The organism is Plantactinospora mayteni, assembly GCF_016862935.1.
Lineage (GTDB): Bacteria > Actinomycetota > Actinomycetes > Mycobacteriales > Micromonosporaceae > Plantactinospora > Plantactinospora mayteni.
In genome coordinates this window covers 173,015-229,678 of sequence record NZ_BONX01000044.1, presented here as the reverse complement: position 1 = coordinate 229,678, position 56,664 = coordinate 173,015, and the positions used below count along the sequence as shown (strand labels likewise).

51 protein-coding genes and 1 pseudogene (2 of these 52 only partly in view) are annotated in these 56,664 nt (G+C 72.8%); 28 read left to right on the top strand and 24 right to left on the bottom strand.

What is annotated here, in order from left to right; translation table 11 throughout:
- Positions 1-824: the 3' portion of a sugar phosphate isomerase/epimerase family protein gene (locus Pma05_RS29680; RefSeq protein WP_203860768.1), read on the top strand. It extends 109 nt beyond the left edge of the window; 824 of the gene's 933 nt are visible here — the last part of the coding sequence; its start codon lies off the left edge, out of view; its stop codon occupies positions 822-824.
- An 11-nt stretch (positions 825-835) separates the two neighbouring features.
- A pseudogene (locus tag Pma05_RS29675) lies at positions 836-1,810 on the top strand (Gfo/Idh/MocA family protein); the annotation flags it as partial.
- 153 nt (positions 1,811-1,963) lie between these two features.
- Here Pma05_RS29675 and Pma05_RS42935 read toward each other — a convergent pair.
- The 4 genes from Pma05_RS42935 to Pma05_RS29660 all read right to left on the bottom strand — a co-directional run bounded on the left by Pma05_RS42935 (position 1,964) and on the right by Pma05_RS29660 (position 6,040).
- The gene (locus tag Pma05_RS42935) at positions 1,964-2,917 is read right to left on the bottom strand and encodes a glycosyltransferase family 2 protein (protein WP_239313323.1); all 954 of its coding nucleotides are present in this window, start codon (positions 2,915-2,917) and stop codon (positions 1,964-1,966) included.
- Positions 2,914-3,678: a DUF6071 family protein gene (locus Pma05_RS29670; protein ID WP_203860767.1), complete on the bottom strand. Its 765-nt coding sequence runs from the start codon at positions 3,676-3,678 to the stop codon at positions 2,914-2,916. The genes Pma05_RS42935 and Pma05_RS29670 overlap by 4 nt, the downstream gene beginning before the upstream one ends.
- Positions 3,679-3,844: 166 nt before the next feature.
- Positions 3,845-5,089 (bottom strand): MFS transporter, encoded by a 1,245-nt coding sequence (locus tag Pma05_RS29665; RefSeq protein ID WP_203860766.1) that lies wholly within the window; start codon positions 5,087-5,089, stop codon positions 3,845-3,847.
- A 183-nt stretch (positions 5,090-5,272) separates the two neighbouring features.
- On the bottom strand, positions 5,273-6,040 hold the full coding sequence (locus tag Pma05_RS29660) for a TetR/AcrR family transcriptional regulator (protein ID WP_239313321.1): 768 nt from the start codon (positions 6,038-6,040) through the stop codon (positions 5,273-5,275).
- 209 nt (positions 6,041-6,249) lie between these two features.
- On the opposite strand from Pma05_RS29660, the gene Pma05_RS29655 reads away from it, so the two are divergent.
- A complete protein-coding gene (locus Pma05_RS29655) occupies positions 6,250-7,128 on the top strand; it encodes an alpha/beta hydrolase (RefSeq protein WP_203860765.1) in 879 nt (292 codons plus the stop codon).
- A 105-nt stretch (positions 7,129-7,233) separates the two neighbouring features.
- Here Pma05_RS29655 and Pma05_RS29650 read toward each other — a convergent pair whose 3' ends face one another.
- Entirely contained in the window at positions 7,234-7,521 is a 288-nt protein-coding gene (locus Pma05_RS29650; RefSeq protein ID WP_203860764.1) for a YciI family protein, read from the bottom strand.
- A 118-nt stretch (positions 7,522-7,639) separates the two neighbouring features.
- Here Pma05_RS29650 and Pma05_RS29645 point away from each other — a divergent pair, with 118 nt between their 5' ends.
- The gene (locus tag Pma05_RS29645; RefSeq protein WP_203860763.1) at positions 7,640-8,317 is read left to right on the top strand and encodes a Crp/Fnr family transcriptional regulator; all 678 of its coding nucleotides are present in this window, start codon (positions 7,640-7,642) and stop codon (positions 8,315-8,317) included.
- A gap of 37 nt (positions 8,318-8,354) precedes the next feature.
- Here the strand turns inward: Pma05_RS29645 and Pma05_RS29640 are convergent, their stop codons facing one another.
- The 4 genes from Pma05_RS29640 to Pma05_RS29625 all read right to left on the bottom strand — a co-directional run bounded on the left by Pma05_RS29640 (position 8,355) and on the right by Pma05_RS29625 (position 12,342).
- Positions 8,355-9,287: an NADP-dependent oxidoreductase gene (locus tag Pma05_RS29640; RefSeq protein WP_203860762.1), complete on the bottom strand. Its 933-nt coding sequence runs from the start codon at positions 9,285-9,287 to the stop codon at positions 8,355-8,357.
- Between the two features lie 206 nt (positions 9,288-9,493).
- Entirely contained in the window at positions 9,494-10,216 is a 723-nt protein-coding gene (locus Pma05_RS29635; RefSeq protein ID WP_203860761.1) for a methyltransferase domain-containing protein, read from the bottom strand.
- Positions 10,217-10,326: 110 nt separating this feature from the next.
- Positions 10,327-10,644, bottom strand: a complete 318-nt coding sequence (locus tag Pma05_RS29630; RefSeq protein WP_203860760.1) for a hypothetical protein — start codon at positions 10,642-10,644, stop codon at positions 10,327-10,329.
- A gap of 60 nt (positions 10,645-10,704) precedes the next feature.
- Entirely contained in the window at positions 10,705-12,342 is a 1,638-nt protein-coding gene (locus tag Pma05_RS29625; RefSeq protein WP_203860759.1) for an ABC-F family ATP-binding cassette domain-containing protein, read from the bottom strand.
- A 64-nt stretch (positions 12,343-12,406) separates the two neighbouring features.
- Between Pma05_RS29625 and Pma05_RS29620 the strand changes: the two genes are divergently transcribed.
- The 3 genes from Pma05_RS29620 to Pma05_RS29610 all read left to right on the top strand — a co-directional run bounded on the left by Pma05_RS29620 (position 12,407) and on the right by Pma05_RS29610 (position 14,049).
- Positions 12,407-13,165: an ROK family protein gene (locus Pma05_RS29620; protein WP_203860758.1), complete on the top strand. Its 759-nt coding sequence runs from the start codon at positions 12,407-12,409 to the stop codon at positions 13,163-13,165.
- A 196-nt stretch (positions 13,166-13,361) separates the two neighbouring features.
- A complete protein-coding gene (locus tag Pma05_RS29615; RefSeq protein ID WP_203860757.1) occupies positions 13,362-13,730 on the top strand; it encodes a tetratricopeptide repeat protein in 369 nt (122 codons plus the stop codon).
- A 64-nt stretch (positions 13,731-13,794) separates the two neighbouring features.
- Positions 13,795-14,049, top strand: a complete 255-nt coding sequence (locus Pma05_RS29610) for a Smr/MutS family protein (RefSeq protein ID WP_130461848.1) — start codon at positions 13,795-13,797, stop codon at positions 14,047-14,049.
- A gap of 126 nt (positions 14,050-14,175) precedes the next feature.
- On the opposite strand, the gene Pma05_RS29605 is transcribed toward Pma05_RS29610, so the two are convergent.
- Genes Pma05_RS29605 through Pma05_RS29595 form a run of 3 tightly spaced genes read right to left on the bottom strand, consistent with a single transcriptional unit; the run spans position 14,176 to position 15,784 of the window.
- Positions 14,176-15,024, bottom strand: coding sequence for a helix-turn-helix domain-containing protein (locus tag Pma05_RS29605; protein ID WP_203860756.1), 849 nt, complete (start codon positions 15,022-15,024; stop codon positions 14,176-14,178).
- An 8-nt stretch (positions 15,025-15,032) separates the two neighbouring features.
- Complete coding sequence (locus Pma05_RS29600) at positions 15,033-15,578, bottom strand: DUF6879 family protein (protein WP_203860755.1); 546 nt, start codon at positions 15,576-15,578, stop codon at positions 15,033-15,035.
- A 2-nt stretch (positions 15,579-15,580) separates the two neighbouring features.
- A complete protein-coding gene (locus Pma05_RS29595; RefSeq protein WP_203860754.1) occupies positions 15,581-15,784 on the bottom strand; it encodes a lipid A biosynthesis lauroyl acyltransferase in 204 nt (67 codons plus the stop codon).
- 552 nt (positions 15,785-16,336) lie between these two features.
- On the opposite strand from Pma05_RS29595, the gene Pma05_RS29590 reads away from it, so the two are divergent.
- From Pma05_RS29590 to Pma05_RS29580, 3 genes are all read left to right on the top strand, one after another.
- Positions 16,337-16,588, top strand: coding sequence for a hypothetical protein (locus Pma05_RS29590; RefSeq protein ID WP_203860753.1), 252 nt, complete (start codon positions 16,337-16,339; stop codon positions 16,586-16,588).
- Positions 16,585-16,977, top strand: a complete 393-nt coding sequence (locus Pma05_RS29585) for a hypothetical protein (protein ID WP_203860752.1) — start codon at positions 16,585-16,587, stop codon at positions 16,975-16,977. Before Pma05_RS29590 ends, Pma05_RS29585 begins: the two co-directional genes overlap by 4 nt.
- Positions 16,978-17,416: 439 nt before the next feature.
- Entirely contained in the window at positions 17,417-17,986 is a 570-nt protein-coding gene (locus Pma05_RS29580) for a dihydrofolate reductase family protein (RefSeq protein WP_203860751.1), read from the top strand.
- Positions 17,987-18,002: 16 nt separating this feature from the next.
- Here Pma05_RS29580 and Pma05_RS29575 read toward each other — a convergent pair whose 3' ends face one another.
- Positions 18,003-21,359, bottom strand: a complete 3,357-nt coding sequence (locus Pma05_RS29575; RefSeq protein ID WP_203860750.1) for an AfsR/SARP family transcriptional regulator — start codon at positions 21,357-21,359, stop codon at positions 18,003-18,005.
- Between the two features lie 188 nt (positions 21,360-21,547).
- On the opposite strand from Pma05_RS29575, the gene Pma05_RS29570 reads away from it, so the two are divergent.
- The gene (locus Pma05_RS29570; RefSeq protein WP_203860749.1) at positions 21,548-22,108 is read left to right on the top strand and encodes a GNAT family N-acetyltransferase; all 561 of its coding nucleotides are present in this window, start codon (positions 21,548-21,550) and stop codon (positions 22,106-22,108) included.
- A gap of 59 nt (positions 22,109-22,167) precedes the next feature.
- Here the strand turns inward: Pma05_RS29570 and Pma05_RS29565 are convergent, their stop codons facing one another.
- The 3 genes from Pma05_RS29565 to Pma05_RS29555 all read right to left on the bottom strand — a co-directional run bounded on the left by Pma05_RS29565 (position 22,168) and on the right by Pma05_RS29555 (position 24,625).
- A complete protein-coding gene (locus Pma05_RS29565; RefSeq protein WP_372441576.1) occupies positions 22,168-22,761 on the bottom strand; it encodes an HNH endonuclease family protein in 594 nt (197 codons plus the stop codon).
- Positions 22,762-23,042: 281 nt separating this feature from the next.
- Complete coding sequence (locus Pma05_RS29560; RefSeq protein WP_203860747.1) at positions 23,043-23,426, bottom strand: hypothetical protein; 384 nt, start codon at positions 23,424-23,426, stop codon at positions 23,043-23,045.
- A gap of 242 nt (positions 23,427-23,668) precedes the next feature.
- Positions 23,669-24,625 (bottom strand): FAD-dependent oxidoreductase, encoded by a 957-nt coding sequence (locus tag Pma05_RS29555; RefSeq protein WP_203860746.1) that lies wholly within the window; start codon positions 24,623-24,625, stop codon positions 23,669-23,671.
- A 599-nt stretch (positions 24,626-25,224) separates the two neighbouring features.
- On the opposite strand from Pma05_RS29555, the gene Pma05_RS29550 reads away from it, so the two are divergent.
- A complete protein-coding gene (locus tag Pma05_RS29550; protein WP_203860745.1) occupies positions 25,225-27,513 on the top strand; it encodes a glycoside hydrolase family 9 protein in 2,289 nt (762 codons plus the stop codon).
- Between the two features lie 180 nt (positions 27,514-27,693).
- On the opposite strand, the gene Pma05_RS29545 is transcribed toward Pma05_RS29550, so the two are convergent.
- Complete coding sequence (locus Pma05_RS29545; protein WP_203860813.1) at positions 27,694-30,060, bottom strand: M28 family peptidase; 2,367 nt, start codon at positions 30,058-30,060, stop codon at positions 27,694-27,696.
- Between the two features lie 236 nt (positions 30,061-30,296).
- Between Pma05_RS29545 and Pma05_RS29540 the strand changes: the two genes are divergently transcribed.
- The 7 genes from Pma05_RS29540 to Pma05_RS29510 all read left to right on the top strand — a co-directional run bounded on the left by Pma05_RS29540 (position 30,297) and on the right by Pma05_RS29510 (position 38,029).
- Complete coding sequence (locus Pma05_RS29540; RefSeq protein WP_203860744.1) at positions 30,297-30,659, top strand: hypothetical protein; 363 nt, start codon at positions 30,297-30,299, stop codon at positions 30,657-30,659.
- A gap of 196 nt (positions 30,660-30,855) precedes the next feature.
- Positions 30,856-32,082 (top strand): PP2C family protein-serine/threonine phosphatase, encoded by a 1,227-nt coding sequence (locus Pma05_RS29535; protein WP_203860743.1) that lies wholly within the window; start codon positions 30,856-30,858, stop codon positions 32,080-32,082.
- Positions 32,079-33,815, top strand: coding sequence for a sensor histidine kinase (locus tag Pma05_RS29530; RefSeq protein WP_203860742.1), 1,737 nt, complete (start codon positions 32,079-32,081; stop codon positions 33,813-33,815). Before Pma05_RS29535 ends, Pma05_RS29530 begins: the two co-directional genes overlap by 4 nt.
- Positions 33,812-34,264 (top strand): response regulator, encoded by a 453-nt coding sequence (locus Pma05_RS29525; RefSeq protein WP_101368257.1) that lies wholly within the window; start codon positions 33,812-33,814, stop codon positions 34,262-34,264. Before Pma05_RS29530 ends, Pma05_RS29525 begins: the two co-directional genes overlap by 4 nt.
- Positions 34,257-35,078 carry an inositol monophosphatase family protein gene (locus Pma05_RS29520; RefSeq protein WP_203860741.1) on the top strand — a complete coding sequence of 274 codons (822 nt, stop codon included), beginning with the start codon at positions 34,257-34,259 and terminating at the stop codon, positions 35,076-35,078. Before Pma05_RS29525 ends, Pma05_RS29520 begins: the two co-directional genes overlap by 8 nt.
- Before the next feature lie 314 nt (positions 35,079-35,392).
- Entirely contained in the window at positions 35,393-36,427 is a 1,035-nt protein-coding gene (locus Pma05_RS29515) for a coiled-coil domain-containing protein (RefSeq protein ID WP_203860812.1), read from the top strand.
- Positions 36,428-36,463: 36 nt separating this feature from the next.
- Positions 36,464-38,029 (top strand): fused MFS/spermidine synthase, encoded by a 1,566-nt coding sequence (locus tag Pma05_RS29510; RefSeq protein ID WP_203860740.1) that lies wholly within the window; start codon positions 36,464-36,466, stop codon positions 38,027-38,029.
- 50 nt (positions 38,030-38,079) lie between these two features.
- On the opposite strand, the gene Pma05_RS29505 is transcribed toward Pma05_RS29510, so the two are convergent.
- Positions 38,080-38,766 carry a potassium channel family protein gene (locus Pma05_RS29505; RefSeq protein ID WP_239313339.1) on the bottom strand — a complete coding sequence of 229 codons (687 nt, stop codon included), beginning with the start codon at positions 38,764-38,766 and terminating at the stop codon, positions 38,080-38,082.
- A gap of 7 nt (positions 38,767-38,773) precedes the next feature.
- The gene (locus Pma05_RS29500) at positions 38,774-40,108 is read right to left on the bottom strand and encodes a TrkH family potassium uptake protein (protein WP_203860739.1); all 1,335 of its coding nucleotides are present in this window, start codon (positions 40,106-40,108) and stop codon (positions 38,774-38,776) included.
- Positions 40,109-40,311: 203 nt separating this feature from the next.
- Here Pma05_RS29500 and Pma05_RS29495 point away from each other — a divergent pair, with 203 nt between their 5' ends.
- From Pma05_RS29495 to Pma05_RS29475, 5 genes are read left to right on the top strand one after another with little or no spacing between them, the layout of a single operon-like run.
- Entirely contained in the window at positions 40,312-41,517 is a 1,206-nt protein-coding gene (locus Pma05_RS29495) for a substrate-binding domain-containing protein (RefSeq protein WP_203860738.1), read from the top strand.
- Between the two features lie 3 nt (positions 41,518-41,520).
- On the top strand, positions 41,521-42,264 hold the full coding sequence (locus tag Pma05_RS29490; RefSeq protein ID WP_203860737.1) for an ABC transporter ATP-binding protein: 744 nt from the start codon (positions 41,521-41,523) through the stop codon (positions 42,262-42,264).
- Positions 42,261-43,097, top strand: a complete 837-nt coding sequence (locus tag Pma05_RS29485; protein WP_203860736.1) for an ABC transporter ATP-binding protein — start codon at positions 42,261-42,263, stop codon at positions 43,095-43,097. Before Pma05_RS29490 ends, Pma05_RS29485 begins: the two co-directional genes overlap by 4 nt.
- Positions 43,094-43,984: a branched-chain amino acid ABC transporter permease gene (locus tag Pma05_RS29480; protein ID WP_203860735.1), complete on the top strand. Its 891-nt coding sequence runs from the start codon at positions 43,094-43,096 to the stop codon at positions 43,982-43,984. Before Pma05_RS29485 ends, Pma05_RS29480 begins: the two co-directional genes overlap by 4 nt.
- Positions 43,985-43,998: 14 nt before the next feature.
- Positions 43,999-45,168 (top strand): branched-chain amino acid ABC transporter permease, encoded by a 1,170-nt coding sequence (locus Pma05_RS29475; RefSeq protein ID WP_203860734.1) that lies wholly within the window; start codon positions 43,999-44,001, stop codon positions 45,166-45,168.
- Between the two features lie 111 nt (positions 45,169-45,279).
- Here the strand turns inward: Pma05_RS29475 and Pma05_RS29470 are convergent, their stop codons facing one another.
- Positions 45,280-46,695: a DHA2 family efflux MFS transporter permease subunit gene (locus Pma05_RS29470; protein WP_203860733.1), complete on the bottom strand. Its 1,416-nt coding sequence runs from the start codon at positions 46,693-46,695 to the stop codon at positions 45,280-45,282.
- Positions 46,696-46,819: 124 nt separating this feature from the next.
- On the opposite strand from Pma05_RS29470, the gene Pma05_RS29465 reads away from it, so the two are divergent.
- Both Pma05_RS29465 and Pma05_RS29460 read left to right on the top strand, forming a co-directional pair.
- On the top strand, positions 46,820-47,398 hold the full coding sequence (locus Pma05_RS29465; RefSeq protein WP_203860732.1) for a TetR/AcrR family transcriptional regulator: 579 nt from the start codon (positions 46,820-46,822) through the stop codon (positions 47,396-47,398).
- Positions 47,399-47,641: 243 nt separating this feature from the next.
- Complete coding sequence (locus Pma05_RS29460; RefSeq protein WP_203860731.1) at positions 47,642-49,915, top strand: RecQ family ATP-dependent DNA helicase; 2,274 nt, start codon at positions 47,642-47,644, stop codon at positions 49,913-49,915.
- Between the two features lie 65 nt (positions 49,916-49,980).
- Here the strand turns inward: Pma05_RS29460 and Pma05_RS29455 are convergent, their stop codons facing one another.
- Positions 49,981-50,946: a C40 family peptidase gene (locus Pma05_RS29455; protein WP_203860730.1), complete on the bottom strand. Its 966-nt coding sequence runs from the start codon at positions 50,944-50,946 to the stop codon at positions 49,981-49,983.
- Between the two features lie 206 nt (positions 50,947-51,152).
- Between Pma05_RS29455 and Pma05_RS29450 the strand changes: the two genes are divergently transcribed.
- Positions 51,153-52,220, top strand: a complete 1,068-nt coding sequence (locus Pma05_RS29450) for a DUF8832 domain-containing protein (protein WP_239313317.1) — start codon at positions 51,153-51,155, stop codon at positions 52,218-52,220.
- An 81-nt stretch (positions 52,221-52,301) separates the two neighbouring features.
- Here the strand turns inward: Pma05_RS29450 and Pma05_RS29445 are convergent, their stop codons facing one another.
- The 3 genes from Pma05_RS29445 to Pma05_RS29435 form a co-directional block, all read right to left on the bottom strand.
- The gene (locus Pma05_RS29445; RefSeq protein ID WP_203860809.1) at positions 52,302-52,724 is read right to left on the bottom strand and encodes a helix-turn-helix domain-containing protein; all 423 of its coding nucleotides are present in this window, start codon (positions 52,722-52,724) and stop codon (positions 52,302-52,304) included.
- 329 nt (positions 52,725-53,053) lie between these two features.
- Positions 53,054-54,199: a class I SAM-dependent methyltransferase gene (locus Pma05_RS29440; RefSeq protein ID WP_203860729.1), complete on the bottom strand. Its 1,146-nt coding sequence runs from the start codon at positions 54,197-54,199 to the stop codon at positions 53,054-53,056.
- Positions 54,200-55,897, bottom strand: a complete 1,698-nt coding sequence (locus Pma05_RS29435) for a DEAD/DEAH box helicase (protein ID WP_203860728.1) — start codon at positions 55,895-55,897, stop codon at positions 54,200-54,202.
- A gap of 420 nt (positions 55,898-56,317) precedes the next feature.
- On the opposite strand from Pma05_RS29435, the gene Pma05_RS29430 reads away from it, so the two are divergent.
- Positions 56,318-56,664, top strand: the 5' end (the start) of a protein-coding gene (locus tag Pma05_RS29430; RefSeq protein WP_203860727.1) for a ferritin-like fold-containing protein. The gene runs 358 nt beyond the window's last position; the window shows 347 of its 705 coding nt (coding positions 1-347); the start codon lies at positions 56,318-56,320; its stop codon lies beyond the right edge, outside the window.

Below are 56,664 nucleotides of genomic sequence, written 5' to 3'. Positions count from 1 at the left end.
TCGACCCGGCCCGGGTCGAGACCGAGGTCGCGGCAGCGGCGGCGCTCGGCCGGCACTACGGGGTGGAGGTGTACTGCGTCGGCTACACCGGAGACTTCGTCGGCGACGACCCGGCGGCCCGGGCCGCCTCGCTGGCCCTGGCCGAGCGCACCATCGCCGCCGCCGCCGAGCAGGGGATCGCGCTGGTCAACGGCTGGTCGGGGACGCTGGAACGGGACCCGGACGACTGGCGGGTCAACGGCAGCGCCCTGGCCGGACCGGTGCACTACGAGCGGGCCGCCGAGGGCTACCGCCGGCTCGGCGAGTACGCGGCCCGGCACGGCGTACGGGTGGGGGTGGAGGTCTATCCCGGCTCGGTGCACGACACGGTGTCCGGCACCGCGAAGCTGCTGGCGATGGTGGACCATCCGGCCGTGGTCGCCACGGCGGACCCCGGCAACGCCTACGTGGTCAGTCCGGCCGACCGGGATCCGGCCGTGCTCGACCAGCTCGCCGGTCGGCTCGGCTACTTCCACCTGAAGAACCTGCGCCCGGACGGCGGTCGGGCCGACTTCAACGTGGACACCGCCGACGGAGTACTCGACAACTACGCCTGGATCACCAGGGCGGACTCGCTCGGCGTACCGGCGATCTGTGTCGAGTACTGCGGTGACGGTGACCCGCATCCGCCGATCGCCCGAGCCGGTGACTACGTACGCGACTGCCTGGCGCTCCGCGACGACCTGGCCCGCCGGCACGCGTCGGCCGAGGCGGCGGAGGCGGCCGGGGAGCTGTCGTCGACCGGTACGGCGGCGCTGGCCGGTGCGGCGGGGTCCGGCCGGTGAGCGGGGCGGACGTGCCCGTCCGGCCGATCCGGTGGGGTGTGCTCGGTACCGGCTGGATGGCCGGACGGTTCGTCGAGGACCTGCACCGGCTGCCGGACGCCGAGGTGGTGGCGGTCGGCTCGCGTACCCCGGAGGCGGCCGAACGCTTCGCCACCCGGTACGCGATCCCGTACGCCCACGGCGGTTGGGCCGGGCTCGCCGCCGACGACCGGGTCGACGTCGTCTACGTGGCGACCCCGCACGCGAGTCACCACGCCGCGACCGCGCTCTGTCTGGACGCCGGCCGGGCGGTGCTCTGCGAGAAGCCGTTCACCCTCAACGCCGGCCAGGCCGTCGAACTGGTGGCCCGGGCCCGCTCCGCCGGCCTCTTCCTGATGGAGGCGATGTGGATGCGCTGCGTACCGGCGATCCGCCGGCTGGTGACCCTGGTCCGGGACGGCGCGATCGGGGTACCCCGGCTGGTGCAGGCGGACTTCGGCCTGGTGGGGCCGGTCGACCCCGGCCACCGGCTGCGCGACCCGGCGCTCGGCGGTGGTGCCCTGCTGGACCTCGGTGTCTATCCGGTGACCCTGGCCCATCTGCTGCTCGGGGTGCCCGACTCGGTCACCGGGGCCGCCACCCTGAGCCCGTACGGCGTCGACGAGACCACCGCGCTGGTACTGGGCTATCCGGACGGGGCGCTGGCCAGCCTCTCCTGCTCGATCGTCGCCGACACGCCGTGGACGGCCACGGTCTGCGGCAGCGCCGGCCGGATCGAGCTGGGCCGGGGGTTCTTCCGACCGGCCTGGCTGACCCTGCACCGGGGCGATGCCGAGCCCCGGACCGTCGAGGTGCCCTATCAGGGGGAGGGGTTCGTGCACGAGGCGGTCGAGGTGATGCGCTGCCTGCGGGCCGGGCTGACCGAGAGCCCGCTCGCCACCCTGGCCGACACCGTGGCGGTGCTGCGGATCCTGGACACCGTCCGGGCCCGCACCGGGGTGCGCTATCCGGCCGACGACCACTGGCCGGCGGTGGCGGACCACCGGCTGGCGGCGCAGGACAACCGGCTGGCGGCGCAGGACCACCGGCCGGCGGTGCAGGACCAACGGCCGACGGTGGCGGACGGCTGGCCCGCCCCGGCTGCCGGTCCGCCGGTCCGGTTACGGGAAGACGACCCGGTTACGCAGGCTGCCGACGATCCGGCCGCAGCGCATCGCGCACCGGGTCACCCAGACGGCCCGGGACTTGCGGGACCGGACCAGGTCGGGCAGGTGGCCGAGGAGCCAGCGCCACTCCCGGGCGGCCGGCCGGACCGAGCGGGGTAGCCCGGCGGCGGCGAAGTCCCGGTACAGCCGGGGGTGGCTGAGGCCGTAGGAGTAGTACTGCCGGGCCATCTCCCGGAGCCGGCGACGCAGCCGGTAGTGCACCACCGCGTCCGGCAGCGCCCCGATCGGGTACCCGGCGAGCTGCGCCCGCCAGAAGAAGCTCACCTCGTCCGAGCCGTACCGGTAGGCGGGGTCGAAGCCGCCCAGCTCCTCGAAGACGCCCCGGCGTACCCCGCAGTTGGCGCCGAGCGCGTAGGGGAGGAAGTCGAATCCCTCCTGGAGCGAGCCGGCCGGCTTCTCGGGGCGGGTGGCCAGCGAGACGTCGTCGTTGAGCAGTCGGCGTTCGACGTGGCCGCCGACGGCGGGGAACTCGGCGAGTCCGCGTACCATCTCGGCCACCCACCCGGGCGCGACCACGTCGTCCTGGTCGCAGAAGAGCAGCAACTCGCCCCGGCTCACCCGGCAGCCCTCGTTGCGGGCGTAGCTGGTGCCGGCCCGGCCGCCCGCCCGGTGCAGCCGGAGCCCGGGCAGCCGGCTGGCGAAGGCGGCGACCAGTTCCGGCGTACCGTCGGTGGAGCCGTTGTCGACCACGACGAGTTCCCAGCGTCCGGGGTAGGTCTGCCGGGCCAGCGCCGCCAGTTGCGCGCCGATGGTCGCGGCGCCGTCGCGGGCCGGCATGATCACCGACACCAGCCCGGGCCGGGGCCGCCCATCCAGATCTCCTGCCGGGCTCGCCACCAGATCTCCGGCCGGGCTCGCCACGGTCGCGGTCATCGACGGTACGGTCATCGCCGGCTCCGTCCGCTCGGTGGAAAGCGCAGCCGCTCGTCACCGCCGAGCCAGCGCAGCATCGCGGCGGCGAAGTGCTGGTGCCCCTCCCGGAGCGGATGGTCCCAGTCGCCGAACGGGACCCGGCCGAAGACCATCTCCCGGAAGGTGTCCTCCGGACGGGGCGGCAGCGCTCCGAAGACCAGGTCGGCGCGGAGCGCGCGCATCACCGGTACCGCCTCGGCGGGGATCGGGTCGGGCAGGATCTCCCAGGCGAACGCGAACCGGCTCGGCACGCCGCGACCGGTGAGGTGGTGCTCCAGTAGCAGCCAGTCCACGAAGAAGTTCACCGTCTCGCCGGTGGTGCTGAACAGGTGCCGGAGGTACGCCTTCGACGGCTTGTCCCCCTCGGCGGCCTTCCAGTCGGCGACCCGCTGCCAGTGCAGCTCACCGGGGAGCGCCGGGCGTACCCCGAGGTCGGGGCGGACCGGGCCGTCCTCGATCCCGCTGTCGTGGTATTCGTTGCGGCTCAGCGCGGTCCACATGTTGACGAAGAGCATCTGGTCGTACCCGACCCCGTACGCCGCCCGGATCGACTCCAGGTGCTGCACGGTGGTCCGGACGGCCCGCCGGTTGGAGCCGCCGTCACAGGCCAGGTTGACCACGCCGACGCCCAGCTCCCGCCCGAGTACGGCCGGCCAGGCGTCCCGGTCCGGGTCGGCGAGTTCGGCGCCCCGGGCGAAGCTGCACCCGTTCACCACGAGCAGCCGGATCGTGCTCATGCGGCCGACCTCACCCCGTCCCGTACTCACGGCTACCTCGTATGGGAACGCTCCCACGCGACGACGGAGGTAAATATATCCAGTACCGCTCGGGGTGGGCAACGGGACCTGACCCGGCCGGTTCAAGGGCTCCGGGCGGGGAGGCCGGTGCGGAGGTGGAAAAGGTTCATTGTGGGTCCGCGCTGACCGGTTCGGCGGGGCGCGACCGCCCCGGCCGGGGGCGGACCGCTCCGGCGGCGAGCGCGACGAAGAGCGCGAGCAGGGCCGGGAGCGCCAGGGCGCGGGGCAGCCCGAACAGTTCGGCGGCGCCGCCGATCACCACCGGCCCGACGAGGAAGCCCAGGTAACCCAGGCCGGCGACCCGGGCCAGGGCCCGGCCGGCCTGGCTCGGGTCCCGGTTTCCGGCGGCCGAGAAGACCTGCGGTGCGATGCAGGAGAGGCCGGCGCCGAGGCAGCCGAACCCGACCAACCCGGCGACCGGGTGGTCGACCAGCAGCGCGCCGCCGAGCCCCACGGCGGCCAGGATCCCGCAGCCGCGTACCAGGACCACCGGCCCGAGGGCGGCGGCCAGCCGGTCGCCGACGAGCCGACCGGCGGTCATCATGATCGAGAAGGCCGCGAACGCGGCTGCGGCGAAGCCCGGACCGCTGCCCAGATTGTCCCGCAGGTAGACCGTGCTCCAGTCCGCGGCGGCACCCTCGCCGACCAGGCAGCAGAACGCCAGTACGCCGAGGAACAGCACGCTTGGCGGCTCCCGTCGCTGTCCGGGCTGCCCCGCGCCCACGACCTCGGTGGCGTCGGCGGTCGTCGGCGGCTCGGCGGGTGCGATGCGCGGCAGGGCCCAGCGGGTGGACCAACTGGCGAGGCCGAGCGCGACCAGCGCGGTTGCCCAGAAGGTGGCCGGGACGCTGGCGTCGGCGCGGGCGAAGAGACCGCCGACCGCGGCGCCGAGGAAGCCACCGATGCTGTAGACCGCGTGGCACGACGAGAGCATCGGGCGGCGCCGCGCGCGTTCCACCTCGACCGCGTTGGCGTTCATCGCGATGTTCAGGGTGCCGTGCACGGTGCCGAAGACGAAGAGGGCCAGGGCCAGCGTGCCGAGGTTGGTGGCGTACCCGGGCAGCAGCAGGCAACCGGCCTCGGCGAAGGCGACCGGCAGCATCACCCGGGCACTGCCGTACCGGTCGACCAGGCGCCCGGTCAGCTGCATGCCGGTGATGGCGCCGGCGGCGAGCCCGAGCAGGCCCACGCTGAGCTGGCCGTCGGTCAGTCCCAGCTCCTCCTTGACCGCCGGGATCCGGGCCGTCCAGGTGCCGATGGCCATCCCGAAGAGCAGGAACAGCAGCGACACCGCGACCCGGCCACGGCGCAGCGCGGCGGGATCGTCGAGGGACGGCGGCGGCACGGACACCCCCAACGGAACCGGAAGGGATCTCAGCCAAGCACCGCCGGATCGCCTCGGCAACCCCGCTGAGGGGTTCGGTGTGGACCGTCGGGCAGGAACCCGGTCAGGCTCCGGCGCGGCTCGGGAGGTCGTCGGCCGGGACTCGACCAGGCTCCCTCCCAGCTCCGGAGGTTGTCGGCCGGGGCGCGGTCAGGCGCCGGCCCGGCTCTGGATGAACGCCTCGATCCCGTCGAGCACCCGGTGCAGCCCGAACTCGAACGAGCGGGCCGGGTCGGCCGGGGCCTGGTATTCGGCGCCGGCCACCGAGCCGACCCGGGCCGCCACCGGATAGCGCTCCGGGTCGAACACCTGCGCCAGCAGGGGTTCGTAGCTCTGCCACCACTGTTCGACGGTCATCCCGGTGCGCTGCCGCATCCGGGCGGTCTCCACGGCACCGCGTACCGCGCCGTGTACGTAGTCGGCGACCAGGTTGACCAGCAGGTCCATCTCGATCTCGGTCAGGCCCAGCCCGTCGACGGCGGCCAGCTCGCGGTCGTACCTGGCCAGCAGGTTCGGGCCGAGTACCGGCACCCCGCTGGCGACCTGGAGCAGCCAGGGATGGCGGCGGTAGCGGTCGTAGCTCTCCCGGGCCAGCCGCTCCAGCCGGCTTCGCCAGTCGCCCCGGTCGTCGTCCGGCTCGGCGGTCCGGGCGTGCACGGTGTCGAGCATGACGTCGACCAGCTCGGCCTTGCCCGGCACGTACGTGTAGAGGGACATCGCCGTGACGTCGAGTTCGTCGGCGACCCGTCTCATGGAGAGCCCGGCCAGCCCCTCGCGGTCGGCGATCGCGATGGCCGCCTGGACGATCTGGTCCACCGTGAGCTTGGGTTTCGGCCCCCGGCGGGGCCGATCCGGTACGCCCCAGAGCAGTTCCATGCTCCGCTTCGGGTCACCACCGCCGCTGTACTCCGTCGTCACCCCGCCATCCTCCCCGGGCTCGAACTCCTTACAGCGTACGCGATGGCTGTGCCGCCGTGCGGTTCGGCCGGTTCGGCCGGGTTGTGGCGGCCGGCCAGGGGTATCCCGCAGAGGTCGGCGCGACCACGGTGTCGGAGCCGGACAGGGCGGCACCAGGTGGACAGCGCCCGGAAGTGCAACTGGCCGCCAACACGCCGGAAGAGGACATCATGCCCCTGCTACCCGCTGAATCGACCCGACCCGACACCATCGTGCTGATCCACGGTTTGTGGCTGACCTCCCGGAGTTGGGAGCACTGGGCCGATCGGTACCGGGATGCCGGGTTCCAGGTGTTGACGCCGGCCTGGCCCGGCATGGACTCCGACGTCGAGGCGTTGCGCCGCGACCCCGCGTCGATCGCCGAGCTGACCTCGGGTCAGGTCGTCGACCACTACGAGCGGATCATCCGGGACCTGCCCAGCCCGCCGATCATCATGGGGCACTCGTTCGGCGGCGCGTTCGCCCAGATGCTGCTGGATCGAGGGCTGGGCGCGGTCGGGGTCGCGATCGACCCGGCGGCGGTCAAGGGGGTCCTCCGGCTGCCGCTCTCCGCCCTGAAGGCCAGCCTGCCGGTGTTGCGCAACCCGGCGAACCGGCACCGGGCCGTACCGCTGAGCTTGGAGGAGTTCCACTACGCCTTCACCAACACGATGTCCCGGGCCGAGGCGGAGCGGGTCTACCGGCGTTACCACGTACCGGCCGCCGGGCACGTGCTGTTCGAGGCGGCGCTGGCGAACCTGAATCCCCGGGCCGCACTGCGGGTGGACTTCGGCAACGAGCGACGGGCGCCGCTGCTGCTGATCGCGGGCGGTGCCGACCACGTCGTACCACCGACGGTGACGAAGGCGACCGCCGGCCGCTACCGGAAGTCGACCGCGGTCACCGGGTACAAGGAGTTTCCCGGCCGGCCGCACTACATCGTGGGCCAGCCGGGCTGGGAGGAGGTCGCCGACTACGCGCTGAACTGGGCCGTACAGGCGGTACAGTCCCGGCAGCCGCAGCCGCAGCCGCAGCCGCAGCCGCAGCCGCAGCCGCAGCCGCGCCGGTAGCCGCAGCCACGCCGGTATCCGGCGACCCGGTTCCGGCCGACCCGGTTCCGGCGGCCCGGTTCCGGCCGGCGCCGGTATGGACGGCGCCGGTATGGACGGCGCGGTTCAGGTCGCGTCGCCGGCGGTCGTCGGGTCGCCGACGACCGGCGTCCAGGGCCGTACCGCGATTACGCTGACCCCGGGCAGCCGGTAGTAGGGGTCGGCGTCGAGAGCCTGCCGTACTGCGGGTTCGTCCGCGTCGAAGAGCAGCAGAGCGCCCGAGTCGTCCGCCCACGGGCCGGCCGCCACCAGGCCGCCCTCGGCGTGCAGCCGGGCCAGCAGTTCCCGGTGGGCCGGCCGGGCGGCCAGCCGGACGGCGGGGTCGCCGGTGAAGCGCACTTCCACAACGATCATGCGCAGACCCTACGACCATCCGGCGGGCCGGCGCAGTAAACGCTGATACAGCCGCTGAGCACCGAGCCGCGCCACTCCGAGCCGGCGGGACCCCCGGCCCGTCGGGAACAATTCAGGGATGGAACCGACGGACCTGCGACGGCTGGCCGCCGTACCCGTCTTCGCCGGGCTCGGGCCGGCGGAGCTGCGCCGGCTGCTCGACCGCTCGGTACTCCGGACCGCCCGGCCCGGCACGGTACTGGCGGTACGCGGCCAGCCCGCCGAGCAGGTGATAGTGGTGGAGGCGGGCACCCTGACCGGAGTGCACGACACCGCCGACGGGAAGCGGCTGCGGCTCGGCGACTTCACCGCTCCGTGCGCGGTCGACAAGAGCGCGGTGCTGGACGGCGGCGGACACACCGCGACCTGGCTCGCCGCCACCGTACTGCGCTACCGGCTGGTGCCGGCCGGCGAACTGCTCCGGCTGATCGACGACGTACCAGCGGTCCGGCGGCACGTACTCGCGCACCTGGCCCGAGGGCTGCGGGACCGGCAGGCGGAGCTGGTCCGCACCTCGTACGCCGATGCCGGGACCCGGGTGGCGGCCTGGCTGGTCGCGGCGGCCGGCCGGACCGGGCGCCGGGTGCCGCTGCCCGGTGCGCAGCAGGGCCTGGCGGAGTCGGTCGGGATGACCCGGGTGTCGGTCAACCGGGCGCTGCGGACCCTCGCCGACGCCGGGCTGGTCCGGGTCGAGCCGGGCGCGGTGGTGGTGCTGGCGCCGGAACTCCTGGCCGCCCGCGCCGCCGCGACCTGCTGACGGGTGGGGGATGGGTGGGGGCGGAGATCTCGTGTCGCTAGCCGGCCGGGCCGATCGCCACGGCGAGCTTGCCGACGGTACCGCTGTTGTTGAAGTCGGCGAACGCCTGCGGAACCTCGTCCAGCAGGTACGTGCGGGCGATGGACGGGCGCAGCCGGTCGGCGGCGGCCTCGGTGGCGATGTGGTCGAGCACGATCCGGTCCGGCATCGCCTCGACCGCGGTGACGTCCAGCGCCCGGTCGCCGAGCTGTTCGGAGCTCACCCGCAGGGTGGAGGAGAACCGGCCGCCGGGGGTGACCAGGTCGGCGATCAACTCCGGGTCGCCGGCCAGGTGCACCGCGCTGTCCACCCCGTCCGGGGCGAACCTCCGGACCTGGGCGGCCAGGTCGGACCGATGGTCCACGGTGTGCGCGGCGCCGAGTTCGTGCAGCAGGTCGGCGGCGGGCCCCGCCTCGGCGGTGGCGATCACGGTCGCTCCCCGGGCGGCGGCGAGTTGGACGGCGTAGTGGCCGACCCCGCCGGTGGCGCCGGAGATCAGCAGCGTCTCGCCGTGTACCGGTGCGACCGCGTCCACGCTGGCCAGCGCGGCGACCCCGGCCAGGCCGAGTACGCCGGCGGACCGGTAGTCGAGCCCGGCCGGCAGCGGCGCGAGGCCGATCTCCTCCGGTACGACCACGTACTCGCCGAACGAGCCGTCGCCGAGCCCGGGCTTTGCCACCACGCCGAAGACCTTCTCGCCGGGCATGAACCCGCTGACGCCCCGCCCGACCTCGGTCACGATGCCGGCGAAGTCCCGGCCGAGCACCACCGGGAACTGGTGCTCGATCTCGCCGTTCAGGAAGCCCCCGGCGAGCTTGGCGTCGAAGCCGTTCAGGGAGGAGGTCTGTACCTCGATCTTCACCTCGCCGTCACCGGGCGTCGGCTCCGGCATCTCCCGGACCTCCGGCATCGCCCCAAACGACTCAGACATGACGGCACGCATCTACCGGCCCTCCCCGACGCTCACCCGATCCGACACCGGCGCTTTCCCGCCGGGCTCCGCTACATGCCTTCCACCTCGGCGGATACCTGCCCTCGGGCGCACCGGCCCGGGAGGTCCTCGACCCTCGCCCCCCTCGACCCTCGCCCCCTCGACGCTCGACGCCGCGCCGGAGGCGACCGCGTATCCCGTCCGCCTCAGTCGAAGAACCGGGCCAGGTGGCTGGGCTCCGGGCCGGGGTCGTCCGGGCCGAGCGGGGTGAGGTCGGCGAAGATCGACGCGCCGTCGCAGCCGGCGTGCAGGGGGTACCACCGGGGCGCACCGGGATGGCGGTGGCACATGTGCTTGACCGTCTGCACGTCGAGCAGGCGTACGTGGGTCGGGTCGGCGACCGCGTTGACATGTCCCCACCAGGGGCTCATCACGTGCAGTACGCCACCGGGCCGGAGTACCCGGTGGCACTCGTCGACCAGGGTCAGGAAGTCGATCAGGTGCTCCAGGATGTGCACCGTGAAGATCACGTCGACCGAGTCGCCGGCCAGCGGCAGCGGGCCGGAGAGGTCGGCCTGGGCGTCCACCCCCGGTGCCACCCGCAGGTCGAGGCCGAGGTTGCCGGGGTACTGCTTGGCGGCGCCGCAGCCGAGATCCATCACCACTGGGTCCCGCCCGCCGACCCGTACCCGGGACCAGACCGCCAGTACGCCGTCGAGCCGGCCGACGAGTCGCCGTACCAGCGCCAGTTCGTCCCGGTCGGCCACGTCGCCGGTCAGGTGCGCGACGCCGCGGTCGAACCGTACGTCCACCGCCGTGCCGCGCAGCCGGTCGTCGTGCTTGACGAGGTCGGCGTACGCCATGCCGAGGAACTCGTCGATCGCCCGCAACCGATCGCCGGAGGGCGCTCTGTGCAGTTGCGCGACCATCGCCACCTCCCGGGCCGGGGCTACCCGGAATGCTCCGGTCTACGCCTCGCCCGGCCCGCTTCCCCGATCGGTGGGGCCGCGAGGGGTCAGCCGGTGGTGGGGCCGAGGGGTCAGCCGGTGGTGACGCGCCGGCCGGCCCGCCCCAGGTTGCGCAGTCTCGGCCGGGACGTGACCGCCCGGAGTACCCGTTTCAGGTGGTAGCGGTGCAGTTCGGCGCTGCCCTGCTGGCTGCCGTCCTCGGTCACCGAGACCAGCTCCCAACCCTGGGCGCCGGCCCGGTTGAGGTGGGCGAGCGCGGTGTCCCCGTACGGAGACACGTCGAGCACGGCACCGTCCGGGCCGTACCAGGTGTAGGCGAGTTCCCAGCCGGTCTCGTCCAGCCGGGGCTGGCGCCGGCGTACCAACAGGGCGTACTCCCATCTGAGCATGGCGTAGTCCTTGCCCAGTCGGGCGCCGGAGGAAACAGCCGTCGACGGGGCCGGCCGCTGTCAGGACTCGGTGACCCGGCCCGCGTCGACCCGGACGCGCCGGGTGGCCCGGAGCGTCTCCAGCATCCGGCGGTCGTGGGTGACCAGCAACAGCGTTCCCGGGTACGACTCCAGCGCCGATTCGAGCTGCTCGATCGCCGGCAGGTCGAGGTGGTTGGTCGGCTCGTCCAGGACCAGCAGGTTCACGCCCCGGGCCTGGAGCAGGGCCAGTGCCGCCCGGGTCCGCTCACCCGGCGAGAGACTGTCGGCGGGCCGCAGTACGTGCACCGCGCGCAGCCCGAACTTGGCCAGCAGGGTACGCACGTCGGCCGGCGCCAGCTCCGGTACGGCCGCGCCGAAGGCGTCCAGCAGGGGCTGGCCGCCGACGAAGAGTCCCCGGGCCTGGTCGACCTCGCCGACGACCACGCCCGGGCCGAGCGAGGCGTGTCCGGCGTCCAGCGGCAGCCGGCCGAGCAGGGCCGCCAGCAGCGTCGACTTGCCCGAGCCGTTGGCACCGGTGATCACCACCCGGTCGGCCCAGTCCACCTGGAGGTCGACCGGGCCGAGGGTGAAGTCGCCGCGCCGGACGACCGCGCCGCGCAGCGCGGCCACCACCGCACCGGCCCGGGGCGCGGCGGCGATCTCCATCTTGAGCTGCCACTCCTTGCGCGGCTCCTCGACCACGTCCAGCCGTTCGATCAGCCGCTCGGTCTGCCGGGCCTTGGCCGCCTGCTTCTCGGTCGCCTCGGCCCGGAACTTCCGGCCGATCTTGTCGTTGTCGGTCGCCTTCCGCCGGGCGTTCTTGACGCCCTTCTCCATCCAGGCCCGCTGGGACCGCGCCCGGGCCTCCAGCGAGGCGCGGGTGTCGGAGTATTCCTCGTAGTCGGCGCGAGCGTGCCGGCGGGCCACCTCGCGCTCCTCCAGGTAGGCCGCGTAGCCGCCGCCGTAGTGCCGCACCTGCTGCTGGTGCAGGTCGAGTTCGAGCACCCGGGTCACCGTCCGGGTCAGGAACTCGCGGTCGTGGCTGACCAGCACCGTGCCGGCGCGCAGCCCGGTGACGAACTCCTCCAGCCGGTCCAGCCCGGCCAGGTCGAGATCGTTGGTCGGCTCGTCGAGCAGGAAGATGTCGTAGCGGCTGAGGAGCAGCGACGCCAGCCCGGCCCGGGCCGCCTGGCCGCCGGAGAGCGCGGTCATCGGCTGTGCCAGGTCGACCGCGAGGCCGAGTTCGGCGGCGAGCTGCTCGGCCCGCTCGTCCAGGTCGGCACCGCCGAGCCCGAGCCAGCGTTCGAGAGCGGTCGCGTACCGGTCGTCGGCTCCGGTGGCGCCGCCGGTCAGCGCCTCGGTCGCGGCGTCGAGTTCGGCCTGCGCGGCGGTCACCCCGGTGCGCCGGCCGAGGAAGGCCCGGACCGTCTCGCCCGGCCGCCGGTCGGGCTCCTGCGGCAGGTGGCCGACGGCCGCCGACGGCGGGTTGAGGGCCAGGGTGCCGTGTTCGAGCGGCTGCAAACCGGCCAGGGTACGCAGCAGCGTGGACTTGCCCGCGCCGTTGACCCCGACGACCCCGATCACGTCACCGGGGGCGACGACGAGTTCGAGGTCGGCGAAGAGGACCCGGTCCCCGTGGCCGGCGGCGATGTCCTTGGCGATCAGTGTGGCGCTCATGAGGCTTCAGATGCTATCCGCCCGCCCGGGTGCGGCCCGGCGGTGGAGGGGCAGACTGACCCCTGTGATGACCACGTTGGCGATCGACTGCGGCGGCGGCGGGATCAAGGCGTCCGTACTCGACGACGCCGGCACGATGCGCGCCCGGCCGCTGCGGGTGCCGACCCCGTACCCCTTGCCGACCGCGCTCTTCGTCAAGACGCTGATCGATCTCAGCGGCCGGCTGCCGGCGGCCGACCGGGTCACAGTGGGGATGCCCGGGATGCTCCGGCACGGCGTCGTGGTGGCCACCCCGCACTACGTCACCCGGGCCGGGCCGCGCACCAGGCCGGATCCGGACCTGGTCGCCGAGTGGTCGGGCTTCGACGCGCGCAGCGCGCTCACCGACGCGTTCGGGCTGCCGACGCTGGTGCTCAACGACGCCGAGGTGCACGGTGCCGGGGTGGTCGCCGGGACCGGCCTGGAGCTGGTGCTCACCCTCGGCACCGGGCTCGGGTGCGCGCTCTTCGACGGCGGGCTGCTCGCCCCGCACCTGGAGCTGTCGCAGGCGCCGGTCCGGTGGGGGATGAGTTACGACACCTACATCGGCGAGCACGAGCGGCGCCGGCTCGGCGACGCGTTCTGGTCGCGCCGGGTCCGGGGGGTGGTGGACGGGCTGCGCCCGGTCTTCCTCTGGGACCGGCTCTACCTGGGCGGCGGGAACTCGCGGCTGGTCCGCCCGGAGCAGGTGGCCCGGATGGGCGACGACGTGGTGGTGGTACCGAACAGCGCCGGCATCCTCGGCGGGGTACGCGCCTGGGAACTGCGCCCCCGCCGCGCCTGACCACCCCCTCCACCCCGCCACCCCTCCGCCGCCTGACCTGGACACGGTGGGCGTTATCCGACAGCGGTAGCGCATCTGGTGTCCAGGTCGGCGGCGGCAGCGTCGGTGGTGATCCGTCGATTGGAACAGTCGCGGTAGTGGCAGTGTTGTGCCAGCGTCGAGGGGAAGTAGTCGCGACAACGAGGAGGTGGGTCTAGTGGATCTTCTGGCCGAGTACCGGCGGGCGACCATGTACTTCGAGACCGGGGACCCGTCCGGAGCTGCCCGGTTGCTGGAGCCCATCGTCGAGGCCGAGCCCGACAATGCCTCCGTACGGCAGTTGCTCGCCCGCGCGTACTTCCAGTCGGCCCAGCTCGCCCGGGCCGAGGAGCACCTGCGCACGCTGGTGCAGCGCGACCCGAGCGACCACTACGCGCACCACGTACTGGGCCGCACCCTGGAGCGGGTCGGCCGCCCGGAGGAAGCCCTCCGGCACCTCCGGATCGCCGCCGCCATGTACGCGGAGAACGACGACTACCGGATCGCCCTGGAACGCGTCGAGACCCGGGTCGGCGGTCGGCGGTGACGGCCATCCCGCCGTTGCGCCTACGATCGGCTGCCATGGACGCTGCCCGGCCGGTGACCCGCCGATGAAGCTCAAGCTCGATCTGCACGACATCTTCAACCGTGGCCACGACATCGACCGGGCGCTGCGCGGGATCATGGACGAGGCGGTGGCCAAGAAGGCGACCATGGTCGAGATCATCCCGGGCAAGGGGTCGGGGCAGCTCAAGAAGCGGGTACTGCGGTTCCTCGACCAGAAGGAGATCAAACAGCTCTACCACCGGGTCGAGAAGGACTCCAAGAACTTCGGCCGGCTGTTCGTACACTTCCGCTGGAAATAACCCTGGCAGGTCCGCGACTTGCCGGGCTGTTTCACATGCGGCCCCCTGACCTGCGGTTTAGCTACTCAACCGGATCGGCCGTGTCGGTGTTCCTCGGGATGGTGTCATCTGTGCCTCCTCCTGTAGCTAGGTGGCGTGGGTGATGTCGCTTGCTGCCCGGAGGATCAGGCGGCGCGCGTCCTCGCCGACCGCCGCCTGCTCCCACAGCCGATCAACCACCCTGGCGTGCGCGTCGGCGTCATCGCCGCGATAGGTGATCTCACCGAGGAAGGTTTCGACGATCGCCAGGTCGTCATACAACTGGACGGCATGCTGGGGTGCGGTGGTCAGCGGCACACCCATCGGGACGATGCCGAACCGGATGTTGGGCAACCCGACGACCGTTTGAAGCCGGTCGAGCTGTCCGCGCATGACGTCCGGCGGGCAGAGCAACCACCGAAGCACGGGCTCGGCCAGCAGGAACTCGAACTGCTTCGTGGTGTCGTACAGGTATGCCTGGCGCTGCATCCTGGCTGCCACGGCCTCGTCGACGTCGGCGACGGCGAGATCGTGCAGGTCGACCATCTCGCTGAGCACGCGACGGGCGTACTCGGCGGTCTGGAGCAGCCCCGGCATGTAGACGGTCTCGAAGTGCCTGACCAGCCGGGCGTTCCGGACAAGTTCGTTGTAGCTGGTCTGCACGGCGACCTGACCGCGCCGCATCCGACGCTTCCAATCGTGGCGGGCGGTTTGCGCTTCGCCGAGCAGGCGGATGAGGTCATCCGCTTCGGCCTCGGCGTTGCAAGCCGAAGCCCAGGCAGCGAGGTCGACCGCCGTCGGCATCTGCTTGCCGTTCTCGATGCGGGACACCTTCGACGGCTGCCACCGGGCACGCTCCGCCAGCTCCTTGCCGGACAGGCCCGCCCGCGTACGCAGGGCACGCAGGCGGGCCGCCAGTCCGTCAGGCTGGGTCAGCCACTCTTCGATCGGGTTCACCTGACTCCTCAAGCAGCGGCGCTCGGGTCTGGGTCCGGGGTGCTGCGCCGAACCGCCAGATCCCACCACACCTGCGCCTGCGCCACGATCAGAGGATCGGCCACCAACTCGTTGCGGGTCCGATGGCCGTCACCGTCGAACATCATCATGATCAGTAGCTCGGAGTCCAGAAGCCACCAGTCGACGTCCCCGGCGGCTGGAAGCAGGCCGATGGCGTGCGCCTGACTCCGAGTCATGTACCGGATCGTCTCACCGGCCGCTGTGTTCCACCGGCCGGCCCACCGCTCCCACCGCTGGTAGTCGGTGGGCAGGTCCTCATGAACGCGCACCCGCTCGACGTGCTTGCCGGCCACAGTCAGCTCGGCGATCTGCTCGAACCACGAGCGCAGCCCTGGCACCTCGGTTGGCGGTTCGGGCTGCCCGTCGACGAACTTCGCCACCGTCGCCTCCTCCTCCGGCTCAAGGTAGACCGGCTGTAGCTCCAACCTGCAGGCGGTACGTGTGAAGGTCCGTAGGTGCTCGGCGAAGTCGACATCAGTGAGCAGGGTGGGCATGTTCAGTCCAACTTCCGGAGCCGATCGAGGACAGCCGCAGGCACGAACACGCCATCCTCGTTCTCGGCGAGGCTGCGGAGCTGGGCGCGGGTGCCGTCATCGAGTTTGATCCCCTGAACTACGTAGCCGCCGTCGGTGCGGTACAGCGCCGGGCATCCGCCACCCCCTGACCCGGGGTCCTTCCACATGAACTCCAACTTGCGCATCGTGATCCTCCTCGCGGTCGCTCTCGTGCAGGGCGACACTGATGCTTCCACCTTGCGCACGTGCCCGCAATTGCCACTTCGAGCTCGGACCATCCAGCAACGATTGCCCCAGGCCCGTTCACCTAGCTCCGACAATTGTGCGCAATTGCTTGACAGCTTACCCGGGCAAGGCGGAGCATCGGTCCAAGGGCACGGCGTGACAACCCGGCGGCAACCGGTATCCGAGTCACGTCCGCCCGGCCGGCCCGGCGTTCCTGTGTCCCAACCCGAGCATCCCGGACCGGCGCCGGATCAGGTTGAGAGTGGCGCTCCGTGACGTAAGGCTCCGGGGCGCCACGGGCCGGAAAGGGCGGCAGTGAACGGAATCTTTACCCAGGCCCAGCAGACTGACGAGCAGGTCGTGGCCGAGCATCTTGCCGGCCACCGGTGTCCGGAGTGCGCGCCCCGGGGCGGCTGCATGCGGATGCTTCAAATCATCCGCCGCCGGCAGGAGCACGCCGACCTCGTTGCGGCCGTCGCCGGCGTCCGTCACGGGCCCGGGCGACTGGTGTGGTGATCCGGCTGTTACGGCGCTGGCTGGCCGTCGAGTGGCCGGTGCCGGTCGAGTGCGCTCTTGCCCGTCTCGTCCTCGGCGCCCACGCGCTGCGGGAGTGTGTCCGGTGCGGGCCGGACGGCTGCCCGCTCTGGTCCTGGGCGACCGAGGTCCACCGCCGGGAGCACGCGGTCCAAGTGCTACTGGGCGGGACACTGCCGGCGGCGGTCACGGCCGGGGATGTCCGGGCGGCGCTGGAGCGGGTCCGGTGAACGGCCAGGAGAGCGCGCCCGGCCTGGCCGTCGACTGGGCGTGGGCGACGATCACCAACCACGCCGAGTCAGGCCACTGCGCTGGCTGTCGGGGCACCTGGTGTCCGACCGCCGAGTGGGCGCTGTGGGTCGTCATCACCGACCGGATCGTGCCCAAGGACCGCCGCCAGCCCGTCACGGTGGTGGCCCGGCAGGTGATGCTGGCGCACTGGCCGCGCACCGTCGACGGATGCCGGCCGTGCGGGTTGCCGGACTGCGGTCGGGTCCAGCTCGCCGGGACGTGGCTGGAGGTCCACGACCCGGGGTGGGTGCCGCCGTCGGTGGCGATCCTGATGCGGTCTGCGCTGCCGACGGACGAAGAGCTGCGCCGGATCACCGGCATGGACTGACTGTCGAGAGGAGACCCGGAATGGTGGTGCATCGGATCCGGCCCGGCAGCAAGCGGACGGACTGCAACGAGCCGGTCAGCAATCTGTCGCCGACGGAGGGACGACAACCGACCCCGCGAAGGTCACCTGCCCGGTGTGTAGGTAGGCCGTACCACATTCGGGGCACGATCAGGCGTTCGTCCACAGGGCGGCCGGTTATCCGCGCGTCCTCCGCCCTCCGCCACAGTTCGAGTACCGCCGGCAGGTCGGCGGCTTCCGCCGCTCGCGGGGTCACGGTCTCGTCGACGCCTTGCAGCCGCTCAGCGACGGTTAAGCACGTAAGCCACGGCTGTGCACCGTAGGGCCGGTGGAAGGAAACCGTAAGGGGCCACCGGCAGGGTGAGGTCATCAGGCGGGCGGCAACGAGGGGCGCCGGCGGAGACCACAGGGAGCAGAGACCATGCGCAAGCTCATCGAGTCGACCTTCGTTTCGCTGGACGGGATCATCGACGACACCCGCCCGTCCAGCGCGTCCCGGGCGGAGCCGCAACACTGGGGCCAGCCGTACTGGGACACCGACCACGCCGGCTACGCCCAGAAGCTGATGGAGTCGGGCGACGCCATGCTGCTGGGCCGGGTGACGTACCAGGGGTTCGCCGAGGCGTGGTCGGCCCGGGCCGGCGACCCGGGCGCCGACGTGATGAACGCGATGCCGAAGTACGTCGCCTCGCGCACCCTGACCGAGACCACCTGGAACGCCACCCTGATCAAGGGTGACGTGGCCGAGGAGGTCGCGAGGCTGAAGGAGCAGCCGGGCAAGAACATCCTGAAGTGGGGCACCGGCGAGCTGGACCGCACGCTGGTGCAGCACGGGCTGGTCGACGAGTTCCACTTCTGGTACTTCCCGGTGATCGTCGGCGCCGGCAAGCACCTCTTCGAGGGTGCCGGATTCGACACCACCCACCTGAAGCTGGCCGACGTCAACCGGTTCGACTCCGGCATAGTCGTGCACGTCTACGTACCCAAGTAGGCCCCGCAGCCAGCGATCAGGCCCGGTCCCCGTACAGCAGGGACTGGGCCTGGTTCGGCGTGAGGCCGCCGCCGTGCGCGAACAGCGCGGCGAAGTCCGGCCCGGCGGCGGCCTGAACCGCCGCCGTGAGCCGATCCAGCTCGGCCCGGTCCGGGTCGGAGAGCTGATGGCCGGACTCCCGCCGGGCCGCATCGGCCGCGCCGAGCAGTTGCCCGGCGAGGTCGGCCCAGCCGGCCTGGCCATCCCGGACCAGCGCGTCGGCCATCCCCGCCAGCGCCGATGCCAGCTCCGGCACCGAATCCTGGTCCCGGGCCACGTCGAACGCCTCCCGGTGCCAGGCCAGCGCCGCTGCCGGAGCGCCCCGTTGCCCGGCCAGCAGACCCAGTTCGGTCAACACCATTCCCAGGTACGGCGGGTGCGCGTCCCCGGTCTGCTGTTGCCGGGCCGAGGCGAGCAGCCAGCGCAGGTGCTCGTCGGCCAGGTCGAGCCGGCCGCCCCGGCGGGCGGCGTACGCCAGTCCGATGGTGGCGAACACCTCTCCGGCCAGTTGCCCCTGCTCGGCGGCGAGCCGCCGCGCCTGCTCGGCGTACTCCAGAGCGTGCGGATAGTCGCCGAGCCGCACCGAGATCCAGCCCAGCCAGGCCAGTTGACCGGCCACATCGGACCAGAGGCCCAGTTCCTCGGCGATCCGTAGCCCCTGCCGGCTCAGTCGGGCCGCCTCGGTCTGGTCGCCGGTCAGGTCCGCGAGGCCGATCAACCAGTCGGTCGCCTGGAGTACTCCCCAGTCGTCACCCAGTTCGGCGAAGAGTTCGGCGCCGCGCCGGGCGTCGGATTCCACCGCGACCGGGTCGGCCCGGATGTGCGCGAGCATCGCCCGGCTGCTCAGTACCGCCGCCTCGCCCCAGCGGTCCCCGGCGGACCGGAACGTCTCCAGTGCCCGCGCCAGCAGCTCACCGGTGGCGGCCAGGTCGCCGAAGTCGATCGTCGAGCTGGCGAGGAACCACTCCGCGCGGGCCTGGCCGAGCGGGTCCGCCACCTTGTCGTACCCGCGCAGCACCTCGGCCGCCAACTCCGGCCCGGCCCGACCCTGCCGGATCGCCAGGCCGGCGTGCCAGGCTTCGGCTGCGGCCCGGACCACGTCCGGCGCCTCTCCGGGTACGGCCAGCGCGCCGGCCAGGGCCCGCCGGGCCTCGCCGAGCCGGCCGCGCAGGAACCTGTACCAGACCAGCGCGCTGGCCAGCCGCAGCGCCGGCTCGGCCGCGCCCTCCCGCCGGTACGTCTCCTGCGCGGCCCGCAGGTTCGCCGCCTCGGCGTCCAGCCGGCGCAGCCACTCCCGTTGCCCGGGCCCACGCAGTTCCGGGTCGGCCCGCTCGGCCATCGCCAGATAGTGATCAGCGTGCCGGCGCCGCACCGCCCCCTCCTCGCCGGCCTCCCGCAGCCGATCCAGGCAGTACGCGGAGACCGACTCCAGCAGCCGGAACCGTGGCCCGTCGCCATCAGTCGGTGCGGTGGCGCGTACCACCAGAGAACGGTCGACCAGCCCGGCCAGCAGATCCAGCACCTCACCAGCCGATATCCCGCCGGACGCCCTGGCGGATATGCCCTCGGACGCCCCGGCCGATATCCCGCCGGATGTCACGGCGGCGGACAGCCCGTCGGGCGTCACGGCTGATATCCCGTCGGGCGTCAGGACCGATATCCCGTCGGGCGTCACGGGCCCGGCGCAGACCGCCTCGGCGGCGGCCAGGGTGCAGCCGCCGGAGTGCGCCGCCAGCCGGCGCAACACCGCCCGTTCGGGCTCGCCGAGCAGTCGCCAACTCCAGTCGATCACGGCGGCCAGGGTGCGCTGCCGGTCCGGTGCGTCGCGCGGGCCGGTGGCGAGCAGCCCGAACCGGTCCTGCGGCACCTGCAACCGGGCCGCCAGTTCGGCCACGCCCAGCACCGGTACCCGGGTCGCGGCCAGCTCCAGCGCCAGCGGGATGCCGTCCAGCCGCCGGCACACCTCGGCCACCCCGGCGATCGTCTCGGGGGTTGCGGCCAACCCGGCCCGGGCCAGGAAGAGGCGTACCGCGGGCGACCGGGCCAGCCGGTCCGGGTCGTCGGTGTCCGGGAGGTCCAGCGGCGGCAGTTCCCAGCGGGCCTCGCCGCGCAGCCGCAGCGGCTCCCGGCTGGTGGCCAGCACCCGCAGCTCGGGTGCGGCCGGCAGCAGCTCGCCGACCAGCCCGGCCAGCGGCTCGACGACGTGCTCGCAGTTGTCCAGTACCAGCAGCATCCGCCGTTCCCCCAGCGCGGTCGCCAGCCGTTCGCCCGGCGACTCCGCGCCGCCGGTACCGTCCGGAATGGAGAGTGCCGAGAGGACCGGCTCGGCCGGGTCGCCCGACCCGTCCCAGGTGGTCAGGTCGACCAGCCAGACCCCGTCCGGGTACGCCTCGACCAGCGCCCGGGCGACCGCGACCGCGACGCTGGTCTTGCCCACCCCGCCCGGCCCGGTCAGCGTGACCAGCCGGCCGGCGGCCAGCAGTTCGCGTACCCGCCGGACGGCGTGGTCGCGGCCGACCAGCTCGGTCACCGGTGCCGGCAGGGTCGCGCCGGCCCGTACCCGCCGCCGGGTCGGTGCGGGCGGGTCCTCGGCCGGATCACCGGCCAGGACCGCCCGGTGCAGCGCCGCCAACTCCGGCCCGGGATCGAGGCCCAGTTCGTCGGCGAGGCTGCGCCGCAACTCCTGGAAGCTGTCCAGCGCCTCGCCGGCCCGGCCGGACCGGTGCAGCGCCCGGATGTGTGCCGCCCGCAGCCGCTCCCGGTACGGATGCCGGGCCACCTGCTCGGCCAGCTCGCCGACGAGTTCACCGTGCTCGCCCAGCTCCAGCCGCGCCTCCGCGTACGCCTCCACGGCGGTCAGTCGCTGTTCCTCCCAGCGGGCCACGGCGGTACGGGCGAACTCCTCGTCGGCGAAGTCGGCCAGCGCGGCACCCCGGCACAGCGCCAGCGCGTCGGCGAGCAGCCCGGCCCGGGTACCCGGATCGTCAGCCGCCTGCGCCTGCCCGACCAGCGCCGCGAAGGTATCCGCGTCGACCGCTTCCGGCCCGGTCCGCAGCTCGTATCCGGGAGGCTGCGAGACGACCAACTCCCGAGCGTCCGGCTCGGCCCCGGCCAGTGCCCGGCGCAGTTGCGAGACCCGTACGTGCAGCGCGGCGGTCGGGTCGGCGGGTGCCGTCGTACCCCAGATGTCCTCGACCAGCCGGTCCACCGAGACCGGGTGACCCCGCGAGATCAGCAGGTCGGCCAGGAGGGCCCGGACCTTGCGGCCGGGGATCGTCACCGGCTCGCCGTGGTCGGTCCAGACGGCCAGCGGCCCCAACACCCCGAATCTCACCGCCCCAGGCTACGGAAGTCGCGGGCCGGCTGCCGTGGCCGGCTGCGGTGGGCGGATTCCGTAGCCGGATTCCGTGGGCCGGAGTGGCGCCAGCCGGTCCTGCCGGTGGTTGGAAATCGCTCGGGGTCCAAGAGCACCTTGCGCGATAGTACGTAGCAAACCGTTCGGTACGTACTTCGGGAGTCCGTGTGTTCCGTCATCCGCTCACCCCGGACGCGACCCTGCGCCCGCTGGAGCCGTGGCAGGCGGCCGAGTTCGCCGCGTACGTCGATCGGGCGCGTCCGCACCTCGCGCCCTGGCTGCCCTGGGCCGAGACGATCGTCGACGAGTCCAGCGCCCGGGCCTGGTTGCAGCGCTACGCCGACCGCCAGGCCGACGACAGCGGTCGCGTCTACGGCATCTGGGTCTCGGATTCACTGGTCGGCGGCACCCTGTTCAGGGTCTTCGACACCCAGTCCGGCCTCTGCGAGGTCGGGGTCTGGCTCGATCCCGCCGTGCAGGGCAGGGGGCTGGTCGGCCGCGCCGTCGAGCACATGGTCGAGTGGGCGTTCCGGGAACGCGGCATGCACCGGGTGGAGTGGCGGGTGGTGCCGACCAACACCCGCAGCATCACCGCCGCCAAGCGGCTGGGCATGACGCGCGACGGCGTACTCCGTGAGGTGTTTCCCTTCCACGGCACCCGGCACGACATCGAGGTGTGGTCCCTGCTGGCCACCGAATGGCGGTCGCCGGAAGCGCCGCCCGCGTGACGAGCCCGGCCGGCCCCGGGCGGAGCGCTCGGGACCGGCCGGCTCGGCGAGCCGTCGGATCAGGAGGTGCAGGTGTTCAGCATGGTCTGCAGCGCGCTCTTCTCCGCCGACTGGAGGTGCAGGCCCCAGTTGTACTTGGTCCGGATCCACATCTTGGCGTAGGTGCAGTGGTAGGCGGTGCGGCTCGGCTTCCAGGTGGACGGGTCCTGGTCGCCCTTGGACTGGTTCACGTTGTCGGTGACGGCGATCAACTGCGGCCCGTTGAGGTCGTTGGCGAAGGACTGCCGGCGGCTGGTCGTCCACGAACTGGCCCCGGAGCGCCACGCTTCGGCCAGCGGCACGATGTGGTCGATGTCGACGTCGGCCGGGTTGGTCCAGGTCGCCCCGTCGTACGGGCTGTACCAGCTTCCCGAGGTCGGATAACAGGAACTGTCCACACTCACCCCGCTGCCGTCGCGCCGCAGCACCGTCTCCCGGGTGTTGCAGGCGCCGCTGATGGTGATCCAGTGCGGGAACAGGTCGCGGCTGTAGCCGGTCATCGAACCCTGGGTCGCGACGGTCAGCGCGTTCAGGTTGGACTGGGCGGTGGCCTTGGACGGGATGCCGGGCGGGGTGGCGCCGGCCGGGGTCGCGACCAGCAGGGACGCGGCGATCGCCGCAGTGGCGGCGGTGACGGTGAGGGTCAGCCGGATACGGCGACGTCGGATCTGCAACACGGATGCCTCCCGAGGCACTTGGGGGTACGGGAGGAATCAACGTAACTGATCATCGTGTCCGGACCGCCACAGTCACGTGACCGGCCATCGACGCGCGCCGTAATGCCGGGCGCCCGGGTGCCTGGTCCGGCCGCTCTCCGGGTACGTCCCGCCGTCGGCTCGTCGGCGCCGTCCCGTCGTCGGCTCGTCGGCGCCGCCCCGGCGTCGGCCCTGGCCGGTCAGGCCGGCTGGCTGGTGGTGGGGGTGGGCTGGCGAGGCGTCGAGTTGCTGGTCCCGTTCTTGGAGACCGCCGGTGCCGCTCCGACGCCGAGCACGGTCAGCGCGGCCAGCAGCAGCGCGATCCACTCGTTCGAGTCCAGTCCACCGAGGATCACCGTGGCCAGCACCTGGAGCACGCTCAGCACCACGGCGACGGCGGTCTTGCCCCAGCGGTACTGCGGAGTCAGCGGCACCAGGTAGACACCGATCGCGGTGGCGGCGGCGATGGCGATCTGCACCGCCTCGGCCGGCTCGATGCGCTGGTCCCCGGAGAGGGCGCCGTACGCGACCGTGAGCGCCGCCCCGGCGACGGCGGCGAGGGCCTTGCCGTACTTGCGGATCATGGGTTTCTCACCGTACCTCTCCGATGGTGGGTCAACCGGACGCGGACCTTACCGGCTGCTGTGGCGCCATGGTGTAACAGCCCGACGCCGCCTGTCAGTCGGATATCTGCGGCCGTACGGTCGGACTTCCTGCCGGGGCGGCACCGGCTCTGCGGCCGGCATTTCCGCGATCCATTCCGGACTGCGGAAACTGCCGAACTGCCGAACTGCCGAACTCCGGACTGCCGAACTCCGGACTCCGGTCAGACCAATTCGCTCAGTGCGAGTACCTCGTCGGCACATCCCCAGGAAAGGGCGAGCCCCGAGCCGCCGTGACCGTAGTTGTGGATGAGGACATTGCCGTCGACCTGATCGCGCTCGATGCGTACGCTCGGCCGGCTCGGACGCAGTCCGACCAGGATGCGCCGGATCTGGGCGGACCGGAGCAGCGGCTCGACGGCGGCGCACCGCTCGATGATCGCCGCTGCCCGGGCGGGGTCCGGGGTGAGGTCCTCCGAGCCGGGCGTCGCGCTGCCGCCGAGTACGACGTGGCTGCCGTGCGGCAGGATGTAGGTCATGTCCTCGTGCTCGGCCCAGTCCTGGAAGAACGTGTCTATTCCCGGGTTGTCGACGACCACCAGTTGGCCCCGGGTGGGAAAGACCTGGTCGTCCGGGACCAGATAACGGGCACCGAGCCCGGTGCAGTTCACCAGTACGCCGGCGGCACCGGCGAGTTCCTTGAAAGAGCTGACCGTGCCGATTTCGATGGCGCCACCCCGGCTGATCAGGCGCTCGGTGAGGTATTCCAGATAGGCCGGCATGTTCACCAGTGGACTGGTGTAACGCCAGCCGCTGACGTAGCCGGGTGGGAGTTCGTCGGCGGGGCAGAGTTCGAAGTCGCTCAGGTCGCGGACGCAGGCCGGCGGCTCCAGCGGAAAGGGTGCCACCTCCAGACCACGCACGAGCCGTACGCCGGACGACGGGTCCTCGGCGATCTTCTCCAGGGTCAGCCGGGTCTGTTCGCTCCAGTGCAGGACGCGCGCGTCGGTCAACTCGTAGGGCCCCCAACTCGCCCCGGCGGACGCGGAGGTGGTGTCCTGCGGCGGCCGGGCGGCTCGGATCCGGACCGAGAGCCCCGCCTCGGCGAGCCGGACCGCGGTGGACAGTCCGATGACGCCCGCGCCGATAACGAGAACGTCGGGCCGTCGGGATGCTGCCATTAGGCCATATTAACGGAGGTCATACCCGTGCAGTGGGCGTCTGCTGCCGGATACCCGGTTGCGGAGGCGCCGGTCGGCACCTCGACACGTCAATTTGGATTCGCCGGCGCCGGCGCCGGCTGGAAATTGCAGCCGTCAATTACCGTCAGTGGCGATACTCCCGGACGCTCGGCCGGTCCAATTCGCGGCGACCAGGGAGTTTCATTCACCCCAACCCTTGGCGACTACTCCAAGTGACCGCAGGGCTTCGTGCGGTGGCGATCTCGGTCTGTTCCGGGTCGACGTGCCGCTCAACCGGCACGCCGCCGGCCGGAGGATGTCGGCCGGAGGATGCTGGTCGGTGGGCCGGTCGTCGGCCGATCGGTCGATCGTCCGGGGTGGACGGAGCCGGGCTGTCCCGCTTCGGCGGGATATATCGTCGCCATCCGTCCGCCATCCGTCGCCGCGTTGCCGAGCGGCCGGTTGACAGGTCGGAAACTCGATGTCAATCTCCCGGTATTCCCGGACTGGGAGCGCTTCCATAGATCTCGGTTCACGTCGTACCACCCCTGCCCGGCGGTACCGGCCACCCGGTCACCGCGCCCACCGGAAGGAATGACGTGCTCAGACCCCGCTCGCCGCGTACCGTCCCACTCGCCGCCGTCAGCGTCGCGGCGCTGGCCGCCAGTGTGCTGACCGCACCCGTGACCGCCGCGTCCGCCGCCGACGAGGCGCCGGAGCAGATCGTCAACGGCACCTTCGACAACGGCCATGCCCCCTGGTGGGGCACTGGCAACCTCACCCTCGACTCCAGCACCGGCCAGCTCTGCGCCGGGATTCCCGGCGGCACGGTCAATCCGTGGGACGTGATTATCGGGCAGGACAACGTGGCGCTGGTCGCCGGTGAGTCGTACGAGTTCCGGTTCTTCGGCCAGGCCACCCCGAACAAGGTCGGCCGGGCCCTGGTCCAGTTGCCGGTCGACCCGTACACGCAGTATCTGTCGGCCAGTCCCGAGCTGAGCGTCTCCGGCAACGGGTACCGCTACACCTTCACCTCCCCGGTCGACCTGCCGAACGCCCAGGTCGCCTTCCAACTCGGCGGCAGTGTCGAGCCGTGGACGGTCTGCCTGGACGACATCTCGCTGACCGGCGGCGCCGAGCCGGACGTCTACGTCCCGGACACCGGTCCGCGAGTCCGGGTCAACCAGGTCGGCTACCTGCCGAAGGGGCCGAAGAACGCCACCGTGGTCACCGAGGCGACCAGCCCGCTGCCGTTCCAGCTCCGCGACGGTGCCGGCCGGCTCGTCAAGCAGGGCCGGACGACCCCGCGCGGCGTCGACCGCTCCTCCGGGCAGAACGTGCACACCATCGACTTCGGGCACTTCACCCGGCCCGGCACCGGCTACACGCTGACCGCCGACGGCGAGACCAGCCGGCCGTTCGACATCGGCGCCGACTTCTACGAGCAGCTCCGCACCGACGCGCTGAAGTTCTACTACACCCAGCGCAGCGGCACCGAGATCTCCGACGCGCTCCGCCCCGGCTACGGCCGGCCGGCCGGACACGTCGGGGTGGCGCCGAACCAGGGCGACACCTCGGTGCCCTGCCAGCCCGGCGTCTGCGACTACACCCTGGACGTCTCCGGCGGCTGGTACGACGCCGGCGACCACGGCAAGTACGTGGTCAACGGCGGCATCTCGGTGCACCAGCTGATGAGCGAGTACGAGCGCTCCACCCGGGCCGGCACCGGGCAGCCGTGGCGGCTCGGCGACCGGACCCTGAACCTGCCGGAGAGCGGCAACCGGGTGCCGGACATCCTCGACGAGGCGCGCTGGGAGCAGGAGTTCCTGCTCAGCATGCAGGTGCCGGCCGGTAAGCCGCTGGCCGGGATGGCCCACCACAAGATCCACGACGACTCGTGGACCGGCCTGCCGCTGCTGCCGCACCTCGACGAGAAGCGGCGGGAACTGCACCCGCCGTCCACCGCCGCCACCCTCAACCTGGCCGCCACCGCCGCACAGGCGGCCCGGGTCTTCCGGCCGTACGACCGGCGGTTCGCCGACCGCAACCTGGCCGCCGCCAAGACGGCCTGGGCCGCCGCGTTGGCCAACCCCGAGCGGTACGCCGACCCGGCCGACGCCAACGGCGGCGGCGCGTACAACGACGCCGACGTCAGCGACGAGTTCTACTGGGCCGCCGCCGAGCTCTACCTGAGCACCGGGGCGAGGGAGTACCGCGACTTCGTGCTCCGCTCGCCGCACCACACCGGAGACGTCTGGCGGGAGCGCGGAATGGACTGGGGCAACACCGCCGCGCTCGGCCGGCTGCAACTGGCGACGGTGCCGAACAACCTGCCGGACCGTGCCCGGGTACGCGCCTCGGTCGCCCAGGGCGCCGACCGCTACCTGGCCACCCTCACGGCACACCCGTACGGCATCCCGTACGACCCGTCGGACAACCTCTTCGACTGGGGCTCCAACAACCTGATCGTGAACAACGCCATCGTGCTGGCCACCGCGTTCGACCTGACCGGGAAGGACCGCTACCGGGACGGGGTGGCGCAGACGATGGACTACATCTTCGGCCGCAACGCCCTGAACCAGTCGTACGTGACCGGCTACGGCGAGGTGGCCTCGCGCAACCAGCACAGCCGCTGGTATGCCCGCCAGCTCAACCCCGAGCTGCCCAACCCGCCCCGGGGTACCCTCTCCGGCGGCCCGAACTCGGCCATCCAGGACCCGGTCGCCCAGCAGAAGCTGCGCGGCTGCGCGCCGCAGTTCTGCTACATCGACGACATCGAGTCGTGGGCGACGAACGAGCTGACCATCAACTGGAACGCGCCACTGGCCTGGATCGCGGCCTTCGTCGCCGACCAGGACAACGGCGACGCCCGGCACCACCGGCGCTGACGGGACGGCGGCGGCGCCCGGCCGCCGCGCCGGACGATCCAGCGCGTGGACTCCGGCCGGCGGCTGGCCGCCGCCGGCCGGAGACCGGCCCACCGCACCTGGCCCGTTCTAATGCGATGGGCCGTCAGCCGGACATCTCGGATGTCCGGTACCTGGAAGGCGTTCCGGGCGACGATCGTGTTACATCGGATACGTCCGGGCCACCGCGACCAGTTCGGAGCTGTGCGATCCGACCACGCCGACGTCCGGCGGGCGTGGGCGGAAGCCGGGCAGCCCGGCGAGGCCGTCGCTGGCGTCCATCGCCCGCAGCCGTACCGGGCCGGCGCCGGTCGGGCGGAGCCGCAGCTCGATCTCGATACCCTCGGCGGGCGGGGCGTGGAACACCACGCCGAACGGCTCCGGGCCGTCGACCCGGATCTCCCGGCCGGCGACCCGGGCCGAGACGACGACGGCGGTCGCCGGGTCGACGTGCAGCGCGGCGAACCGTACCGGGCGTTGTGGGAGGAGCCGGACGCGCAGCGTACGCACGCCGGACTCGGTGACGTCGGCGAGCGGGTCGAGCCGGGGCGGGGGCAGGGCGGCGGGTTCGGCCGGGCCGGCGCGCAGTTCCTCGTCGCCGAAGACCGGGAAGGTGTCGCCGATCCGGCTGGGACCGTCGACGTACTGGGCGGTCCAGGGCTGTGGATCGGTCTCCTCGCTGAGCCAGCGGGCCGTGCCGGTGTCGGCGTCCAGCGCGTACATCAGGTGGGTCGGCACCGGGTGCGCGGCGTCGAACCGGTCGACCACCAGGCCGGTACCGCTGAAGATCAGGATGCCGAGCAGCGCGGCCAGCGCGGGCAGCGCGCCGCGCCGCCGGGCCCGCAGCGCGGCCATGCCACGCTGTCCGCCGGCCACCGGGTGCAGCAGGTCGACCACGGGCAGCGCGGCGAGCCCGAGCAGCACCGCGAAGAGCGCACCGACTCCGCCCATCGCCATGCCGAGCGCCGGGAAGAGCAGCACGACGGTGGGCAGCAGCACGAGTACTCCGACCGCCGCGCCGGCGGTCACCGCGACCACCGGCCACGGGCCGTCCCGGCGTACGGCCAGGGCCAGCAGTCCGGCCAGCACGCCGGCCAGCGCCGGCAGGATGGTCAGGTACGCCCCGCCGGGGGCGACGACGGCGAGCAGCACCCCGAGTACGGCCAGCCAGCCCAGCCCGCCGACGGCGAGTGCCGCCGGGCCGGTACGTCGGCGGGTCAGCGCGTACCAGCCGAACAGCACCGCCGCGGCGAGCGCCAGCACCGCCAGCCGGTACCACAGTGGACGGTACGGGTCGAGCAGCGTGGCGTAGCCCGGCCGGATCGCGGTGATCCCGACCCAGAGCAGTTGCGCCCCGACCGGCGCGAGCACGATCGGCAGCAGCGCCAGCCCGAACCCGGCGGCGAGTCGCGGCCCCGACGCGCGCCCCCGCCGCCGGACGGCCCAGCCGAGTACCCCGACCCCGGCCAGCGCCAGCAGCGCGAGCGGCAGGGTGAGCCATCCGGGATACCGGGCCAGCCCGCCGGGCAGCGGGAAGTACGTGGCGTCCCCGCTGGCGTCCAGCCGGGTCAGGTCGACCGCGCCGAACTCCCGGGCCAGCCCGAGCGCGTTCGCCCCGTGCTGTTGCAGGCTGCCCCGGTCGACGCTCGCCGGGGTGTCCAGCGGGGTGTGATAGAGCGCGGCGCCGTCGATGTAGGCGGCGTTCAGCCCGGTGAAACCGTGTTCGAGGAAGGCGGTGAAGTCGGTGTCGTTGGGCAGCAGCCGATAGACCTCGACCGCGAACGAGGTACCCACCGGGTACGGCGCGGCCCGGCCGAAGACCTCCACCAGACCGGCGTTGCGCAGCGAGGTCTCGAACATGATCACCGGACCGGTGCTGCCCCGCGCCTCCAGGTTGAGCACCACGCCACCGTCGGCGGCCAGCGGATGGTCGGCGGCGAACGCCGAGGCGCCGCAGAGGCAGGCTTCCTCGGCGTCGGTGAAGACCAGTACGACGTCGTTGCGCGGGCGTTCGCCCTCGGTCAGTGCCCGGGCCACCTCCAGCAGCGCCGAGGTGCCGGCCCCGTCGTCGTTGCCGCCCGGGCCGGTCTGCACCGAGTCGTAGTGGGCGACCAGGAAGACCCGTCCGGTGGGATCGGTGCCGGGGATCCGGGCGACCACGTTGCGTACCCGGGCCAGCGTCGCGCCGCCCGCGCCGCCGCTGAGCTGCCCCGCCTCCTCGGCGACGGTGTCCTGCGACTCCGGAGCCAGACCGAGATCCCGCAGAGTGCTCTCCAGGTGGCTCCGTACCCGCTCCGCGGCCGGACTGCCGGCGGCGTGCGGCTCCGCCGCGATCGTCCGGAGGTGCTGGTACGCCCGCTCCGCGCTGAACTCGTCGGCCGGCGCGTCGAGCCCGGCCGGGTCCGGGGTACCCAGACCGAGCCCGGTGACCACCCCGACGGCCAGCAGCGCGGCCAGGGCCGCCAGCGCGGCCGGCAACCGACGCCGAGGTCGGGCCAGCGCCCGCTCGGAAGCGGGCAGAACTGTCACCGAGGGCTCGATCGCCCGAGGGGCGGCGGAATGCGGTGGATCGGTGTCGGGCGGGCCGGTGCGGGCCGGGTCGTCGGCGGGCGGGTCGGGAGGTGGTGGGTCGGCGGGGGAGTGGTGCTCGGGGGTGGGCACGGGTGCCTCCAGGGGGGTCGGCAGCGACTGCCATCATCGCGGTCGGCCCGTTCCCCGGCCGGCCGGGTCACCCTGCGGACGACCGGTCGCATAGCGTGATACGCATGTCCAGGTACCGAGTGACCGATCCCGTCGCCGTGCTGCGCGACTTCGTCGCCCGGGTCGCGCCGTACGACCCCGAGCCGGATGCCGCGCCGGTCGGCGTCGTCGACGTCCGGTCCGGTGGAGAGGCCGGGACGATTCCGCTCACCCCGCACCTGGCCCGGGCGCTGGCCGAGGCGCTGGCCGGCTATCGGGACCGGGCCGACCGGGGCACCTGCGCGAGTTGCGGGAGCCGTCGGCTGGACGAGAACCTGCACTGCCTCGACTGCGGCCGGCTGCACGGGGTGCTCGGGCAGGTGATCGCAGACCAGGCCGAACAGGTACGCCTGCGGGACCCGGCCGGCTCGGCGGAAGCCCCACGGTGACGCCGGGGCGCCGGGTCGGCGCCACCTCTGTTGTGTGGCAGCGTTGGGTGGTACAGGATCGGCGCGGATTGTCGTCGTGGGCGTGGGCCGGACCCGACCGGACGGGGCACGGAGGGCCGGGTGACGGAACGGCTCGGTCGTGACGGCGAGGAGCGGATCGAGGAGGCGTCGTGACCGGATCGAGGGGAGCGGCCCGGTGACCGGATCGTCCGTCGTACCCGCGCCGGCGTACCCGCACGGCGGGCTCGGGCGGCACGCCAAGCTGCCGCCCCGGGAGCGGCTGCGCGTGCTGCTGATCGAGGACGACGACGCCGACGCCTTCCTGGTCGGCGAACTGCTCGCCGAGACCGGCGACGGCATCGACCTGCTCGTCGCGAACAGTCTGAACGCCGCCCGGTCGCAGGTTTCCGGTGTCGACTGCGTACTGCTCGACCTCGGCCTGCCGGACGCGCAGGGCCTGGACGGGCTCCGCCAGGTACTCGGGATGTCCAGCGGTGCCGCCGTCTGCGTGCTGACCGGCCGCTCAGACGAGCACCTCGGCATCGGCGCGGTCGCCGAGGGCGCCCAGGACTACCTGGTCAAGGGCCAGGTCGACGGGGTGCTGCTGGCCCGGGCCCTGCGCTACGCGGTGGAGCGGAAGCGGGCCGACGAGAACACCCGGCGGCTGCGCGAGGTGGAGCTGCGCCAGGCTGAGTCCGCCCGGTTGGAACGCGGCCTGCTGCCCCAGCCGTTGATCGACACCGACCTGGTGCAGGTGCACCCCTTCTATCGCCCCGGCCGGCACGAGGCGCTGATCGGCGGCGACTTCTACGACGTGGTGCAGACCAGCCCGGACCGGATCGACCTGATCGTCGGCGACGTCTGCGGGCACGGGGTGGACGAGGCCGCGCTCGGCGTCGAACTCCGGGTCGCCTGGCGGGCCCTGGTGCTCGCCGGGGTCCCGGACGAGCAGGTACTGCCGGCGCTGGAGCAGGTGCTGATGAGCGAGCGGTCGGCCCGGGAGATCTTCGCCACCGTCGCCGCCGTCCGGCTGGACCTGGCCGGCAACCGGGCCACCGTACGGCTCGCCGGCCATCCGCCGCCGCTGCTGCTCGCCGGGGGCCGGGTGGTACCGGTGCCGGCGCCGCACGGGCTGCTGCTCGGGGTACGCCCCCGGCCGCCGGTCGCCCACGAGCTGCGCTTCGATACCGAGGACTGGTCGCTGCTGATGTATACGGACGGGCTCATCGAGGGGCGGATCGGCGACGGCGACGAGCGGCTGGACGTATCCGGGCTGAGCAGGCTGGTGGCCGATCCGGACACCCGTCGGGTGGGCCTGCCGGAGCTGCCCGGCTGGCTGGTGGAGCGGGCCGAGGAGTACAACGGCGGTCCGCTCGCCGACGACGTGGCGATGTTGCTGGTCAGCCGGGGGGAGGGGCGGTGAGGGCACCGGTACGGTGGACGCTGCGCCGCCGGGTCACCGCGCTCTGCGTGATCGTCGGCGTGGTGCTCGGCCTGCTGGCGGTCAGCGCCGCGGTGGTCGCCACCAGCAACCGGCAACACCTGGACACCCTGCTCACCAAGACCGGCCCGCTGCGAACCGACGGTCAGGCACTGCTCAGCGCCCTGGTCGACCAGCAGACCGGGGTACGCGGCTACGCCGTCAGCGCCAACGACGCCGACCTCGCGCCGTACCGGGACGGCCAGCAGCGGGAGGCGGCGCTGATCGCCTCGATGGACGCGCTCCTGGACGACCACCCGGAGATCCGCCGCGAGCTGCACGCGGTCCGGGACCACGCCCGGCAGTGGCGGGCGGTGGTGGCCGAGCCGGCGATCGAGCTGACGGTGCGGAGCGGGCCGGAGGTGGCGCAGGCGTACCTGACCGCCCAGACCAACGCCCGCTTCACCGCGTTGCGCGGCGAGGTGGAGGCGTTGCAGCAGTCGCTCCTGGCGTTGCGCAACACCGTCGCGACGAACGCCCGGGCGACCGGCAACGCCCTCGTGCTGCTGTTGATCCTGGCCGCGGTCGTGGTGGTGCTGGCCGGGCTGGCCCTGCTGACCTCGCTGAACCGGCTGGTGATCGGCCCGGTCACCGCGCTGGCCGGGCAGGTGCGGGAGGTGGCCGGCGGGGCCTACCAGCGGGAGATCGAGCAGGTCGGGCCGCCGGAGCTGGCCGGGTTGGCCGGCGACATCGACGGGATGCGCCGCCGGATCGCCGCCGACCTGGCGGAGGTACGGCAGGCCCGGGAACGGATCGAGTGGGTCAACAGCCAACTGGAGAAGCAGGCCGAGGAACTGGTCCGGTCCAACCGCGACCTGGAGCAGTTCGCCTACGTCGCCTCGCACGACCTCCAGGAGCCGCTGCGCAAGGTGGCCAGCTTCTGCCAGCTCCTGCAACGCCGGTACGCGGGCAAGCTCGACGAGCGCGCCGATCAGTACATCGCGTTCGCGGTCGACGGGGCGCAGCGGATGCAGCGGCTGATCAACGACCTGCTGGCGTTCTCCCGGATCGGCCGGCTCACCACCGGCTTCACCGACGTGGACCTGAACGCGGTGATGGCCGAGGTCGCCGGCCAGACCGAGTCCACCCGGCGGTACGTCGGCGGCGAACTCACCTGGTCGGACCTGCCGGTGATCCGGGGCGAGGAGACCCTGCTGGCCAACCTGCTGGCCAACCTGGTGGGCAACTCGCTCAAGTTCCGCCGGCCGGACGTCGCGCCGAAGGTGCACATCTCGGCCCGACGGCTGGGCGACGAGTGGGAGATCAGTTGCCAGGACAACGGGATCGGCATCGAGCCCGAGTTCGCGGACAAGATTTTCGTGATCTTCCAGCGGCTGCACGCCAAGGACGCCTATCCGGGTACCGGCATCGGGCTGGCCATCGTGAAGAAGATCGTCGAATATCACGGCGGCCGGGTCTGGGTGGACCCGGATGCGGTGGCCGAGGGCACGATGATCCGGTTCACCCTGCCCGTACCGCCAGAGTCGCGGGAGCCGGCCGAGCCGTCCGGGGCCACCGGTGCGGAAGGGGCCGGGTCGGTCGTGCCCGCCCCGGCCACCGGGTCGCCGAGCGGGAAGGAGGCCGAGGCCACCGCGCCGGGTGAGTCGGCCCGGCCGGCCGGCGACATGAAGCAGACTGACCTGACGGACGAGTGGATCGACGAGGGGGGCCGATGACGGCACCGGCGGACGGCAAGAGCCCGATCGAGGTGCTGCTGGTCGAGGACGACCCGGGTGACGTGCTGATGACGCAGGAGGCGTTCGAGGAGCACAAGCTGCGCAACCGGCTCACCGTGGTCTCCGACGGCGCGGCGGCCCTGGCGTACCTGCGCCAGGAGGGCGAGTACGCCGACGCCGTACCGCCGGACCTGATCCTGCTCGACCTCAACCTGCCCCGTCGGGACGGCCGGGAGGTGCTGGCCGAGATCAAGCGCGACGAGCAGTTGTGCCGGATCCCGGTGGTGGTGCTGACCACCTCGCAGGCCGACGAGGACATCCTGCGCAGCTACCAACTGCACGCGAACGCGTACGTGACGAAGCCGGTCGACTTCGAGCGCTTCATCTCGGTGGTCCGGCAGATCGACGAGTTCTTCGTCAGCGTCGTGAAGCTTCCGCCGCGTGGCTGACCCCGATTCGCGGCTCGTCGAGGAGGTCGGGGCGCTGCTCCGCCGGGCCGCCGCCGAGGCCATCCTGCCGATGTTCCGGCACCTGGCCGATTCCGACGTCTCGGAGAAGGCTCCGGGCGAGGTGGTGACGGTGGCCGACCGCCGGGCCGAGGAGATCATCACCACCGGGCTGCGCCGGCTCCGGCCGGAATCCGAGGTGGTCGGCGAGGAGGGGGTGGCCGCCGATCCGGAGGTACTCGACCGGCTGGCCGGGCCGGGCGAGGTGTGGTTGGTCGATCCGTTGGACGGTACGGCGAACTTCGCGGCCGGGCGGCAGCCGTTCGCGGTGATGGCGGCGCGGCGGCGACGCGGGCGTACCGAGGCGGCCTGGATCCTCGACCCGATGGCGGACCGCCTGCTGGTGGCCCGGGCCGGGGACGGGGCGTACCGGGACGGGGAGGCGGTACGGACCACCGCCGAGCCGCTCGCGGCCGGGTCGCTGCGCGGCGTGGTGGCGGCCCGGTTCCTGCCGGTGGAACTCCGGGAGCGGGTGGCGGCCGGGGCCGGGCGGATCGGCGCGGTGCTGCCCGGGCAACACTGCGCTGGGCAGGAATATGCGGATATTGTGGATAACCGGCAGCACTTCGCGATCTTCTGGCGGACGCTGCCCTGGGACCACGCGCCGGGAGCGCTGCTGGTCGAGGCTGCCGGCGGAGTGGTCCGGCGGCTCGACGGCACCCCGTACGACCCGGCCGACGGGCGGGCCGGACTGCTGGTCGCCGCCAACGAGTCGATCTGGGACACGGTGCACGCCGTACTCCTGGCCACGCCCTGACCCGCGACAAGCAGCCTCTTTGCCGACAACATAGCCCTTCATGTGATATTGCGGTACGTCAAAGCCGGGCCGACAGGGCGGCCCGCTTCCGGTAGGCTGACCGGCGGTCTCCGCCAGGTGGCGCCGTCGAGGGTGCCGGCGGTGACCGCCGCCGAACGAACCTTTTCCACCTGAACCGCGCGGCGCTCACGTACCGCGTCCGACCTTGCGGCCAGCCGGGCCGTCAGGGGAGGTGGAAAAAGATTCAATGGTCACTGTGGACCCCGCGGGGTCGGCGGCCTACGGAAGGAACGGCTTTCGTGCGCTCAACGGCCATCGCCCGGCTGCACCGCCCACGCCGGTTCACGGCGCTGCTCGTCGCCGCCGCGGTCCTCGTCGGCGCCCCTGTGGCCCTGGTCGGCACGGCCGCCGCTCCGGCGACCGCCGCGCCCAGTTCGCCCGGGGACGAGGGCGGCACCAAGAAGCTCCGGGACGCCCTGGAGGCCGCCTCCAAGGGGCACATCGAGGCGACCACCAAGCTGAACAACTCCAAGAAGCGGCAGCGCCAGCTCGGCACGCAGCTCAAGCAGGTCGAGACCCGGGTCGCCACGCTCACCCAGGAGGTGGGGGTGATCGCTGCCGAGTCCTACCGCCGGGGCCGGCTCACCCCGATCTCGGCCCTGCTGAACAGCGCCTCGCCGGAGTCGTTCGTGGAGCGGGCCGCCGGGCTCGAAGTGATCGCCCAGCGTGACGACCGGAAGCTCCGCGAGCTGGCCGAGTCGCTGGACGAAGCGACCCAGGCGAAGAAGGCGATCGACGCCGAGGTACGCGAGCAGCAGCGCCAGGTCGAGGTGATCGCCCGGAAGAAGAAGGACGCCGAACGCGCCCTGGCCGCCGTCGGCGGCAACCCGTCCGGCGGGCTGATCAGCGCCAACTCGCCGCTGGCCAAGGCCGCCCCGCGCAACTCCGACGGCTCCTGGCCCAACGAGTCCTGTTCCATCAACGACCCGACCACCAGCGGCTGCATCACGCCACGCACCCTGCACGCGCTCAACCAGGCCAAGGCCAACAACTTCAAGCGGTACGTCTCCTGCCACCGCAGCGGCGGCGGGGGTGAGCACCCCAAGGGGCGCGCCTGCGACTTCGCGGCCGCGACCGGCGGGTTCGAGAACGTCGACGCGAGCGGCGGCGACCGCACGTACGGCAACAACCTCGCCGCGTTCTACGTCAAGAACGCCAGCCGGCTCGGGGTGCTCTACGTGATCTGGTACCGGCAGATCTGGATGCCCGGCAACGGGTGGCGGGCCTACAACGGCAACGGTGATCCCGCCTCCGACCACACGAACCACGTTCATCTGTCGATGTTGTAGCCCGGCGCCGGCGGTGGGATGCGTACCATCGCTGCGATGGACTCTTCACCACCTGAGGTGGCGGACCCCGCCACCGTCTCGGACGAGGCGCCCGGGTCTCCGGCCCGGGCCCTGCCGGCCGGCCTGGCCGCCACCCTGGTCTTCGTCTCCAGCGGTGCCGTACTCGTGCTGGAGACGGCGTCGCTGCGGCTCGTCGGCCCGTACGTCGGGGTCACCCTCCAGGTCACCAGTTCGGTGATCGGGGTGGCGCTGGCCGCCATCGCGTACGGCGCATGGATCGGCGGCTGGCTCGCCGACCGCCGGGACCCGCGCCGGCTGCTCGCCCCGGCCCTGGTGCTCGCCGGCATCTGCACCGCACTGACCCTGCCGATCGTCCGGTACGCCGGTGAGGTGCTGCGGGGCGGTGCCGCGGTCGGCATCCTGCTGCTCACCGCGCTGGCGATCTTCCTGCCGGCGGCCCTGCTCGCCTCGATCACCCCGCTGGTGGTGAAGCTGCAACTCGGCGACCTGCGGCAGACCGGGCAGGTGGTGGGCCGGCTCTCCAGCATCGGCACGCTCGGTGCGATCACCGCGACGCTGGGTACCGGATTCGTGCTGGTCGCCGCCCTGCCGAGTACGGCGATCATCATCAGCCTGGCGGTGCTGCTCGGGGTGACCGGTCTGGTGCTCGCCGGCTACCTGCGCCGGCAGTCCCGGGACGCGCTGCCGAAGCCGTCCCGGCTCACCGCCGCCGCGGCCGTACTCGGCCTGGCCGGTGCTTCCCTCTCGGCGGTCGCGCCGACCCCGTGCGACGTGGAGACGGCGTACCACTGCGCCTCGGTCGAGGCAGATCCGGACAATTCCACCGGACGGCTACTGGTGCTCAACTCGGCCTGGCACTCCTATGTGGACCTGGCCGACCCGGGGCACCTGGAGTTCGAGTACACGAAGTGGATCGGGGCGGTCGCCGACGTGATGGCGCCGGCCCGGGCACCGCTGGACGCCGTACACCTCGGGGGTGGCGGGTTCACCATGCCGCGCTACCTGACCGCGACCCGGCCCGGCACCCGCAACGAGGTCTACGAGATCGACGGCGAGCTGGTCGAGTTGGGTCGCCGCGAGCTGGACGTACGGACCGGTCCGGAGCTGCGCGCCCGGGTCGGCGACGCCCGGATGCTGATCGGGGAGCGGGCAACCCGCAGCGCCGACCTGGTGGTCGGGGACGCGTTCGGGCACCTGGTCGTGCCCTGGCACCTGGCCACCCGGGAGATGGCCGCCGAGGTCCGCCGGGTGGTCCGCCCCGGCGGCATCTACGCGCAGAACGTGATCGACCAGCCGCCGCTGCGCTTCATCCGGGCCGAGGTGGCCACCGTGGCGGCCGAGTTCCCGCACGTCGCCCTGGTCGCGCCACCGGCCGCGCTGGCCGGCTCGCAGGGCGCGAACTTCGTGATCCTCGCCTCCGACCAGCCGCTGCCGGTCGAGGAGGTACGCGAACGCCTGATCACCTCGGCGGACGATCCGGTCACCGTGCTCTCCGGCCCGGCGCTGGACGAGTTCGTCGACGACGCGATGGTGCTGACCGACGAGTACGCCCCGGTCGACCAGCTCCTGGCCACCGCCTGACCACGGCCGGGCGGCCGGGACGGTGTGCGTCGCGGCAGGTGCTGGCCGGGTCAGGTACTCGCGGCGAACTCCTGCACCTGCTGGGCCGAGCCGGCCACCACGATCATGCTGTCGGCCGGTACGACCGTCTCGGGAAGCGCGAACGCGAACGTGTCGTCGGCCGCCTTCACCCCCACCACGAGTACGCCGAACTTCTCCCGCAGCGAACTCTGCCCGACGGTACGGCCGACCAGGTTCTGCGGCGCGCGGGTCATCGCGAGCGAGAAGGTGTCGTCCAGGGTGATGAAGTCGAGCATCCTGGTGGTGATGAGATGGGCGACCCGGTCACCCATCGCCGCCTCGGGATAGATCACGTGATGGGCGCCCATCGCGGAGAGGATCTTGCCGTGTTTGGCGCTGCTCGCCCTGGCCCAGATCTCCTTGACCCCGAGTTCGGCCAGGGCCAGCACGGTCAGCACGCTCGCCTCGATGTTCTCGCCGATGCCGACCACCGCCCGCCCGAGGTCGGGTACGCCCAGTTGGCGCAGTGCCACCTCGTCGGTCGAGTCGGTCTGTACGACGTGCCGCAGCACGTCCGACCACTGCTGTACGCGCTGCGGCTCGACGTCGATGCCGAGCACGTCGTGCCCGAGGGCGCGCAGCGTACTCGCGACCTGCCCGCCGAACCGGCCCAGCCCGATCACGGTCACGCCCTCGCCAGCGGTGGGTGCCTTGCCGCCCGCCGCCGGTACCGGGATCTTGTCGTCAACCGACAATGGCCCGCTCCTCCGGATATCGATAGCGCCGGTGCCGGATGTTCAACGCCAGGGCGGACGCCGTGGTGATGGTGCCGACCCGGCCGACGAACATCACGACGACGAGGATGAGCTGGCCGCTCGCCGGCAGGGTGGCGGTGAGTCCGGTGGTCATCCCGGAGGTGCCGAACGCCGACGCGGTCTCGAAGAGCACCCGTTGCAGATCGGCGTGCTCGATCCGCGAACGCAGCGCGATGGCGGCGGCGGCGACCAGCGCGACGGCGAGCATGGCGACGGTGATCGCCTGCCGTTGGGTCGCCGTCGCGATCCGCCGCCGCCCGACCACCACGTCGGGCTCGCCACGGATCTCGGACCAGGCGATGAAGATCAGTACGGCGAAGGTACTGACCTTGATGCCGCCGGCGGTGCTGGCGCTGCCGCCCCCGATGAACATCAGCCCGGTGAGGATGCTGAGAGTCTCGGTGTTCATCGCGCCGACCGGCACGGTCTCGAAGCCGCCCGATCGGGCCATCGTGTCCTGGGTGAACGCGGCCAGGACCTTCTCCTCGACGCCGAGCGGGCGCAGCGTGTGGGGATTCGCCCACTCGAAGATCAGCATGGTGGCGAAGCCGAACGCGCTCAGCACCAGCGTGCCCCACACGGTGAGCCGGGTGTGCATCGACCAGGTGCTCGGGTGCCGGCGCTCCCGCGCCAGCTCGAAGAGCACCGGAAACCCGATGGCACCGAGAGTCGCTCCCAGGGAGACCGGCAGGCAGATCCACCAGTCGCCGACGAAACCGCGGAGGCTGTCCGAGTAGAGGGAGAACCCGGCGTTGTTGAAGGTCTGGACGGCGAAGAACAGCCCGTGCCAGAGAGCCTTGCCGAGCGAGTAGTCGTAGTGTGCCCAGAATCGGCCGGCGAGGATCAGCGTGATGACCGCCTCGAAGCCGAGCATCGCGACCGCGACCCGGGTCAGCACCTGACCGATCTCGCCGAGGGCGATGTCGCTGGACTCGGCCTGGGCCGACAGCCGTCCCGCCAACCCGAGCCGCTGGGAGACCAGCAGGCCGAGCAGGGTGGCCAGGGCCATGATGCCGAACCCGCCGATCTGGGTCAGTACCGTGATCAGCACGTGACCGCCGGCGGACCAGTAGGTGGCGGTGTCCACCACCGTCAGGCCGGTGACGCTGACGGCGGAGGTCGCGGTGAAGAGCGCGACCACGAAGGGCGCGTTCGGGGCGCCCGCGGTGAACACGGGCAGCATCATCAGCCCCGTGCCGATCGCGATGACGCCGAGGAAGGCCAGCGGCACCAGCCGGGTGGGACGCCGCAAAGCCGGACCCATCGTCCCATTCTGAACCGATAGTCCGGGTCGCACGCCCGATCGCCACAAGTGCCGGTCGCCCGGGTACGTCCGGTCGGCGGACTGGCTGCCGCAGCCACGCGCCAGCGGTTACTTGTGGGTTTCGGCCACATAGCTCGTGCGTGACGTCACCCCTACCGTGGGCCGACGATGCTTCTCCCACTTCACCCTCATGCGGAGCGATGATGACGGTCCGGACGACGCGGCGGGTACTGGTCACCGCCGCCACGCTGCTGGTAGGGGCGCTCGCCACGACAGCCTGCGGCAGCCCGCAGGACACCGCGAACGGTGGCGGCGACAGCGCCGCACCGGTCAAGGTCGGTCTGGTCTACTCCCAGTCGGGGGCGTTGGCCAGCTACGGCAAGCAGTACATCGAAGGGTTCCGGGCCGGGCTGGCGTACGCCACCGACGGCACCAACAAGATCGGTGACCGTACGGTCGAGGTGACCGAGGTCGACGACGCGGGCGACCCGGCCAAGGCGGTCTCGGCGGCGAAGGACCTGATCGGCAAGGGTCACAAGATCCTCGCCGGCTCGACCGCCTCCGGCGTCGCCCTCCAGGTCGCGCCGATAGCCGCACAGAACAAGGTGCTCTTCATCTCCGGGCCGGCGGCCACCGACGGCGCGACCGGGGTCAACAAGTACACCTTCCGGTCCGGGCGGCAGTCGTACCAGGACGTGCTGACCGCGAAGTCGTTCATCGGGGACGCGGCCGGCAAGAAGGTCGTGGTCTTCGCCCAGGACAGCGCGTTCGGCAAGAGCAACGAGGCGGCGGTCAAGGCGGTCATCGGCGGTGCCGGCGCCACCGTGAGCAGCGTGCTCGCCCCGGCCAGCGCCACCGACTTCACCCCGTTCGCCAGCCAGTTGACAGCGGCCAAGCCGGACCTGCTCTTCGTGGCCTGGGCCGGCACCACCGCCCCGGCGATGTGGCAGACCCTCGACCAGCAGGGCGTACTCAGCTCCACCACCGTGGTCACCGGGCTGGACATCCGGGCCTCCTGGCCGACCTTCGGGGCGGCCGGCACCAAGATCTCCTTCCTGTCGCACTTCTTCGACGGCGCCGCCGACAACCCGGCCGCGCAGGCGGCGAAGAAGGCGGTACCCGGCGGGGTGCTGGACCTCTTCCACCCGGACGGGTTCGCCGCGGCCCAGATGATCGTGCGAGCGGTGCGGGAGGGCGGCGACGACGTCGACAAGATGGTCACCGCGCTGGAGGGCTGGAGCTTCGATGGGATCAAGGGCAAGATGACCGTCCGGGCCGAGGACCACGCGCTGCTCCAGCCGATGTTCCAGGCCAGGTTGAGCGGCACCGGCGACGCGATGAAGGCGGAGTCGCCGAAGGTGCTCACCCCGGACGAGACGGCGCCGCCGGCCGTGGCGATGAGGGGCTGAGGTGTGCTCGCCACCCGCGACCTGACCTGGCGGATCGGCGAGGTCGCCATCGTGGACCGCGTCGACCTGGAGCTGGCACCCGGAGAGTTCCTCGGGGTGATCGGCCCGAACGGCGCCGGCAAGACCTCGCTGTTCAACCTGGTCTCCGGCCTGCGTCGGCCGACCGCCGGCCAGGTGCTGCTGGATGGTACGGACATCAGCGCGCTGCCGCCGTACCGGCGGGCCAGGCTGGGGCTGGGCCGGACGTTCCAGGCGTCCTCGGTCTTCGGCTCGCTGAGCGTGCGGGAGAACGTCCGGCTGGCGGTGCAGGCGCAGCGGGGTGGCTCGATGCGGCTGTGGCGGCGGGCGGCGGCCGACCGGGAGGTGGTCGCCGCCGCCGACACGGCACTGGACCGGGTCGGCCTGGCGCACCGGGCCGACGCGCTGGCCGGCACGCTCGCACACGGCGAGAAGCGGAAACTGGAGATCGCGCTGCTGTTGGCCGGCGAGCCGAGGGTGATGCTGCTCGACGAGCCGATGGCGGGGGTGAGCGCCGAGGACGTACCGGAGCTGGTCGCGGTGATCAGGTCGTTGACCGGCGACAGTGGTCGGGCCGTACTCATGGTGGAACACCACATGGACGTGATCCTCGGGCTCGCCGACCGGATCGCGGTGATGCACCACGGCGCGCTGCTCGCCTGCGACGTCCCGGCGACCGTGATGGCCAACCCGGTGGTGCAGGAGGCATATCTAGGTGAATCGTTATGAGTGAGGTTGTCCCGATCCTTGCGGTCGCCGAGCTGTCGGTGCGGATCGCCGGGCTGCACATCCTGCAAGGCGTCTCCTTCACCGTGGCACCGAGCGGGGTGACCGTGCTGCTCGGGCGCAACGGGGTCGGCAAGACCACCACGCTGCGGGCGATCCTCGGGCTGACCCCACGCGGCGGCGAGGTACGCGGCACGGTGCGGATGGGCGACCGCTCGCTGGCCGGCGAGCCGACCCACCGGCTGGTCCGGGACGGCCTCGGCTACGTACCCGAGGACCGGTGCGTCTTCGCCGGCCTCACCGTCACCGAGAACCTGCGGCTCGCCGAGCGGCGCGGCGGCAGCCCGGCGTACGACCGGGTCTTCGAGCTGTTTCCGGAGCTGAAGCGGCGCGGCCGGCAACGGGCCGGCTCGCTCTCCGGCGGTCAGCAGCAGATGCTGGCGATCGGCCGGGTGCTGCTCAACGACAACCGGCTGCTGCTGGTCGACGAGCCGACCAAGGGACTGGCGCCGAAGGTGGTCACCGAGGTGGCCGAGGTGCTGGAGCGGGTCGCGGTCGCCGTGCCGGTGCTGCTGGTCGAACAGAACCTCGCGGTGGTACGCCGGCTGGCCAGCGACGCGGTGGTACTCGCCGCCGGCCGGGTCGCCTGGTCCGGCGCCGCCGACGAACTGCTGCGGGAGGCGGAGTTGACCAGATCCCTGCTCGGCGTCGGCGTGGCCGGCGAGTCGCACGTCCCCCTGTCCACCCCGGCCCCCGGCTCGGCGGCGCTGTCGTCCCCGACCGACGGCTCGGTCCCGGTGTCGTCCTCGTCGGATGCGGAGGTGGCCGGGCGGTGAGCACGATCGTGCTGTTGACGCTGACCGGGCTGGGGCTGGCCGCGCTCTACTTCCTGGTCGCCTCCGGGCTCTCCCTGGTCTTCGGGCTGGCCGACGTGCTCAACTTCGCGCACGGACTGTTCCTCTCCGTCGGGGCGTACGCCACCTGGTGGGCGGCGGGGAACCTGCCCGGTGCCGGCCCGTCCGGGTTCGGCTTCGTGCTCGCGGTCGCCTTCGGTGTCGCCGCCGGTGCGGTGGTCGGGATGGCCGTCGAACTGGTGATGATCCGTCCGCTCTACTCCCGCACCATCGAACAGGTGCTGGTCACGGTCGGGCTCTCGCTGGCCGGGGTGGCGCTGCTCCAGGCCACCTGGGGTGCGGACCCGCGCCCGTTCCCGCGCCCGGACTGGACCCAGCGAGTCACCTCCGTCCTCGGTGCCAAGGTGCCGAACTCCGGCATCCTGCTGATCCTCGCCGCCGCGCTGGTGCTGGCCGCGCTGCTCGGTTTCCTCCGCTACACCCGGTACGGGCTGGTGATCCGGGCCGGGGTGGAGAACCGGGAGATGGTCACCGCGCTCGGCATCGACGTCCGGAAGGCGTTCACCCTGGTCTTCGCGATCGGCGGGGCGGCTGCCGCGCTGGCCGGCGCGCTCGGCGGGGTCTACTTCGGTTCGGTCTCGCCGAGTCAGGGCGGCTCGCTGCTGATCTTCGCCTTCATCGTGGTGGTGATCGGCGGGATGGGCTCGGTCGTCGGGTCCGCGTACGCCGCCGTCGCGGTGGGGCTGCTCCAGCAGTTCGTCAACTACTACGGCACCTCCGGGGCCGGAGACATCTGCGTGGTCGCGCTGCTGGCGATCGTGCTGCTGCTCCGCCCGCAGGGCATCGCCGGAAGGGCGGCGACCACGTGACCAAGGGAGCCGAGATGACGACCGGGGTGAAGACAGCGGCGGCGGCCAACCCGCCCGCCGTACCGCCGACCGCCAGTTCCGCGCCGGCACCCCGCCGGAACTGGCGGTCGGCCCTGCGGGCCTGGTCACCACTGCTGGTACTGCTGGTCTTCGCGGTGCTGCCCTACTCGACGGTCTCCGTACCGGGGGTCTTCGACGGGCCGCTCAACGGGCCGGGGACGCTGCAACTGCTCGCCATCTGTCTGGTCTTCGGTGGTCTGGCCGCCGGCTACGACCTGCTGTTCGGCCGGACCGGCATGCTCTCCTTCGGGCACGCGCTCTATTTCGCGGCCGGCGTCTACGGCACCGACATCCTGGTCACCAAGGCCGGGCTGCCGCTGTGGCAGGCGGCGCTGCTGACCCTGGTCGGTGGCACCATCCTGGCCGGGCTGCTCGGGGCGATCGCACTGCGTACCGCCGGGATCGCGTTCGCCATGGTGACCCTGGCGTTCGCCCAGGTCGGCGCGATCCTGGTGGCCCGGGACTTCGGCGGGCTCACCGGTGGCGAGGAGGGACTGTCGCTGGACGTGTCGGGGCTGCCGGCGATGCTGGTCGGGGTGGGCAACACCGTCAACCTGTACTGGCTGGCGCTGGCGTACCTCGCCCTGGTCGTCTTCGTGGTGCACCGGGTGGCCGGCTCGCCCACCGGTCGGGTACTCGCCGGGCTGCGCGACGACGAGCGGCGGATCGGGGTACTCGGGCTCGACCCGTACCGGTTCAAGCTGCTCGCGTTCACCCTGGCCGGCGGGCTCGCCACCGCCGGTGGGTCGATCTACTGCCTGCTGGTCGGCGGCGCCTCGCCGCACGTGACCTCCTCCGAGCTGACCCTCTCGCTGCTGGTCATGGTGGTGCTGGGCGGCCCGGGTACCCGCTGGGGCCCGGTGCTCGGCGGCATGCTCTACATGTACCTGGACCACCGGCTGACCGCGTTCGGCACCTCGTCGGCGGTGGACTCGCTGCCCGGGGTGCTGAGCGGACCGCTCTCCCAGCCGCTCTTCGTACTCGGCACGGTCTTCATCCTGGCGGTCTACTTCTTCCCCGGCGGCCTGGCCAGCCTCTCCACCCGCCTAACCCCCCTCCGCCCCCTCCTCCGCTCCCTCCTCCGCCCCACCCACCCCACCCGCCGCCCTCCGGCCGGCGGGTAGCCGGACAGGTTCGTGTGCTCCCACTACCCCCAGAGGGGTAGCAGAAGAACACGAACCTGTCGCGCCCCCGGCGGGCCCGCTCGCGGGCGGGCCGGGCCGAAAGGCGGCGGGTCAGCGGCGGGGGAGGCGGAGGGCGATGAGGGCGCCGGCGGCGACCACGGCCGCGCCGACGAGTACGGCCGGGCCGAGACCGTCCACGAAGGACGCACGGCTGGTGTAGTCGCCGTTGGCGGCGAAGACCGAGGCCAGTACGGCCACCCCGACGGCGACCCCGAGTTCCCGGATGCTGTTGTTGGTGCCGGAGGCGACCCCACGGGACTCCGCGGGCACGCTGGCCATGGTGGCGGTGCTCAACGGCGCGAAGGTCAGGCCCATGCCGACCCCGGCCAACGCCAGCGGGACGGCCAGTACCGCGTAGTCGACGTCGGCGGTGCTGACCAGGGCGAGCCAGCCCAGTGCGACGGCCAGCATCGCCTGCCCGGCGACGACCAGGGTACGCACGCCGAGCCGGCCCACCAGCAGCCCGGCCAGCGGGGCGACCACCATCGGCGCCATGGTCCACGGCATCGTCCGGATTCCGGCGTCGAGCGGGCTGTGCCCCTGGGCCACCTGGAAGAACTGGGCGAGTAGGAAGACCGAGCCGAAGACGCCGACCGAGAAGGTGAACGCCACCATGTTCACCACGCTGAAGCTCCGGGACCGGAAGAGGCGCAGCGGGAGCATCGGCACCGGGGTACGGGTCTCCCAGCCGAGGAACGCGCCGAGCAGTACGCCGCCGCCGATCAGGGCGGCCAGGACCCGGGCGGAGGTCCAGCCGTGGTCCTGCCCGTGCACGACTCCCCAGACCAGCGCGAGTACGGCGGTGGTGGAGAGGACCAGTCCGACCGGGTCCAGCCGGGCCGCCGGGCCGTGCGACTCCCGCAGCACGGTCGCGGCCAGCAGCAGGGCGAGCAGCCCGACCGGTACGTTCAGCCAGAAGATCCAGGTCCAGTCGAGTCCCTCGACCACCGCGCCGCCGACCACCGGGCCGACCGCGACGCCGAGACCGCTGATCCCGCCCCAGATTCCGATGGCGGCGTCGCGGAGCCGGTCGGGGACGGCGGTGGCGAGCAGGGTGAGCGAGAGCGGCATCACGGCCGCGCCGGCGGTGCCCTGTACCGCCCGGGCGGCGGTGAGCATCCAGGGTTCGGTGGCGAGTGCGCAGGCTGCCGAGGCGACGGTGAACAGCGCGATGCCGGCGAGGAAGAGCCGCCGCCGGCCGATCCGGTCGCCGAGTGCGGCGGCGGTGAGCAGCAGCGCGGCGAAGGGCAGCGTGTAGGCGTTGACGAACCATTGCAGGTCGGTCAGGGAGGCGCCGAGTTCGGTCCGGATCACCGGCAGCGCCGTCGTCACCACGAGGTTGTCCAGGGTGACCATGAACATCGGTACGCCGACCGCCGCGAGTACGGCGGCCAGCGGGCGGGCGACCGACCCGGCGGGGCGTCCCGGCGCGGGCGGCGCAGCACCGAGGACGGGTGCGCTGGTCATGATCACTCCTTAGTTGTTATTCACTGATAACTAGCCTCCCCCAAAGTAGTTATCGACTGATAACATGTCAACGTCCCGCCCACGGAGGAGCGCCCGACGTGCGGAGGACGGACGGAGGGCGACGATGACCAGGACCCGGCTGACCGCCGCCGAGCGCGGTGAGCAACTCACCGGCGCCGCCGTGCAGGCGTTCGCCGTCTCCGGGTACGCCGGCACCTCCACCGACGACGTGGCCCGACTGGCCGGTGTCTCCCAGCCGTACGTCATCCGGCTCTTCGGCTCCAAGCAACGGCTCTTCATCGCCGCGGTCGAGCACGCCGCCACCCGGATCGAGCAGGTGTTCCGGGATGCCGCCGAGCGCTCGGCCGACCTGGAGACCCTCGGCGAGGCGTACGACGAACTGCTGGCCGAACGGGACCTGCTCGCCCTGCTGCTGCACGGCTTCGCGGCCAGCTCCGACCCGGTGATCGGCAGCGCCGTACGCACCTGCTTCGGCCGGATCTACCGGCTGGTCCGGGAGCTGACCGGAGTGGACGCCACCGAGGCCCGGGACTTCCTGGCCACCGGGATGCTGCTCACCGTACTCACCTCGATGCAGGTGCTCGGGCCCGGCGCGGTACCACCCGAACCGTGGATGGCCGAGATCGCCGACTCGTTCGAGGACCCCTGTGCGGAGCCGGAACCCGGCGGGCAGCCTGGCTGACCGACCCGACCCGACCCGGCCCGGCCCGACCCGACCCGACCCGACCCGGCCCGACCCGACCCGACCCGGCCCGACCCGGCCCGACCCGGCCCGGCCCGACCCGGCCCGACCTGACCCGGCCCGACCCGGCGCGGCGCGACTCCGCCGGGTCAGCGTGGCGGGCGGCGAGGCGGTCGGCGGGTCGCGCCTCACCCCGGTAACGGTCCGCGGGACCCCGTCGGGCCGCCCTGGTAGAAAGGCCGGATGGACGGAAACCGGAGGCCCGACGATCCCGAACCGACCTCGGCCGGGGACACCCCGACCGAGCTGGTCACCCGGCTGCCCGGCGGGCAGCCCGACGACCGGGGACCGGTCGGCGCGGAGCCGAGGTCGGTACGCGAGCGGGCCGAGGCCGTACTGCGCCGGTTGGCCGGCGAGCACGCCCGGCTCCGGGACGACCAGTGGCGGGCCATCGAGGCACTGGTGGTGGACCGGCGCCGGGTGCTCTGCGTACAGCGGACCGGCTGGGGCAAGTCCGCCGTCTACTTCGTCGCCACCGCGCTGCTGCGACAGCCGGTGGAACCGCTGCGACAGCCGGCCGAGGCCGGGGCGGGGCAGGGGCAGGCCGGGCCGACCGTGATCGTGTCGCCGCTGCTGGCGCTGATGCGCAACCAGGTGGAGGCGGCGGCCCGGGCCGGGATCCGGGCCCGCACCATCAACTCGGCGAACCTCGACGAGTGGGACGAGATCGTCGCCGAGATCGAGGCCGGCACGGTCGACGTACTGCTGATCAGCCCGGAACGGTTGAACAACCCCGACTTCCGGGACGGCGTACTGCCCCGGCTCGCCGCCACCACCGGACTGCTGGTGGTGGACGAGGCGCACTGCGTCTCCGACTGGGGGCACGACTTCCGTCCCGACTACCGGCGGCTGCGTACCTTCCTGGCCGGGCTGCCGGCCGGTACGCCGGTACTGGCCACCACCGCCACCGCCAACAGCCGGGTCACCGACGACGTGGCCGAGCAGCTCGGCGACGCACTGGTGCTGCGCGGGCCGCTCGATCGGGAGTCGCTGCGGCTGGCCGTACTCGATCTGCCGAGCCCGGCACACCGGCTCGGCTGGCTGGCCGACCAGCTCGACCGGCTGCCCGGCTCGGGGATCATCTACACCCTCACCGTGGCGGCGGCCGGCGAGACCGCCGAGTTCCTGCGCGCCCGGGGCTACCCGGTCGCCTCGTACACCGGCCAGGCCGACGACGCCGACCGCCGTGCCGCCGAGCAGGACCTGCTGGACAACAAGCTCAAGGCGCTGGTCGCCACCTCGGCGCTGGGGATGGGATTCGACAAGCCGGACCTGGGTTTCGTGCTGCACCTGGGTGCGCCGCCGTCGCCGATCGCCTACTACCAACAGGTCGGCCGGGCCGGTCGGGCGGTCGGCGCGGCCGAGGTGCTGCTGCTGCCCGGTGTCGAGGACCAGGCGATCTGGCGCTACTTCGCCTCGCTGGCCTTTCCACCGGAGGAGCAGGTCCGGGCCGTCCTCGGCGCGCTGCACCCGGACCGTCCACTCTCCACACCGGCCCTGGAGCCGATCGTCGACCTGCGCCGGACCCGGCTGGAGCTGATGCTCAAGGTGCTCGACGTCGACGGCGCGGTACGCCGGGTCCGGGGCGGCTGGCTGGCCACCGCCGAGCCGTGGCACTACGACGCGGCCCGGCTGCGCCGGGTGGCCGAGGCCCGTACCGCCGAGCAGCAGGCGATGCGGGAGTACGCCGCGACCGGCGGCTGCCGGATGGAGTTCCTCCGCCGCTGCCTGGACGATCCGGCCGCCACCGCCTGCGGGCGCTGCGACCGCTGCACCGGGGCCCGGTTCGACGCCGCCGTGTCGGTGCCGGCGCTCGCCGCCGCGCAGGCGTTCCTCGGCCGCCCCGGGGTGGAGATCCCGGCGAAGAAGCTCTGGCCGACCGGGCTGGAGGCGGTCGGCGTACCGCTGCGCGGCAGGATCGGGCCGGCCGAGCAGGCGTACCCGGGGCGGGCTGTCGGGCGGCTCTCCGACCTCGGCTGGGGCGGCCGGCTGCGCGCGTTGACCGGGCCGGAGGCGCCGGACGCGGAGGTGCCGGAGGACGTGGCGACCGCCGTGGTCGAGGTGCTGAAGGCGTGGGCACACGGCGACGATCCGTGGCCGGCCCGGCCGGTCGGCGTACTCGCCGTCGGGTCGCGGCGGCGGCCCCGGCTGGTACACGGGCTGGCCGACCGGATCGCCCGGGTCGGTCGGCTGCCGCTGCTCGGCGAGGTGCCGCCCCGGGTCGGCGCGGCGGCCGGTGCCGGTGCGCGGGGCAACAGCGCCCAGCGGGTACGCACGCTGCACGGCACCTTCGAGCTGCCGGAACCGCTGGTCGGGGCGTTGGCCGGGCTGACCGGTCCGGTCCTGCTGGTCGACGATCTCGTCGACTCGGGCTGGACCATGACGGTCGTCGCCCGGCTGCTGCGCCAGGCCGGTGCCCCGGGCGTGCTCCCGTTCGCGCTCGCCGTCGCCGGTTGACCCGATCCGCCATCGCCAGTCACCGGTCGGCGGTGAGCGGCCAGCGGGAGTGCCGGGCCGGGGGCTCAGCCGGGTCGGCCGTAACCGACGATCTGCTGGTGGTCGACCCGGTCGATCCGGATCCGGGTGCCGGTACGCGGCGCATGGATGATCTTCCCGCCGCCGACGTACATCGCGACGTGGTGCAGATCGCGGTAGTAGAAGACCAGATCACCGGGTTGCCGAGCAGCACTGCTGATCCGGGTCACCGCCCGGTACTGCCGAGCCGCGTTGTGGGGCAGCCGTACGCCGGCAGCCGCCCAGGCCGCCGAGGTGAGCCCGGAGCAGTCGTACCCGTCCGGGCCGGCCCCGGCCCACCGGTACGGCTTGCCGAGCTGGGCGTACGCGAACCGGACGGCCTTGCCGGCGGCCCCGCTCGGCGGCGACTCGGGCAGCCGGGGTACCGCCCCGGCCGGCGGCTCGGCGGGCCCGGGCAGTCGGGCGAGCCGGGCCAACTCGGTCTCGATCGCCAGCTTCCGCGCGGCGAGCCGCCGCTCCTGGCCGCGCTGCCGGGCGGCCAGCGCCTCGACGGTGCGCCGGGCCTCGGCCAGCCGGTCGTGCGCCTCGGTCAGCGCGCCGATCACCCGGTGCTGCTCCCGGCTCAGCCGGTCGAGCAGGATCAGCGGATCCAGCAGGTTCTCCGGGGTGGCGGCGCCGAGCAGGCTGCCCAGCATCCCCAGCGCGTGGGTGTCGCCGGTCCGGTACGCCCGGGCGGCGATCAGGCTGACCTCGGTACGGCGCTCCTCGATCCCGCGCTCCAGCGGCCCCATCTCGGCCTGGATGGCCGCGCTGCTCGCCCGGGTCTCCCGCAACGCCTCGCGCAGGTCGTTGTACTGCTCGACGACGATCTCCAACTGCTCCGCCGCGCCGGCGATCCGCTCGGCGGGATCGCTGACCGGGGCTGCCCGGCCCGGCGCGGGGGCGAGCGACAGCGCCACGGTCATCCCGGCGGCGAGGGCTGCGGCGCGACGTGGCAATGCGGTGGTCGGCACGATCTGTCCAACGATCGATGCCGACCGGAGGCCACGCATCGAAGCCATTCAGATCCGTACCGTGATGGATGTTGCTCTCCGGAGATCGTCGGTGAGTCGCTTCCCGGAGGTCCGTCCGGCACCTTCGCCCGCCCCGCGACCACACCGCGACCACCGTCGGTGACCGGCCTCGCGGTGCCGCCGGACCGGGACGGTAACCTCCGGTCGTGACGCGTGAGCAGCCGGCGGTGCCGGAGACCGGCCGGCCCGGGCCGGCGTCGGGCGCCGCCCGTCGGGCGCCGGCCGATCCTGCCCGGGACCGCCGGCCGGCCGGCGGTCCCGCAGATCCCGGCGACCCGGCGGAGTCGGCCGTGCCGGACCGGGGCACCGTGCGCCTCGCGCTCACCGTGGGTGGCCTGGCGCTGGCCCTGCTCGCCGGCTTCGGCCTCGGCAGGGTGAACAGCGGCGGCGCTCCGCCGGCCGGCGGTGGCGCCCAGGCCGCGCCCAGCGCCACCGACCACACCCATCCGGCGGGAACGGGCGCGCACGAGCATCCCACCGGGGCAGCCGGCGGTCCGGCCGGCGGTGCCGAGCCGGGCGGCCTGAGCCTCAGCGCGAGCGGCTACACCCTGGTACCGACCGCCACGACCCGGACCGCCGGTCGGGCCGAGGACTTCCGGTTCCAGGTACGCGGCCCGGACCGCCAGCCGGTGACCGGGTACGCGGTGGTGCACGAGAAGCCGTTGCACATGATCGTGGCCCGTCGGGATCTCAGCGGCTACCAGCACCTGCATCCGACGATGGGGATGGACGGCACCTGGAGCGTGCCGCTGACCCTGCCCGCCCCGGGCGTCTGGCGGGCGTACGCCGACTTCACCGCGCTCGACAGCAGCGGCGGGCAGGTGCCGCTGACCCTCGGGGTGGACCTGGTGGTCGCCGGCGACTACGCCCCCCGACCGCTGCCGGCGGCAGCCCGGGAGGCGCCGGTCGACGGGTTCATCGTCACCTACGAGGGCACTCCGCAGGTCGGGGCCAGCGCGCCGCTGCTGTTCCGGGTCTTCTCCGGCGGCAACCCGGTCACCGCCCTGGAGCCCTACCTCGGCGCGTACGGGCACCTGGTGGTGTTGCGCGAGGGCGACCTGGGCTACGTGCACGTCCACCCGGAGACCGAGCTGGTGGGCGGGGCGGTGAAGTTCTGGCTCGCCGCGCCGAGTTCCGGGCGCTACCGGATGTACTTCGACTTCCAGGTGGCCGGTGCGGTGCGGACGGCCGAGTACACCCTGACGGTGCCCTGAGCCCGACGTGCGGTCGAAGCGGGCTGGGACGTGCCGGCCGTTTACCGTGGCCACCGGCGCGACGACACCGGGCCGGTCCGGTCAGCCGGCGCGGCGGACCTGCCGGTGGGCGAGGTAGCGCAGCATGTCCCGGATCAGCTTCTTCTCCTCCGGCGGTACGCCCGGGTCGGCGAGCCGGGTCATGATCACCCGAAGGTCGGCCTCCACCGGCGACTCGATCCGCTCCCGCCGGGGTACGCCGGGCTGCTCGCCGTCGGGCAGGCCGAGTGCCCGGAAGGCCACCCCGACCGGTACGTCCAGGGCGGTGCAGAAGCCGCGTACCTTGGCCAGCTCCGGATAGTCCTGCCAGTCTCCGGCGAGCCAGCGGAACAGGGTGGACCGACCCACTCCGGTGTGCGAGGCCACGTCGCTGACGGTCCAGCCGCGCTCGCTCTTGGCGTCGTCGATGGCCCGCCGGACGAAGCGGGCGAAGGCCGCCTGCGGCGAGTCCTGTGCGGCACCGATGCTCAGCGGAAAACCCTTTCGCCCGGACTTCGGGTGGTCTTCCGAGGGTAATCCGGAAGCGTGTCCGGCAACCCCGACTGATCGCACCCACCCCGCCCGTACCAACGGTCGGCCGGCCTCGCCCCCGGCTACCCGATCATCCGGAGAGTTCCGCCGGTACGGCCGATGAACCCCCGGTCGGCGGCCCGACCAGGGCGTCGCAGGGTGGGACCAGGTGGTACCGGTCAGGGCTTCGCAGGGTCGGACCCGGGCGGCCCGACCAGGGCTTCGCAGGGTCGGACCCGGGTGGTGCGGTCAGGGCGTCGCAGGGTCGGATCCAGGTGGTGCGGTCAGGGCGAACCGAGCAGGGTCTGCAACCGTGGCGTGAGCCGCCAGTCGCCGACCAGCGCCCGGTAGTCGTCGCGCAGCCGGTCGGTCGGCTCGGCACCGGTGTGCCGGGCCCGGAGCAGCAGGTTGCGCGGGGTGTGCTGGGAGTCGACGAACTCCACCACCTCGACCCGGTAGCCGTGCAGCCGGAGCAGTGCCGCCCGCAGCGCGTCGGTGAGTACGTCGGCGAAGCGCTCCCGCAGGATGCCCTGCCGGACCAGCGGGTCGTACGGCCCCGGGGCCGGGTGCGCCCGCAGTTGCGCGGCGAGGTCGTGGTGGCAGCACGGGGCGGCGAGCACCCAGCGGGCACCCCAGCGCACCGCCCTGGCCAGCGCCTCGTCGGTCGCGGTGTCGCAGGCGTGCAGCGCCAGCACCAGGTCGGGGGCGGGTTCCACCGTCGCCTCCAGGATGCTGCCGGCGACGAAGCGTACCCGGTCGGCGTAGCCGAGTTGCTCGGCGAGCGCGGTGTTGCGGCGCCGCTGGTCCTCGCGTACGTCCACGCCGACCAACTCCACCTCGATGCCCCGCCCGGCCAGATACCGGTACGCCGCGAAACTGAGGTAGGCGTTGCCACAGCCGAGGTCGACCACCCGCAGCGGGCCGGTCAGCTCCGCCGGCAGGGTGGCCGCGAGGGCGCGCAGGAACGCGTCGACCTGCCGCCGCTTGGCCGCGCTGCCACCGATCGCGGCGAACAGCGGGTCACCGGGGTCGAGCAGGTGCTCCCGGACCCGGTCGTGCGAGCCGGCCGGGGTCGCGGTCCGCTGCGTGGCGACCCGGTGCAACTGCGCCTCGCCCCGCTTGGTCACCCGCACTTGCAGGGTGGCGCTGGCGGTCTCGACGTGCCAGTTGCCGAACGGCTCGGCCAGCAGCGCGTCGACCGCCGCGTCCGCCTCCGGGCCGGGAGGCACGTTCCGGGTGAACGGGCGGGCGCCGTCGTCGGTGACGATCTGGAGCCGGGCACCCGACTTGAGGGCTACCGGGCGCAGTTCGGCGCGTACCACGGTGGGGGGCTGCCCGCGTCGCCGCCCGGCGGCGACGGCGCGGGTCAACCCGGGATCGAGCAGCAGCGCCCGCACCTCGGCGAGCGCGGCGTCGAGCTGGTGCGGCATCTACTCGCCGGCGGCGTCGCCACCGGCACCGGAACCCCGGCGACTGCGGCGGCGTCGGCGGCGCGGCTTGGCGGGCCCGTCGGCGTCGACGGCGGTCGACGCGCCACCACCACCGCCACCGGTGCCGGCCTCGGTCGCCTCGGCCCGGGGCACGCCGGCCTCGCCCGCCTCGGTCGAGCCCGGCTGGCCGGCGACGACCTCGCCCGCCCGACGCCGACGGCGCTGCCGGCGGCGTGGCTCGTCCTCGCCGGTGACCTCGGCCTCCGGGCCGACCGGGTCGGCGCTGCCACCGCTGCGGCTGCTGCCGCCGCGCCGGTTGCGGGACCGGCCCGCGCCGTCGCCGCGACCCGGCCCGCGCCGGCCACCGGCGTTCCGGGACCGACCGCCGAGGTCCTCCTCGACCTCCGCCGACAGCCCGGCCCGGGTCCGCTCCGCGGAGGGCAGGGTACCGGCGACGTCGGTCGGGATGTCCAGGTCCGTGTAGAGGTGGGCGGAGGTGTGGTAGGTCTCCGGCGGCTCCGGCATCTCCAGCCCGAGGGTCTTGTCGATGATCCGCCAGCGGGGCATGTCGTCCCAGTCGACGAAGGTCACCGCGACCCCGGTCGCGCCGGCCCGACCGGTACGGCCGATCCGGTGCGTGTAGGTGTCCTGGTCCTCCGGGCAGTCGTAGTTGACCACGTGGGTGACGCCGGTGACGTCCAGGCCCCGGGCCGCCACGTCGGTGGCGACCAGGATGTCGATCTTGCCGGCCCGGAACGCCCGCAGCGCCCGCTCCCGGGCACCCTGACCCAGGTCACCGTGTACGGCCGCGACCGCGAACCCACGGAAGTCGAGATCTTCGGCGACCCGGTCGGCGGCCCGCTTGGTACGCGTGAAGATCATCGTCAGCCCGCGACCCCGCGCCTGCATGATCCGGGCGACGATCTCGATCTTGTTCATCGAGTGGGTGCGGTAGACCAGTTGTTCGGTCTGCGGCGACGGCCCGGTCTCGGCGGTGTGCCCGGCGTGGATGGTCACCGGGTGCCGGAGGAACCGGCGGGACAGCGCGACGATCGGGTCCGGCATGGTGGCGGAGAAGAGCATCGTCTGCCGGTCCTCCGGCAGCATCGCCAGGATCTTCTCGACGTCGTCCAGGAAGCCCAGATCGAGCATCCGGTCCGCCTCGTCCAGCACGAGTGCGTGCACCCGGTCCAGCCGGAGCTGCTTCTGCTTGGCCAGGTCGAGCAGTCGACCCGGCGTACCGACCAGGATCTCGATGCCCTTGCGCAGCGCCTCGACCTGCGGCTCGTACGCCACGCCGCCGTAGATCGGCAGCACCCGTACGCCCCGGGTCTTGCCCGCTGCGGCGAGGTCCTTCGCGACCTGGAGCCCCAGCTCCCGGGTCGGTACGACGACCAGCGCCTGCGGCAGCCCGTCGCTGCCCTCGCCCGGCGCGAAGACCCGCTCCAGCAGCGGTACGCCGAAGCCGAGGGTCTTGCCGGTGCCGGTCGGCGCCTGGCCGATCAGGTCGGTGCCGCGCAGCGCGATCGGCAGGGCGTATTCCTGGATGGCGAAGGCCCGGGTGATGCCCACCGCCTCGAGCGCGGCCACGGTCTCCTGACGGGCGCCGAGTTCGGCGAAGGTGGGTGCCTCGGGTCGGACCGGTGCGTCGGCGGCCAGCGCCTGGCCGGCCATGATGTTTTCGATGTGATCGCTCATGTGGTTGTGGGGGTGCCCTCTCGTGGTGCGCCCCGTTCGTCCGTAGGGCGCGATGTCGGTATGGCGCGGGCCACACGGTCGACGGCTGAACGCCGAGCAGAAGACCGGGCCGCACGCGCGTGCCGCAGGACAGAATTTCCGGAAACGGTTGAGGTCTTCCGGGCCTCTGCCTCCTTCGGCAACTGATCCATGCTACCTGAGCCCGGCAAACGACGTCTCCGGTCCGCGGAGACGACCACCGACCGGGGTCCGCCGATGTGACGTCCGTTACACGTTAGCCCCATCGGGTTACCGACAGACACGGCGACCGCCGCCCGGGCGGTGGCGGTGACGGTCGGCCGGACAGCTCTTTCCCGGTCGGCCTGGCAAGCCTCTTTCGGTCGGCCAGCGGCCCGGGCGGTCGGGCGGTACCCTGCGGGCGTGTCCGCCCCCGCAGAGCCTGCCCCGACGCCGTCCCGCGCCCCCGCCGAGCCGGTCGCCCCGATCGTCCCGGGCGCCGTCGTCGACCTGCTCGGCCTGGTCGCGTACGGGGAACTGGTGGCTTTCGACCGGATGGCCGCCGACGCCCGGTTGGCACCTGATCTGGCCCGACGTGCCGTGCTGTGCGAAATGGCCGCCGTCGAGATCACCAACTACCGGCGGCTCGCCGACCGGCTGACCGCCCTCGGCGTACCGCCCGGCGAGGCGATGGCCCCGTTCGTGCCGGCGCTCCAGTCCTACCACGACTCGACCGAGCCGAAGGACTGGCTGGAGGCGCTGACCAAGGC

What these genes read in the sequence shown, in the direction of transcription:
- Pma05_RS29500 (WP_203860739.1), bottom strand. Translation starts at nt 40,108, where the DNA reads ATGGGTCCGGCTTTGCGGCGTCCCACCCGGCTGGTGCCGCTGGCCTTC.
- Pma05_RS29540 (WP_203860744.1), top strand. Translation starts at nt 30,297, where the DNA reads ATGTCCAGGTACCGAGTGACCGATCCCGTCGCCGTGCTGCGCGACTTC.
- Pma05_RS29640 (WP_203860762.1), bottom strand. Translation starts at nt 9,287, where the DNA reads ATGTCTGAGTCGTTTGGGGCGATGCCGGAGGTCCGGGAGATGCCGGAG.
- Pma05_RS29470 (WP_203860733.1), bottom strand. Translation starts at nt 46,695, where the DNA reads ATGACCAGCGCACCCGTCCTCGGTGCTGCGCCGCCCGCGCCGGGACGC.
- Pma05_RS29485 (WP_203860736.1), top strand. Translation starts at nt 42,261, where the DNA reads ATGAGTGAGGTTGTCCCGATCCTTGCGGTCGCCGAGCTGTCGGTGCGG.
- Pma05_RS29525 (WP_101368257.1), top strand. Translation starts at nt 33,812, where the DNA reads ATGACGGCACCGGCGGACGGCAAGAGCCCGATCGAGGTGCTGCTGGTC.
- Pma05_RS29630 (WP_203860760.1), bottom strand. Translation starts at nt 10,644, where the DNA reads ATGCTCAGATGGGAGTACGCCCTGTTGGTACGCCGGCGCCAGCCCCGG.
- Pma05_RS29670 (WP_203860767.1), bottom strand. Translation starts at nt 3,678, where the DNA reads ATGAGCACGATCCGGCTGCTCGTGGTGAACGGGTGCAGCTTCGCCCGG.
- Pma05_RS29580 (WP_203860751.1), top strand. Translation starts at nt 17,417, where the DNA reads ATGCGCAAGCTCATCGAGTCGACCTTCGTTTCGCTGGACGGGATCATC.
- Pma05_RS29635 (WP_203860761.1), bottom strand. Translation starts at nt 10,216, where the DNA reads ATGGTCGCGCAACTGCACAGAGCGCCCTCCGGCGATCGGTTGCGGGCG.
- Pma05_RS29465 (WP_203860732.1), top strand. Translation starts at nt 46,820, where the DNA reads ATGACCAGGACCCGGCTGACCGCCGCCGAGCGCGGTGAGCAACTCACC.
- Pma05_RS29475 (WP_203860734.1), top strand. Translation starts at nt 43,999, where the DNA reads ATGACGACCGGGGTGAAGACAGCGGCGGCGGCCAACCCGCCCGCCGTA.
- Pma05_RS29610 (WP_130461848.1), top strand. Translation starts at nt 13,795, where the DNA reads ATGAAGCTCAAGCTCGATCTGCACGACATCTTCAACCGTGGCCACGAC.
- Pma05_RS29510 (WP_203860740.1), top strand. Translation starts at nt 36,464, where the DNA reads ATGGACTCTTCACCACCTGAGGTGGCGGACCCCGCCACCGTCTCGGAC.
- Pma05_RS29460 (WP_203860731.1), top strand. Translation starts at nt 47,642, where the DNA reads ATGGACGGAAACCGGAGGCCCGACGATCCCGAACCGACCTCGGCCGGG.
- Pma05_RS29555 (WP_203860746.1), bottom strand. Translation starts at nt 24,625, where the DNA reads ATGGCAGCATCCCGACGGCCCGACGTTCTCGTTATCGGCGCGGGCGTC.
- Pma05_RS29560 (WP_203860747.1), bottom strand. Translation starts at nt 23,426, where the DNA reads ATGATCCGCAAGTACGGCAAGGCCCTCGCCGCCGTCGCCGGGGCGGCG.
- Pma05_RS29650 (WP_203860764.1), bottom strand. Translation starts at nt 7,521, where the DNA reads ATGATCGTTGTGGAAGTGCGCTTCACCGGCGACCCCGCCGTCCGGCTG.
- Pma05_RS29435 (WP_203860728.1), bottom strand. Translation starts at nt 55,897, where the DNA reads ATGAGCGATCACATCGAAAACATCATGGCCGGCCAGGCGCTGGCCGCC.
- Pma05_RS42935 (WP_239313323.1), bottom strand. Translation starts at nt 2,917, where the DNA reads ATGACCGTACCGTCGATGACCGCGACCGTGGCGAGCCCGGCCGGAGAT.
- Pma05_RS29600 (WP_203860755.1), bottom strand. Translation starts at nt 15,578, where the DNA reads ATGCCCACCCTGCTCACTGATGTCGACTTCGCCGAGCACCTACGGACC.
- Pma05_RS29495 (WP_203860738.1), top strand. Translation starts at nt 40,312, where the DNA reads ATGACGGTCCGGACGACGCGGCGGGTACTGGTCACCGCCGCCACGCTG.
- Pma05_RS29645 (WP_203860763.1), top strand. Translation starts at nt 7,640, where the DNA reads ATGGAACCGACGGACCTGCGACGGCTGGCCGCCGTACCCGTCTTCGCC.
- Pma05_RS29595 (WP_203860754.1), bottom strand. Translation starts at nt 15,784, where the DNA reads ATGCGCAAGTTGGAGTTCATGTGGAAGGACCCCGGGTCAGGGGGTGGC.
- Pma05_RS29655 (WP_203860765.1), top strand. Translation starts at nt 6,250, where the DNA reads ATGCCCCTGCTACCCGCTGAATCGACCCGACCCGACACCATCGTGCTG.
- Pma05_RS29625 (WP_203860759.1), bottom strand. Translation starts at nt 12,342, where the DNA reads ATGAGCGCCACACTGATCGCCAAGGACATCGCCGCCGGCCACGGGGAC.
- Pma05_RS29440 (WP_203860729.1), bottom strand. Translation starts at nt 54,199, where the DNA reads ATGCCGCACCAGCTCGACGCCGCGCTCGCCGAGGTGCGGGCGCTGCTG.